Source organism: Erythrobacter sp. SDW2 (assembly GCF_021431965.1).
Taxonomy (GTDB): Bacteria; Pseudomonadota; Alphaproteobacteria; order Sphingomonadales; family Sphingomonadaceae; genus Parerythrobacter.
Map to the genome: position 1 here is coordinate 962337 of NZ_CP090370.1, position 55966 is coordinate 1018302.

Sequence of the window (55966 nt, forward strand, 5' to 3'; positions counted from 1 at the left end):
TCGGTCGGGGTGCGGTAGTTGTGGCTGTGGATCTGCGGTCCGGTGAACTCGCCCGGATAGTCCGGAATCCGCGCCGCCCAGTGGTGGCCATTGGCGACCGCCAGCGCGTCATAGTGCCGCGTCTCGCCGGTCGAGAGGGTGATGTCCCACCCGCCCTCGCTGCGCCGCTCGGCCTTCTCCACCCTTGTGTTGAAGATGATGTGACGGCGCAGGTCGAAATGGTCGACATAGTCGTGGAAGTACTGCAGCAGCTGCTCATGGCTCGGGTAGTCGGGCCATTCGGCCGGCACGGGATAATCCTCGAACGCCAGCCGCCATTTCGACGTGTCGATGTGCAGGCTCTGGTAACACGACGACATGCCGTTGGGGTTGTTGAAGTACCAGTTGCCGCCGATGTTGTCGGAAGCTTCAAAGATGTCGAACGGGATGCCGTAGTCCTGCAGCCGCTTGGCGGTGGTGAACCCGCTGCACCCCGCGCCGATGATGCAGACCTTCGGGAGCGCTGTCATGCCAGCAGCCCCATCATCCGTTCATAGGCGGCGGCGAAGTCTTCCTTGAAGTCCTGCACCACCTGCCCTGCGCCGCGCTGTTCCTTGACCATGCCGACGCCCTGGCCGACGAAATAGGTCGCCAGTTCCTGCGCCGCGCGGTTTCCGTTGACGCTGGCCTTGTCGATCGCGCGCAGGGTCGGTTCGGACAGCAGCATCATCAGCGGCATGGGCAGGGCCGGGATCTCCGCCTCTTCCCATTTCTGGTGCCATTCGCTGCGCAGCTGGCGGCTGTACTTGCCGGTGCGATGCTTGGAGCGGATGGTGTCGCGGCTGGAGGCGGCGATCATCTTCTCGCGGAACACCTCGGTCGTCTCCGCCTCGCTGGTGGCGAGCCAGACGCTGCCGCACCACACGCCTTCGGCCCCCATCGCCATCATCCCGGCCATCTGCTTGCCGGTCATGATCCCGCCGGCCGCCAGCACCGGGATATCGGCCCCGGCCTCGGCAATGGCGTCGAGCACTTCGGGGATCAGAACGACGGTGCTGACCTCGCCGCAATGCCCGCCGCCTTCGCCGCCCTGGGCGACGATGATGTCGACCCCGGCGGCGATCTGCTTCATCGCATGCTCCTTGGCCCCGACCAGCGCGGCTACGGGAATGCCGCGCTTCTTGCCGGCCTCGATCATCTCCGGCGGCGCGGTGCCGAGCGCATTGGCGATGAGGCGGACGGGGTGATTGAAGGCGACTTCGAGCAGTTCCTGCCCCAGCGAGGTGTTGGGCGGCTGCTTGCCGCCCATCGGCTCGGCGTTTTCCTCCGCGATGCCCGCCTCGCGCAGGATGGCGCGGGTAAAATCGCGATAATGGGCGGGGATCTGGGCGATGATCTCGTCGGCGGTGATGTCCATCTTCACCGCCTGGACCTCGGGGATCAGCACATCGACGCCGTAGGGCTTGCCGTCGACATGGTCGTCGATCCAGCGCAGCTCCTGCTCGAGCTGGTCCGGGGTCGAGCTGACCGCCCCCGCAACCCCGAACCCGCCCGCGCGGCTGACAGCGGCGACCACGTCGCGGCAGTGCGAAAAGGCAAACAGCGGGAATTCGCATCCCACCAGCTCGGTCATACGAAATGCCATGGTATCAGTCTCTCCCTGCAACCGATCCCTTTGTGCATGGGAGCGGGGGGCAAGTCCATCCCTGGCGGCGGGAATGGTCTTGCATTCAGGCAGGCGTGGAGTAATCCTTCACCACGGGCCGCACGATGCATTCCTTTCTGGAAGGATTTGGCAAATGTGGTTTTCGATGTCCTCGCTTCGCCTTTTTGTTGCGATGATTGGCATTGGCCTGTGGGCAACGACCCAAACAGTCAAAGCTGAGGGTTTCGACGCCTGGCAGATCCACACGACCGACACAGGCTGTCTCGCCTATTCCTACCAATATTCTTTTGCCGACATGGAAAATGACCCAAGCCCAATGAGCTATGTCTGGCTTGGCCCACCCTGTACCCCTGGCCAGCCGATCAACGGCGAAGGGATGATGCTGGTCATGCAAAGACAGATTTGGGAGGATGGTGAAATCTACAGGGTTGCCTGGCTTGAGAAGGGGCGCTGGGCCAATGGCTATAAGGAAGGCCAGTTCGAAACGCGCGAGTACGAAGTCGATGCGGCCGGCCGCATCCCGCTCGATAATCCTAGGGATCTGCCGCCCGATTTCATCTATTCGACCTTCACTGGCGGATGCCTGCCGAACCAGATGATGATGTCCGGCGTGACGGACTTCCCGGGCTTCAACGCCGACGATTATACATGCAAGCCGAGGCAGATAAGGAACCCAATCCGGATTCGGCAAGTCGCACCTTACTTTGAGGTTCCGGAATCGCTGCGACCCAAAACAACCGTTGCTGCTGGCCCGCCCGCCCTCTTTGCCAAACCGGCACCGGCCTCTGACAGAACCGCTGCAATCAGTCCGGCCAAGCCCGTGTCGGGCCCCCCTGCTGCGGGAGTATATGGCAGCTACGGCAATCCCCTGGAGGTGATGGATGCTTCGGATTGCTTGATCTATAGATCAGGCCCGGGCAGCGGGCTGTGGAACAAGTGCCCCTACGACGTTGTGTATGAGGTGTGCGTGGTCAATCCGCAGACCTCATCCGGGCAGTGGTATCCCTGTGTCCCCGGCAAACCTTCCGGGGGTCTGTGGACCGCGCGAGCCAGCCAGGTCCCTAGTGATGCGAAATCCGAAGCCGACGGCTCAGGTGCGCATCTTTACTGGTTCGCTTGCCGCTACGACCGGACCGAGGGGCCGCAGTTCTTCGATCGGGACGCGAAGAAAGAGGCCGTGTTTCAGACCGGACGTGGACTTGTCGGAGGGCAATGCATCGCTTGGGCGGACCTGGGCTAGCGCTCAAGGTCCGGCTTTAACGCTTCTCGATCTTCACCGGCATCTGGGTGAAGCCGTGCAGGAACGGACTGGCGAGCCGGGTCGGCGCGCCCTGCGGGACGATCCGCCAGCCGCGCTCGACGATTTCCTCGATCACCGTCCCGATCTGCGCCTCGGCCAGCCGCGCCCCTACGCAGCGGTGGATGCCATGGCCGAAGGCGAGATGCCGCCGGGCGTTCTCGCGGGCGACATCGAAGCGGTCGGGGTCGGCAAACACTGCCTCGTCGCGGTTGGCCGAGATGTACCACATCACCACTTTCTCTCCCGCCGGGATGTGCTGCCCGCCAAGCTCGGTGTCGCGTGTGGTTGTGCGGCGCATATGGGTAACGGGTGACTGCCAGCGGATGATTTCCTGCGCGGCGTTGGGGATCAGCTTGCGGTTGCCATGCAGCGCATCGAGCTGTTCGGGAAACAGGTCGAGCGCTTCGACCAGTCCGCTGATCGAATTGCGCGTGGTATCATTCCCGCCCACGATCAGCAGCGCGATATTGGCCAGCCGCTCCATCGGCGTCAGGCTCCCCATCGCTTCGGAATGGACCATGCGGCTGAGAAGGTCGTCGGCCGGCGGGGCGGCGCGCCGTTCGTCGAGCAGCTGGTCGAAGCGGCCCAGCATCTCGTGCATCTGCTTAACCCATTCCGCCCGGTACTCGTCGCTCTGGCTGTTTTCGCCCACTCCGCTGGCATAGTCGGACCAGCGCTTGAGATCCGGCGTTTCGGCATCGGGGTCCATGTCGAACAGGATGCACAACATGCCCATGGTCTGCGGGATCGAGACCTCGGTTACCCAGTCGAAGGTCTCGCCTAGGGGCAGCTTGTCGAGCAGGTATGAGCACCGTTCGCGCACCTGCAGCTCGCGGGTCTTCATCTGGCTCGGCGCAAAAGCCGGCTGGATCACCTTGCGCTGCGCGGTGTGGACCGGCGGGTCGGCGGCGATGAAGTTGGGCAGATTGCTTTCCGGCGGCGGGGTGGTGATGGTGATGTTGCCGTTCATCCAGCTCGACGAATAGGTCTCGTGATCGAGCTCGACCGCCGCGACCAGGTCATGCGTCACCACCGACCAATAGGGGCCGTAGAGGCTCTCCGGGCAGTAGCTGACCGGCATCTCGCGCCGCAGCTGCGCGAAGGGTTCGTGCCAGCGGTTTTCGACATAGAGCGCCTCACGGCTGATATCGACCGGCGCGATCGCGCGCGGCTCCTGCACGGCTGTGGCCATGGCTCTCTCCTCTTCCCGACGCGAAAAGTTGCATAGTAAGACGAATCTGGCAACTTGTTCATGAGGGGAGAAGAAACGCATGGCGGCAACCGCACCGGCAATCGACAAGAACGCGCTCAAGGCGAAATATGCCGAGGAGCGCGACAAGCGCCTGCGCGCCGATGCCTCGGCGCAATATGTCAGGCTGGAAAGCGAATTCGCCGACCTCGCGGTCGATCCCTACATGCCGGTGGCGGCGCGGGAACCCGTCACCGATCACGTGATGTTCGCCTTCGTCGGCGGCGGCTTTGCCGGACTCTGCGCCGGCGCGCGCCTCAAGCAGGCGGGTTTCGACAGCGTGCGGATTATCGACAAGGGCGGCGATTTCGGCGGCACCTGGTACTGGAACCGCTATCCCGGCGCGCAATGCGACACGGCGAGCATGGTCTATATGCCGCTGCTCGAGGAAACCGGCCACATGCCGAGCGAGAAATACGCCCATGCGCCGGAAATCCGCGAGCACTGTGCACGCATCGGGCGACAGTTCGGCCTCTACGAACATGCACTGTTCCACACCCAGGTGACGGCGATGGAGTGGGACGAGGCGCGCACCGTGTGGGTAATCGAGACCAATCGCGGCGACCGCTTCACCGCCAAATATGTCGGCATGGGCACCGGGCCGCTGCATGTCGCCAAACTGCCGGGTCTGCCGGGGATCGAGACTTTCCGGGGCAAGAGCTTCCACACCAGCCGGTGGGACTATGGCTATACCGGCGGCAATCCCGAAGGCGCGCCGATGACCGGGCTTGCCGACAAGCGGGTGGCGATCATCGGAACCGGTGCGACTGCGGTGCAATGCGTGCCCGAGACTGCGAAGTACGCCAAGGAACTCTACGTCTTCCAGCGCACCCCATCCTCGGTCGATGTCCGCGCCAACGAACCGATCGATCCGGAATGGTTCGCGCAGATTTCCGGCGAGGGCTGGCAGAAGAAGTGGCAGGAGAATTTCACCGCGCACTTCGGCATGGGGATGCCGGCCGAAGACCTGGTCGACGACGGCTGGACGGACCTCGCCAAGCGTATCCGGTCCAACATGATGCAGGTGCCGCCGTCCGAATGGACGCCGGAAAAGGTGCTTGAGCTGTTCGAGGATGCCGATTTCCAGAAGATGGAGGAAATCCGCCGCCGCGCCGAAGCATTGGTGGACGATCCCGAGACGGCGGAGGGGCTCAAGGCCTGGTATCGTCAATTGTGCAAGCGGCCGTGCTTCCATGATGAGTATCTGCAGGCCTTCAACCGCCCGGGTGTGAAGCTGGTCCACACCGACGGGCTGGGGGTCGAGCGGATTACCGAAAAGGGCGTAGTGGCGAACGGCACCGAATACGAGGTCGACTGCATCGTCTATGCCTCCGGCTTCGAGGTCTGGACCGATTTCGAAAGCCGCACTGGCTTCGATCCGGTCGGGCGCGGCGGGCAGAAGCTGTCGGAGCACTGGGGCGATCACATGCGCACGCTCCACGGACTCCAGATGCACGGCTTTCCCAATGCCTTCCTCGTGCAGGCGACACAGGGCGCGGCCTTTATCGCCAACTATCCGCACAACCTTGTCGACCACGCTGATACGATCGCTGCGATCATCGGCCACATGGAGAGTGAAGGTCTCGATGCGGTCGAGCCGATGGCACAGGCCGAGCAGAAATGGCTCGATTTCCTGCTCACCGGACGCGGCAATGCGCTCGCCAGTACCGAATGCACGCCGGGATACTACAACAACGAAGGTGCCGGCCTGCGCGAGCGAGACAAATACAACCTCGGCCATCCCGGCGGGGCGCTGGCGTTCTTCACCCACATTGCCGCGTGGCGGAGCTCGGGCGCGTTCGAAGGGCTGGCATTCCGCTGAAGGACATCCAACGCAAATGGCTTGACCGAGCGCCGCGCATGCCGTTTCGTGAGCGCATTCAACGAGGTGAGGGAACTGCCTGCATGTTTTTTCGAGGATCGATCGCAGCTGTCATGGCGCTGCTGGCGGCAACCGGCGCGAATGCCCAGCAAGCCGCCGAGCCATTGACCCGGCAAGTGTTCATCACTCAGATGGATGCCGAGTTCAAACGGCTCGACGGTGACGGCAATGGCATGGTCGTCGCGGCGGAGATCGTTGCGTCGCAGCAGCAGGACGCGCAGGCCGAGGCGCTGCGGCAGAACCAGATTGTCTTCGGCCAGCTCGACAAGAACGGTGACAACCAGCTCAGCCCCGAGGAATTCTCCGCCCTTGCCAACCCGTCGGCCATTCCGGTCGATGCCACCCCGCTGTTGAACCAGTTCGACACCGATCGCGACGGCATCATCACTCTGGTTGAATACCGCATCGCAACCCAGGCCAATTTCGACCGCGTCGACAGCGACCGTGACGGGGTGATCACCGACATGGAAATGCGCGCGGCGGGTATCCAGCCTTAGGCATTGATCGCCCCGGGTTCCCCCGGGACGTGAATCAAGGCCTCATCAGAGCAACCGCGCGCCAGATCCTCCTAAGAACTGCGTCAGAACCCGAAGGTCGCCGCCACGCGCCCGCCGACGCGGTCGTCGCCGGTGTTGCCGGTGACACCCGCCGAGAGGTAGACGCTGTCCGAGACCTTGCCGGTGACGAGCCCGGCAAAGGCTTGCTCCCCGCCATAGGCCGCGCCTGCAACGGTGATCGAGAAGGCCTTGTCAGGCACGATCGCCACCCCGCCCAGCGCCATGGCGGCAGCGACCCCGCCCGAGAGCGACTTGTCGAGTTCATCCAGGCGGAAGTTGACGTTGGCGAGGCCGCTTTCGAGGCCGGAGACGCGGCCGGTCAGCGCATCGAACTGCGCATCGGTGACCGCTGCGATATAGTCGAGCCCGACGCGGATGTCCTGCACCGCCGCCATGGACGCGACCGCGGTGGTGCCGAGGGTACCGCTGGCATCGACGGTCACTGCCTGCACCGGGCCGACCTGCGCCGCGGTCGAGGCGGCGATATCACCGATCCGGACCGAGCTGCCGGTCCCGCCGAGAGTGACCTGGTTGGCTGCTGTGGTGGCCGCTCCCTTGCCGATGGCGGTCGAGTTGGTGAAACTCGCCGTGGCGCCATTGCCGACGGCGGTAGAGCCAAGACCGGAGCTCGAGGCGTCCGAGCCCACTGCGGTCGACAGCTGTCCGCCGGCGCTGGCCTGATAGCCGAGCGAAGTGCCCTGCGGCCCGCCCGCTGTGGCGAAGCGTCCCACCGCAGTGGCGTTGCCGGCGGTCGCCTGGGCGCCGCCGCCGATGGCGGTCGCGCTCCCGGCGGTGGCGCGGGCGCTGAGGCCGATGGCGACGCTGTTGTTGCCACTGCTGAAAGCCAGCACACCGAGCGCACTGGAATTGATCCCGCTGGCATTGGCGTCCGCCCCGAAGGCGGAGGCGCGATCTGCGTTTGCCTGCGCTCCGATTGTGCCGACGTCTGTCCCGTCAGCACCGATGGCAATGGAGCTGATGCCGGAGGCGGCAGAGCTTGCGCCGAACGACATGGCGCTTGCGCCAGTCGCCTGGGCACCCGATCCGATCGCGATGGCATTGCCACCATTGGCGGTGGTTGGTGTGCCCTGTGGCGTGCCGCTGACGCCTGATGCGTTGCCGCTCGCACTGGCAGTGATCACGCCGCCGATGGCGATATTCCCCGACGCGCCGATACCGCCCGCAGTGGTCGCGAAGGCACCCAGGGCCACTTCATTGGAACCCAGCGCCGAACTGCCAAACCCGCCGGCAAAGCTTGCCTGCCCGGCCTTGCTCGCGGCACCCACCGCAGTGGCGCCTGTATCGTTGGCCTGAGTCGATGCGCCGAGTGCGGTGCCGCCGATGAATGCGGTCGAAGTGGCGTTGTTGCCGATCGCTACGCTCGAATTGCCGCCGGCAGTGGCGCTTTTGCCGATCCCGATGGTGAAGGCGCCGGTGGTCGTGACCGTATCGCCGATGGCGAGGGCGGAAAAGCCGTCGGCATTGGCTTGCGGGCCGACCGCCACCGAGCGTGTGCCATTGCTCGAGGCCTGCCCGCCGATGGCGACGGTCAGTTCACCCACCGCGTCTGACTGACCGATGGCAATGGCCCTGTCGCCGTCGGCCCGGGCCGCCGCGGCGAAGTCGATCCCGCCGCCGATGGCAACCGAATTGAGGCCCAGCGCCTGAGAGAACTGCCCTCCGGCAAACGAGTGGATCCCGCCACCCTGTGCGCCTTGGCCCACCGCGGTGGCCCCGTTCGCGCTGGCACTGGCCTGCCCGCCCAGCGCGGTCGCGTTGATCTGCGCCGTGCTGTCGAAGCCCAGAGCCACGGCGCCGCCATCGAGCGTGCGGGCGTTGTTGCCGACGGCGACGGACTTGAGCCCGGCAGCCTGGGCATCGGCCCCTAGTGCGACCGTCCCTGCAGCGGTCGCGCGGGCACCTGCCGAGTCTGCGTCATCGCCATCGCCGCCGATGGCTACGGCCCCGGCCGAATTGGCGAGCGAGGTGGTGCCGAGGGCAATCGAGCGGTCACCCGAAGCCTGGGCACCGGCATTTACGCCTTGTTCGCTGCCGATGGCGATCGAGGCGACACCGCTTGCCAGAGAGGAACTCGAATTTCCGCTGCCGATCGAAATGGCTGCAATGGCCGATGCGCGTGCATTGATGCCCAATGCAGTTGCATACTGGCTGTTGGCATTGGCGCCGCCCCCGAGCGCCGCCGATTGGACTCCCGTCGCGCTCGAAAAGGCACCCACTGCGGTGGCAACGAATTGGGTGGCCTGCGCACTCGGCCCGACTGCAATCGCTGCGCCGCCCGTCGCCGCCGCGCTGACTCCGCAGGCGAGATTGTTGTCGGCATCGTTCGAATTCGCTCCGCCATCGTTGTCGGTCGCAGCATCGACCACTCCGTCATTGTCGCGGTCGAGCAGGCAGTCGTCGGCCTGCACAGGCGTGCCGTAAGCGGCAATAGCGATGGCCAGCGCAGCGGCCGACGAAGTCAGGATCAGGTTTTTCATCACAGCAACTCCCTGGGTTTACCGGGCGTTGCCGACAGTCATTGACGCTGTTCTTGTATTCCCGAATGCGACCCGCGCGTCCCCCCGCCGGCCACGTCCTTTCTTGCGACCGAAACGGCGGAATGCGGTGTCGGTTCGCTGCGGACTGTCCGCCGTTTCCCTTTGGTTGGCAAGCGAATTCTGGCGGCGGACGTATCAGAATGGCACGCCCGCCGCTGAATCTTCAGAACCCGAAGGCGACCCCGACCTGGCCGCCCCAGCGGTCGTCACCGGTGTTGCCGGTCACCCCCGCAGTGACCACCATAGCATCGGAAACGCGTCCGGCGAGGACCCCGGAAAAGCCCTGTTCGCCGCCGTAGGTGGCCGCGTTGATGGCGATGGAGAAGGCCTTGTCCGGCACCATCACCGCGCTGCCCAGCGCCATCGCCGCAGCGATCCCGCCGGAGAGGCCCTTGTCCATTTCCTCGAGCCGGAAGTTGGTCTGGGCGAGGCCGTTCTCGAGGCTGGATACGCGTCCGGTCAGTGCATCGAACTGCGCATCGGTGATCGCCGCGATGTAATCGAGCCCGACGCGGATGTCCTGCACCGCTGCCATGGACGCGACCGCGGTGGTGCCGAGTGTTCCGCTGGCATCGACGGTCACCGCTTGCACCGGGCCGACCTGTGCTGCGGTCGAGGCGGCGACGTCACCGATCCGGACCGAGCTGCCGGTGCCGCCGATGGTGACCTGGTTGGCGGCAGTGGTGGTGGCGAGCGCACCAATCGCGGTCGAGTTGGTAAAGGCGGCGGTGGCGGTGTTGCCGATGGCGGTCGACCCCAAACCGGTGGCGTTGGCTTCGGAACCCACAGCGGTCGATTGCTGTCCGCCGGCATTGGCCTCATAGCCGACCGCGCTGGATTGCGGTCCGGTCGAGCTGGCAAAGCGGCCGACGGCGGTGGCATTGCCGCTGCTAGCGATAGCCCCGCCGCCCACAGCGGTGCTGCTGCCGCCGGTGGCCTGGGCATTGAAACCGATGGCGGCGGTGTTGTTGCCGCTGGCGACAGCGAAGCGCGATATCGCCGTGGCATTGATCCCGCTGGCGCTGGTCCCGGCACCCATCGCCAGCGCATTGGTGTTGCTGGCTACCGCGTCGGCACCGAAGGCAGCAGAGCGGTCGCCCGTCGCTTGCGCGCCAAGGGCACCGCCGTCATCACCGTCACCACCGACGGCGATCGAAGAAGCCCCGGACGAGATTGCGAACCCGCCGATGCCGATGGCATTGGCGCCCGTTGCCAGCACGGCCGTGCCCAGCGCAATGCTGTTGCCGCCGTTGGCAGTCGTGACGATGCCGCCCGAACTGCCCGTCACTGCGCCTTCGCTGCTGCCAATGGCGATATTGCCGCCGGTCTGAAGCGCGCTGTTGAAAGTGCTGGCTTGCGCGCCCACGGCGATCCCGCCATCGCCTGCACCTAGGCTGCTGTTGCCGACAGCCGTGCCGAGCCGCCCGATGGCCGCTGCCGATGTGCCCAGCGCCGTGGCCCCGGCTGCAGTGGCAGCCGCGTTCAAACCCACGCCTGTTGCTTCGAGGTCCGTGGCCTGCGCGCCGTAGCCCAAGGCGGTGGCCCCGGCAGCGGTAGCGTCCGTTTCGGCACCGACCGCTGTCGAGCGGATGTCGAAAGTCGTGGCCAGATAGCCCACTGCGGTCGAATTGCTCGATTGGGCCCGCGACCTTGCCCCGATACTTGTACCAAGCGAACCCGCCCGCGCATCGAAACCGAACGCGCTTCCCTGTACGCCATTGGCGAGAGCGGTAGCTCCAGCAGCCGTTGCGCCCTCGCCGGAACTGTCGGCAGAGAAACCCAGTGCGGTGGAATTGAGTCCGAGGGCCGTCGCAGTATTGCCGACTGCCGTCGTTTGTGGCGACAGCGCGAGGGCGACTCCGCCGACCGCCACTGAAAGGCTGCCGGTGGCTTCCGACCCGGCGCCGACCGCGACAGCGGCCGGACCAGTGGTCGTCGCCTGAAACCCGATCGCAATGGCATTTGTCTGCGATGCATTGGCGGAACCACCGAGGCTCACCGCCCTGAGGCCGGTGGCCTGCGCCGCGACGCCCAGGGCAATCGCGCTGTCCTGCGTCGCGTCGGAATTGGTGCCGATGCTGATCGCCGACGGGCCGGTGGCGGTAGCCGCTTGTCCAACCGCAACGGCACTTGCGCCAGCGGTTGCGGAGGTCCCGACGCTCGTTGCGTTTACGCCGTTGGCGATAGCCTGGTAACCGAAGGCGCTGGCGCCGAGTGCTGTCGCTTGCGAATTACCGCCAACTGCGACCGATTGGTCGCCGCTTGCTGCGGCGGTCCAGCCGACTGCGGTCGAGCCGGAGCCAATGGCATCGGACAAGTTTCCAAGCGCGGTCCCGCGCAATCCCGATGCGAGCGCATCGTAGCCCAGCGCCGTACTGCCGATCCCCGTAGCATCGGCGCTTGCCCCGATACCGGTGGCGTCTGCGGCGGTTGCCTGCGCGCCAGTGCCAAGTGCGGTCGAGCTCGTGCCTGTCGCATCCGATCCCTGGCCAATGCTGGTCGCGTCGGCACCGGTTGCCGCCGCTCCGTTGCCGACGGCCGTGGTATTGATGTTGGTCGCGTCCGCAGCCGTACCGATCGCCGTAGCGAAGTTGGCCGTCGCTTCGGCGTTGACACCGCAGGCCAATGCGCTGTTGTTGTCGTTTGAATTGGCTGAACCGTCATTGTCGGTCGCTGCATCGACCACGCCGTCATTGTCCCGGTCGAGCAGGCAGTCCTCGGCCATTGCGGTCTCGGGCGCTCCTGCAAGCAGAACGATAGCCAGCGCCAATGTGCTTGCACCTGCAGAGCCGTTGAAATGCCCCTTCGCAACAACTGCACGAACCATTGTATTTCTCCCCTGAGTAGACTGGTTCGGGCAGATAAGTCGCGGCAGAATCGGTGTCATACCCCAGCTGGTGTATGACTAAATATCGGTCGACATTTAGTGCTCGGCGGACATAGCGTGACGGGATCGAGGGGTTGTTCCATGAGTGAGGATAGGACCGATGGCGCCACCGCACAGGCCGCAGGAACGCCTGGCGGCGAACGCGAAATCGAGCTGGAGATCATTTCCAATTCATGGCTTTCGCTGACCTGTTCCGGCGGGTTCGACGCCATGCTGGCAAGCTGGGCGCGGAAGATCGACGCGCATGAAGCACAACTGCGCGACGATGCATTGGTCGACAGGGTGGTAATGCGCCAGTTCGAGCCGATAGACAGCCTGCTGAAGGCACAGACCGAATTCCGCCACGCGGACCCGTTAGAGCGCGAAACCCAGATCACCGCCAACCCGGTCATGATCCTCTCTCCCGATGGCACCGTCGCAGCCGCGGCAAACCGCGCGGAAAGTTTCTTCCGCATCGCGCTGGGCCGCAGGGCCGGGCGCGACTGGTTGTGCGATGAAAGCGAGCGGGACTTCGACACCCTGCGCCGCAGCGTGGTCAACCGGGGCAACACCGGATATGCGATCCTCAAGGTGGTCGGCCCCGACGGCATGGAAACGCTGGCTGAAGCCTATGGCCTGGTGATCGACGAATATGTCGGCGCGTTTACCGTGGTCCGCTCGCTAGCAATGGATTGGAAGCCGCAGGTCGGCGACCGGTTGGAGCAGGCCTATGGCCTGACCGCCAGCGAAGTCGAGATTTGCCGACTGGTCTTCGAGCTGTGCGACCTCGAGGCTGTCGCGGAAGAGCGCGAAGTGTCGATCGAAACGGTCCGGACCCAGGTCAAGCGCATTTTCGGAAAGCTTGGTCTGCACTCGAAGGCGGAACTCGTCAAACTGCTGGCAATGCTTTGCGCGCGTACCGTGGCAGAAGCCGAGAAGACCGACCTTGCCTGGTCCGATCCTCTGGGACGCGAGAGAATCCTTACGCGACTGGACGGGCGCAAGCTGGCCTACAGCTGGATCGGCGCCGAACATGGACGCGAGGTGTTGTTCATCCATGGCGACTTGCCGATGTTCTATCTCGAAGTGGGAACGCAGGCCATGCTGGCAGAGGCAGGGGTCAAGCTGATCTGCCTGTCCATGCCGGGCCATGGCAGCAGCGACCCGCCGCCGAAAGGCGTAATGCAGCTGGACGACGGCCTCGATGCCATCGAGTTCCTGATGCAGCAGCTCGGCCACACCCGCATGCCGATAGCCGCATCCTTCAGCGGCATGACCTATCCGATGGCGCTGGGCGGCCGAACGGCGCCGCCGGTTACGGCAATCCTCCTGATTGGCCTGCCGTGGAACCTGACCCCGGACATCTACAAGGCCATGGCCAGCAACAACAAGACCATATCGCAACTGGCGTTGCGCGCGCCGCGCATCCTCGATCTGGTCTGTCGGCTCGGTTTCCGGATGATGCAACGCGAAGGGCCGGACTTCTTCCTCGCCCGTGCTCTGACAGGCTCTTCGTTCGATCGCACACTGCTCAAGCGTGCCGACATTCAACCTCATCTTCGTGCAGCTGTGCAGCATCTCGTGGCACAGGGGCATAGTGCCTTTGTGCGCGAGGTCATCAAGACGGCAAATGCCGAACCGGCGCGTTTGCTCGCCGATCTCAAGGTGCCGCTGCACTGGATCGCGCCCGAGCATGTCACCACCAGCGGGCCGGAATATCGCATAGCTGCGCGGGCAATGAGCCCGCTGATCTCGGTCGAAACAGTGCCTGACGCCGGGGAATTGTTCCCGTTCGAGCGCCCCGAAGTGTTTGTCAGGGCGATGAGCGATCTCGCTTCCGACAACCCGGCCAGACGGTTTGCCGACCATGACGATCTCGCCAAACCGGCCGGTGACGCGTGATGCGTGGCGCATGATACAAGGCGCGCCGACAGATGGCCGGCCGCCATTGCCGGACTATCCACCGTTATCCGGCTGAGGCCCGGTCCCGCACGCACGGGCAGGGGGCGGGAAGGGATCGCGCAATTGTCGCGCGATCCCTGCCACCCTGCTCAGAACCCGAAGGCGAACCCGGCCTGCGCCACCACTTCGCCGTCCCCGGTGTTGCCGGCGACGCCTGCGCCGATGGCAAAGCTCTCGCCGACCCGCGCGGTCAGGCCCAGCGCATAGCCCTGCTCGCCATTGTAGGTCGCGACATTGCCCGCCAGCGTGAAGCTCTTGTCGGGCATGGCGATGGCGCTGCCCAAGGCCGCCGCCGCAGCGATCCCGCCTGAAAGGCCGGTGTCCAATTCCTCGAGCCGGAAGTTGGTCTGGGCGAGGCCGTTCTCGAGGCTGGATACGCGTCCGGTCAGTGCATCGAACTGCGCATCGGTGATCGCCGCGATGTAATCGAGCCCGACGCGGATGTCCTGCACCGCTGCCATGGACGCGACCGCGGTGGTGCCGAGTGTTCCGCTGGCATCGACGGTCACCGCTTGCACCGGGCCGACCTGTGCTGCGGTCGAGGCGGCGACGTCACCGATCCGGACCGAGCTGCCGGTGCCGCCGATGGTGACCTGGTTGGCGGCAGTGGTGGTGGCGAGCGCACCAATCGCGGTCGAGTTGGTAAAGGCGGCGGTGGCGGTGTTGCCGATGGCGGTCGACCCCAAACCGGTGGCGTTGGCTTCGGAACCCACAGCGGTCGATTGCTGTCCGCCGGCATTGGCCTCATAGCCGACCGCGCTGGATTGCGGTCCGGTCGAGCTGGCAAAGCGGCCGACGGCGGTGGCATTGCCGCTGCTAGCGATAGCCCCGCCGCCCACAGCGGTGCTGCTGCCGCCGGTGGCCTGGGCATTGAAACCGATGGCGGCGGTGTTGTTGCCGCTGGCGACAGCGAAGCGCGATATCGCCGTGGCATTGATCCCGCTGGCGCTGGTCCCGGCACCCATCGCCAGCGCATTGGTGTTGCTGGCTACCGCATCAGCCCCGAAAGCGGCAGAGCGCTCGCCCAAGGCCAGCGCACCGACAGTGTCGCCATCGTCGCCGTCGGTGCCGATGGCGATGGATGCGAGCCCGCTCGCCTCGGTGAATGCGCCGAGCGCAGTCGCCCCGACCGCGCTGGCGATCGCGCCATGGCCGAGAGCCGAGGCCCGTTCCTGCGACGCGCTGCTGAAGGAACCGAGCGCAATTGCGTCAGCTCCGCCCGCCTGCGCAAAGAAGCCGACAGCAGCGCTTTGTGAGCCAGCGCCGGCTTGTCCACCCAGCGCCGTGCCCCGGAACGATCCACCGGTCGCGGCAGCTCCGAGAGCGACCGAGTCTGGTCCTCCCGAGTTGGCCAGGAATCCGATGGCGACCGCTCCGGCACCTGCGGTCTGGGCGCTGGTCCCCACTGCCGTACTGCCTATCCCGGCGGCGATGGCCAGCGAACCGATCGCGGTCGTTTCGACATTGGTGGCCTGCGCGGCAAAGCCCAGCGCCAGCGCCTGGGCCTGGTTGGCGAGCGAATCCGTGCCGATGGCAATCGAATTGGTGCCCGAAGCCTCAGCACCGACGATCGCCGCGTCGCCGCCATCGGTACCGATAGCGAGGCTGCCGATTGCGGTTGCCAGGGCATTGTATCCCATGGCCGTCGATCCCTGCGCAGTCGCATCGGCCCCGGAGCCGAGGGCGGTTGCTTCAGACGCAATGGCTCGCGCGAAAAAGCCGACTGCAACGGTGTTGTTGTTGGTTGCGCCAGACAGATTGCCCAGGGCCGTGGAAGCCTGGCCCGAAGCTGACGCATTGGCACCCAGAGCGGTCGACAAGGCGCCCGAAGCCAGCGCCTCGTAGCCGACTGCGGTTGCTTCGACCTGCGTGGCATCGGCGCGGCTGCCGATGGCGGTTGTCTGGCCAGCCACCGCCTGGGCCAAGGAGCCCACTGCGACACCGCTTTCGCTAGTGGCGTCGCTGTCGCGGCCGACCGCGATTGCGTCGGTTGCCGTCACGGTAGCGCGTGTGCCCACTGCGACGCCTTCGGTGCCGAGAGTCGCGACCAAGGCAGATCGGCCGATCGCCGTGCCGCCGATTGCGTTTGCAGTGCTACCCTGTCCGACTGCTACGGAACTGGTGGCAGTCGCGGTCGCGCTGTGCCCGATGGCGGTGGAATCGCTGCCTGTGGCCGAGGATATGCGGCCGAACGCAGAGGAACGGGCGTTGTTGGCGACAGCATTGCTGCCAACGGCAGTGGCGAACTGTGCGGTTCCGGTCGTCGCGCTGACGCCGCAGGCCAAAGAGGTGTCGTCATTGTTGGAGCTGGCCCCGCCGTCATTGTCGGTGCCGGCGTCGACTACACCGTCATTGTCGCGGTCGAGCAGGCAATCGTCGGCCAGCGCGGGGGCACTGTGAACAGCCGCCACGGCGCCAAGCGCAATGATGGACGCGGTCAGGAACAATTTCTTCATTGGAGCAACTCCCTTGCTGCGGGCGTTGCCAGGCGTGAGTGAGCCTTAAGGCTTCTTGTACCGAATACGACCCGCGCGTCCCACCGCCGGCCACGTCCTCCTCTTGCCGTCGGCTGAGCGGAATGCACGGCCGGTTGGTATGGGAGGACTAGCGCATAGGTGGATATTCGCAAAGGGTTGCCTCGGGCGGCTGGCGTGCCATCGCGGCACACCAGCCCATGCGATTCCGCTAAAACCCGAAAGCGACACCCACACGCCCGCCGGTGGTGTTCTCCGCCGTAGAGCCGGCCACCCCGGCGGAGACATAGACCTTCTCCGCGACGCGCGCCGTCACCGCCCCGGCAAAGCCCTGCTCGCCCTGGTAGGTCGAGGCGTTGAGGCTGACCGAAAAATTACTGTCGGGCACGATCATGGTTCCGCCAAAGGCCATTGCCGCCGCAATGCCGCCGCGCATGCCGCTGTCGAGCTCATCGATGCGGAAGTTGACGTTGGCGAGGCCGCTTTCGAGGCCGGAGACGCGGCCGGTCAGCGCATCGAACTGCGCATCGGTGACCGCTGCGATATAGTCGAGCCCGACGCGGATGTCTTGCACCGCCGCCATGGACGCGACCGCGGTGGTGCCGAGCGTGCCGCTGGCATCGACGGTCACTGCCTGCACCGGGCCGACCTGCGCCGCGGTCGAGGCGGCGATATCACCGATCCGGACGGAGTTGCCGGTCCCACCGATGGTGACCTGGTTGGCTGCTGTGGTGGCCGCTCCCTTGCCGATGGCGGTCGAGTTGGTGAAACTCGCCGTGGCGCCATTGCCGACGGCGGTAGAGCCAAGACCGGAGCTCGAGGCGTCCGAGCCCACTGCGGTCGACAGCTGTCCGCCGGCGCTGGCCTGATAGCCGAGCGAAGTGCCCTGCGGCCCGCCCGCTGTGGCGAAGCGTCCCACCGCAGTGGCGTTGCCGGCGGTCGCCTGAGCGCCGCCGCCGATGGCGGTCGCGCTCCCGGCGGTGGCGCGGGCGCTGAGGCCGATGGCGACGCTGTTGTTGCCGCTGCTGAAAGCCAGCACACCGAGCGCACTGGAGTTGATCCCGCTGGCATTGGCGTCCGCCCCGAAGGCCGAGGCACGGTCGGCGCTTGCTTGCGCTCCCAGCGTGTTCACGTCGGTTCCGTCCGCGCCAATGGCGATGCTGGTCAAGCCTGTGGCCTGGGCTGCGCGTCCGATGGCGATGGCATTGCCGCCATTGGCGGTGGTGCGATCACCCGATGGCGAGACGTTGACGCCGCCCGAGCCATAGGAGCCGCCTGCCGAAGTGGTACCGCCGATGGCGATATTGCCGCCGGTTATCGCACCGCCTGCCGTCGTGGCAAAGCCGCCGATGGCGATGTCTGCGGCAAGCCCTGCTTGGGCCCCGACCCCGACGGCAAGCGCATCCTGCCCGGCCGTTGTAGCAACCCCCAGTGCAGTGCCATTGATCGCGCTTGAAATTGCCGACGCACCAAGGGCGGTCGAACCGAGGCCAGTCGCCGAGCTGCTGTTGCCGACGGCCGTGCCAGAATTGTCGGCAGCATTGGCGCGGTTGCCCAATGCTATCGTGTGCGCGCCGTTGGCCTCGCTGTCGCTGCCAATGGCGATCGAGTTGGTACTGGTCGAACGGGCCCCGATGCCGCTGCTGTCACCATCCGAACCAATGGCGATGGCGCGCAGGCCAGTGGCGTTGGCGCGCGATCCGACTGCGGTGGTGAACGTGTTGTTGGCAATGGTGTCTGAGCCGATGGCGGTCGAATCCGCCCCGCTGGCGGACGCCCCTGTAACGCCCCCATCCGATCCGTCGCCACCGATCGCCACGGCCCCGGCGGCGCTGGCACCCGCGCCGCGACCAACCGCCAGCGCGCCGTCGCCAGAGGCCAGAGAGGCCTGGCCGATGGCCGTCGCGTTGGCGACATTGGCAATTGCGCCTTGCCCGACGGCCAGCGAGTTCTGACCGGTAGCGTCTGCATTGTGGCCGAGCGCGGTGGCATCGGCAGCAGTGGCATCAGCCAGCCGCCCGATTGCAACGGTGCGATCGGCCGTGGCATTGCTGTTGGAGCCGATCGCGGTCGCAAAGGATGCCGTGCCCGTGTTCGCTCCTACCCCGCAGGCAAGCGAGGAATCGTCATTGTTGGACGCCGCCCCCCCGTCATTGTCGGTCGCGGCATCGACCACGCCGTCGTTGTCGCGGTCGAGCAGGCAATCGTCGGCCCGCACCGTGTCAGGCTGCAAGGCAAGCAGGGTCAGCGCCAGCGCAGATGTGCCTGAGAATGCAGCGGTCTTGCGGGTGGTCATGGAAAGTTTGGTCATGTGGGTCCTCCTCCATTGGCCGTGCGGAGAAGAGACAGCGGTTCCGCACGGCGATTAACGCCGATTGTCGTGCGGCCCGGATGTGATCGCGTGGAGCGATTCTTAAGGATGGGCTGAATGCGCCTGCTTGCGACCTGCGTCAAACGTCGAAAAAGGGCAGGCAAACGCAATCGGGGCCGCGTACCGGATTGGTACGCAGCCCTGTGCAGGTCTTTCTGCAGAATTACCCGGTGCGCCCCGGCGTTTCCCGAGCGCGCCGCGGTGTCTTCCCTACCGACATGGGCGGCCCTTTCGTGGGGCCGTCAACCACGCGACTTGCGATATGACGGCCCCGAAGGCACTTATCAGAAACCGAAGGCAACCCCGACCCTGCCGCCAGTGGAGTTGTCGGCGGTCGATCCAGCCACCCCGGCCGAAACATAGACCTTGGGGGCGACGCGCGCCGTCACCGCCCCGGAAAAGCCCTGTTCGCCGCCGTAGGTGGCCGCGTTGATGGCGATGGAGAAGGCCTTGTCCGGCACCATCACCGCGCTGCCCAGCGCCATCGCCGCAGCGATCCCGCCGGAGAGGCCCTTGTCCATTTCCTCGAGCCGGAAGTTGGTCTGGGCGAGGCCGTTCTCGAGGCTGGATACGCGTCCGGTCAGTGCATCGAACTGCGCATCGGTGATCGCCGCGATGTAATCGAGCCCGACGCGGATGTCCTGCACCGCTGCCATGGACGCGACCGCGGTGGTGCCGAGTGTTCCGCTGGCATCGACGGTCACCGCTTGCACCGGGCCGACCTGTGCTGCGGTCGAGGCGGCGACGTCACCGATCCGGACCGAGCTGCCGGTGCCGCCGATGGTGACCTGGTTGGCGGCAGTGGTGGTGGCGAGCGCACCAATCGCGGTCGAGTTGGTAAAGGCGGCGGTGGCGGTGTTGCCGATGGCGGTCGACCCCAAACCGGTGGCGTTGGCTTCGGAACCCACAGCGGTCGATTGCTGTCCGCCGGCATTGGCCTCATAGCCGACCGCGCTGGATTGCGGTCCGGTCGAGCTGGCAAAGCGGCCGACGGCGGTGGCATTGCCGCTGCTAGCGATAGCCCCGCCGCCCACAGCGGTGCTGCTGCCGCCGGTGGCCTGGGCACCGACCCCGTCGGCATCCGCACCGTCACCGCCGACCGCAACCGCGTTGTCGCCATCGGCGCTGGCGTTGGGACCGACAGCTGTGGAATTGGCTCCGTCGGCACTGGAATCGGGCCTGCAGGCTACGCTGACGTCGACATCGTTGGCGCTGGCGCCGAGAATGCCGTCAAGCAGCAAGGTGAGAATCCCGTCGCCATTGGCATCGAGCAAGCAAGATTGTGCCTGCACTTCCTCCGTAGGAGCGAGCGCCAGGGCTGCGGCCAGTGCGAGTGCCGATGCAGTTGGAAGTTTCGTATGTGTCATTCACTTATTCCTTCTGCGATCGAGCCTCGTCCCCACATTCGTAGAGAGCGAGTTTTTCGGAGTTGAACAATGCAAATTAATAACTATACGCATTGAAATATTTGCCATTTTTCACATAGAGCCAAGTTGCTATAGAATACGATGATTTAAAACTGTAAATAATTGCATTTTTATGTTTCTTTTGTCATATTTCTTTTATATGATATTTGCTCGTTGCGGTGTTGAAAGAAGGGGCCTCATCCATTGTCCGGATTTCGCGATGCGCCCGCTGGACGTCGTCTGCCAAAATGCCTATTCCTCGCGCATCCCCGGGGAGCCCGCTTGTGGCTGAGAGGGGCGTGTAAGCAGCGCCCGACCCGTCGAACCTGATCCCGTTAGCGCGGGCGGAGGGAAGGGTGGTCGGCGCCACATCTCCCCCCTGTCCGCACTGGCCGGATCGCGAGGAGCCTTGCCGTGGCCACAGCTGCTGACATGTCCGCCTGGATCGCCCTGTTCCTGGGGCTGGCAATCATGGCCGCGAGTGTTGCCGAGCTGCGCGCGCCGGGCGGCTGGATGAAGCTGGTCGAGGAACTGGAGGCGTCCTTCGCGCTGCGCTTCGTCGCCGGTTTCGTCACCGTCATGTTCGGCGCGCTCGTCTATCTCGCCAACCCGTGGGACCGGGGCGACTGGCTGAGCGTGCTGGTCACCGTCATCGGCGGGATCGGGGTGGCCAAGGGGCTGCTGATCCTCGCCGCGCCCGACCGGATCATGGGGCTGGGCCGCAGGATCCTCGGCAACCGCTCCACTGTCATCGCCGGGATCGACGCGCTGCTCGGCGCCGGCCTCCTCTTCGCCGCGCTCTCGCGGCTCCAGACCCTTTAACGAAAGACCTGACCCATGGCTGACATCAATTCGAAGCTCGAAATCGGCGTGACCACCGGCCCCATCCGCGGCTCCAAGAAGATCCATGTCGGTGCCCGGACCGGCAGCGGCGTGCGTGTGGCGATGCGCGAGATCTATCTCGAGGGCGGGGAAGAGCCGGTGCGGGTGTACGACACCTCCGGCCCCTATACCGACCCCGAGGCGACCATCGACATCCAGGCCGGCCTGGCCCCCTTGCGGCGCGAGTGGATCATGGCCCGCGGCGATGTCGAGGAATATGCCGCGCGCGAGGTCAAGCCGGAGGACAACGGCCAGCTGGGGCCTGACCGCTCAGGCGGCGTTCCGGCCTTCCCGAATGTCGCGAAGAAGGTGCTGCGCGCGAAGCCGGGGCAGAACGTCAGCCAGATGCACTACGCCCGGAAGGGCATCGTCACGCCCGAGATGGAATATGTCGCCGAGCGCGAGAACCTCGGGCGCGAAATGGCGCGCGAGCTGATCGCCGCCAACCGCGAAGGGACGCAAAGCTGGGGCGCCAGCATCCCCGATGTGATCACACCGGAGTTCGTCCGCGACGAGGTAGCGCGGGGCCGGGCCATCATCCCCAACAACATCAACCACCCCGAGAGCGAGCCGATGGCGATCGGCCGCAACTTCCTCGTCAAGATCAACGCCAATATCGGCAACAGCGCGGTCGCCAGCGACGTCGCCAGCGAGGTCGACAAGATGGTCTGGTCGATCCGCTGGGGCGCGGACACGGTGATGGACCTCAGCACCGGGCGCAACATCCACGACACCCGCGAATGGATCATCCGCAACAGCCCCGTCCCCATTGGCACTGTGCCGATCTACCAGGCGCTGGAAAAGGTCGGCGGCATTGCCGAGGAGCTGACCTGGGAAATCTTCCGCGACACGCTGATCGAGCAGGCCGAGCAGGGCGTGGACTACTTCACCATCCACGCCGGGGTCCGCCTGCCCTTCGTGCCGATGGCGGCCAACCGCGTCACCGGCATCGTCTCCAGAGGCGGCTCGATCATGGCGAAATGGTGCCTCGCGCATCACAAGGAATCGTTCCTCTACGAACGCTTCGACGAGATCACCGAGATCATGAAGGCCTATGACATCGCCTATTCGCTGGGCGACGGCCTGCGCCCCGGCAGCATCGCCGACGCCAATGACGAGGCCCAGTTTGCCGAGCTCTACACGCTCGGCGAGCTGACCCACCGTGCCTGGCAGCAGGACGTGCAGGTGATGATCGAAGGGCCGGGCCACGTGCCGATGCACAAGATCAAGGAGAACATGGACAAGCAACTCGAGGTCTGCGGCGAAGCGCCGTTCTACACCCTCGGGCCGCTCGTCACCGATATCGCGCCGGGGTATGACCACATCACCAGCGGCATCGGCGCGGCGCAGATCGGCTGGTACGGCACCGCGATGCTCTGCTACGTCACGCCCAAGGAACACCTCGGCCTGCCCGACCGCGACGATGTGAAGGTGGGCGTTGTGACCTACAAGCTCGCCGCCCACGCGGCTGATCTGGCCAAGGGCCACCCGGCCGCCAAGGTCCGCGACGACGCGCTGAGCAAGGCCCGCTTCGAATTCCGCTGGCGCGACCAGTTCAACCTCAGCCTCGACCCCGACACGGCCGAGCAATACCACGACCAGACCCTCCCGGCAGAAGGCGCCAAGACCGCGCATTTCTGCAGCATGTGTGGCCCTAAGTTCTGTTCGATGAAGATCAGCCAGGACGTGCGGGACTTTGCGAGCAAGCAGAACCAGGGCGCGGACGGCTTCGTCGCCAGCGCCCAGAGCGGGGCCGAAGCGGCTGCGGCAAGCCGCGAGGCGGCGCTGAAAGGGATGGAGGAGATGAGCCGCCGCTACAACGAAGGCGGGCGGGAGTTGTATATTGGGCAGGGTGACCGAGAGCGGGATTGATCGCGGAGCGAAGTGCAGCGACGAGCCTCCTCGAACAAATCATCTCAAGCAAATCGGGGCCTTCGGGCCCCGTTTTCGTTAAGCGACGGCGAGCGTCACATAAGCGGACGATACGTATCAAAAAGTGCGAAGAATCTTCATGAGTTGAAACAGCAAGTTACGTGGACAACACGCCTGATATGCTACCTTTTGCCCGCCTTTGTGGCATTCGCCGCTACCTATCAAGAAATCCTAGAGGCAATTTCTCGAAGAATTTCTGCTAATTTTCACCTCAATCCATTAAGGGTCAAAGAAACGAGAAAAAAGGTATCCACAGGCAATTTAGGTTAGCACTTGCGATTATCTCCATGGTGTCTAGATGTGATTCCTCGGAGGATCGCTCATGACGGTCAAAGTTCATCTTGAAGTAAAAGGCGCGGTTGTATCCGCGGAGGGTGACCAGGCGTTTGTTGAGGCGACCATCGAGCGTTGGAAGCATCTTCTTGAAAGGGAAATGGAGCGTACGGTCCCTGTAGCTACGCAGCCTCGGGAGTTGGCGCATGCGCCAAATCCTGGTGCTGATCCCAGCCAGCAATACGATAGCGTATTCGCCATGCACAATGACCGAATCAAGATAATTGCCACTATCCCCGGATCGTCCAAAGCGGAGCAAACTCGAAACGTGGCATTGCTGCTTTTGTACGGCGAGCATTTGCGCGGTGCCGACGAAGTCACCGCTGAAAGCATCAAGGACGCATGTGTCGATCAAGGATGTTACGACAACAAGAACTTCGCCACGCATCTGAAATCTCTAAAGCCGAAGGTGGTGATGGATCCTAAGCCGGGAGGAGACTACACTGTCAAATTGACCGCGCCTGGGCGAAAATCTGTGAAGGAATTAGTTGAACGCTTGAACAATCAGTAGTGGAGGCAAGCCGTGGGCGAAATCGATGCTATGAAATCCTTGGACGATTCCCTCTCGTCCTTAGAGAAGGACGCGCAGAGAAGAGTTCTGTCTTGGGCATGGTCAAAGTTCGTGGGCGCAGATTCCGGTGAGGCTGCACCGAACATCCAGGGCGTCAAGTCATCCGGCAAGAAGGTAGGAAAAAAGAAGGTCCCAAATAAGGGCGCTGCCCCAGCTTCCGGCAAGAAGACCGTCATTTCCATGGACAAATCACTGAACCTAAATCCCAGCGGAAAGACATCTGCTGAAGATTTTGTAGCGGCAAAGAAACCGTCCAACGTTCAGGAGAAGTGTGTTGTGGCCTGCTTCTATTTGCGCGACATGATGTCGGTGGCGCAGGTCAATGTGTCAGGCGTGTACACGTTTTTTAAACACGTGGGCTGGCCGTTGCCGACAGATTTGAAGAATGCTTTGCAAAAGGCGGGTTCGTCTGGATGGCTCGATACGGCCGATTCTGAAAACATCCTCATCACTTCGACGGGAGAGAATCTGGTCGAGCATAAGCTACCGAAATCAAAGGACTGAAGGCATGCTCAGCGGCATCCCAAGCGCCTTCGAACAAGAGCTCTTCCGGTGCTACAAAGAAATTGAGAGAAATTTCAGGGAGCGTCGTTGGGAGCCGGCAGAGCTTAATGGCGGCAAGCTTTGTGAGGCGAGTTACTCGATTCTCAAGGGCCATGTTGATAACTCATTCCCAGCAAAGCCATCGAAACCAAAGAACATGCTTGAAGCATGCAAGGCGCTTGAAAGCGCGCCGTCCACCTTCGGCAGGTCGATACGCCTCCAAATCCCTAGAATGCTCGTTGCTCTCTACGAGATACGAAACAACCGCAACGTCGGCCATATCGGTGGCGATGTTGACCCGAACCACATGGACGCAGTCTGCGTTTTGCAGATGTCAAAGTGGATTGTGGGAGAGTTTATCAGGCTTTTCCATAACGTCTCAGTTGAAGAGGCGTCCAACCTCGTTGAGGCACTCACCGAACGTCACATCGACGTTGTATGGCACACGGGGTCGAAGAAGCGCATATTGAAGCCTGGGCTTTCGATGATCCAGAAGGCCCTTCTTATGCTATATAGTGAGGCCGAGCCGATGAGTGAGGCCACGCTGGTGGATTATATTGAGCATTCCAATCCATCGGTTTTTCGCCGCGATGTGTTGAGAAAAGCGCATAGGGAAAAGCTGCTTGAATATGACGCGGTCAATAAGACGGTCGAGATTTCGCCACTTGGGATAAAGCTGGTCGAGGAAGGCATCCTGATTTAGATCGCGCCTAGTTCGACATCGAGAACAGGATTCGCATGTGGCCATACTACCGCTGCGGGAATTCGAAATTCCGGGGACAGGGAATTCCGGGGACAGCATACTTAATTCAAGCTCCTTGTGGGCACATCCTGCTGCTGTTATAACACCCGTATGAACAAGCCGCTCAAGATCACCCGCATCGGCAATTCCGCCGGGATCATCCTGCCCAAGGAGGTGCTGGCGCATCTCGATGTGGATGTGGGCGCTTCCCTGTCGATTGTCACCACGCCGCGCGGGATCGAGCTGTCAGCGGCAGAGCCGGACTTCGAGGCGCAGATGGCGGCGGCGCGGGAGGTCATGGCACGGCGCAAGCGTGCTTTGCGCGAACTCGCCAAGTAGGCGTGTCGAACCCCATCGTCTGGATCGCCACCGAAGTGGCGCTTGCTGCCCATGCCGAACAGCTGGCCGAGCATGGCGGAGGCGAGGGTGTGCGCGATGCCGGGGCGCTGGAAAGTGCCATGGCACGTCCGCGCTATCTCGCCGAATATGGCGATCCGGACATCACCGCGCTGGCCGCAGCCTACGCCTTCGGCATCGCCCGCAACCATCCCTTTGTCGATGGCAACAAGCGGACCGCGGCGGTTGTCAGCGAAACCTTCCTGATACTCAACGGCCATGCTTTGGAAGCGAGCGATGCCGAGGTGGTGGTGGCGTTCGTGGCCCTTGCCGCCGGGGAACTCAGCGAAGCCGAACTGGCCGACTGGTTCCGCACGCACCTCGCGGTCGGCTAGGCGGCGCGGCCTCCGCGTGCGGGTACCGCAGTCGGGGCAACCAGCTTTTCCACCAAGGCCCGCAATTCCCCCGGCGTCGTGTGCCCCGCGACGACCTCGTGGTACCCGATTCCCGCTTTCCTCAGCGCTTCCTTCTTCACCGCGTCCCGGGCGGCCGCCGCGCCGCCGTCCTGGTGGTGGCCGGTGCCCTGGTATTCGATCACGTGGCGCACGCAGGCCTTGTCATCCATCAGCGCGAAATCGACGCGCTTGCTGTTGATGGCGAAGAAGGCGTCCTTGTCCGGGCTGGCTAGAAATTCCCCCAGCGAAACCTGCGCCATCACCTGCCAGCCGGGGTTGCGCGCGATCACCGCCTTGTCGAGCGCGGAAAACACCGCCGCTTCGGGCCGGTTGAGCAGCGGGCGCGGGGTGAACCTGGCCGCCATGACGGTCTTGAGCTGGTCGGCTGCCAAGTCCGCGCGCTGCGCTTCCGGCTCTTTCCTCGGCGCTGACGCAACCCCCTTACCCTTACCGGAGCCCTTGCCAAAGCCCTTCCCCGAATTGCGCCCGCGCCAATAGGCTTTGCGCTTTTCGCGGTCGAACCCTTCAAGCGTCCGCTCCACCGTCGCCCCGATCAAAGCGCCGATCGCCAGGACGATGATCAGGGAAACCGGGCGGTCCAGCAAGAAGTTGATTGTTTCCATTTCTCTGTGTCCATCCGTCCAATGCTTGCAAGCGATCCAACCCTGGCCGCATCTCCAATACCCGGCCCACCGCAATATGTTGAAGCGCAATAGCATGGCGCACCTTTTCTTTTTATTACCGGGCCAGCGCGAAAATCATGCAAAACAATCGGCAACGTCATCGGGAAACACTTATCACATTCCCGTCACCCCGGGCTCGACCCGGGGTCCCGCTTTTCTGTCGCCGCACTTTAAAGAGAGCGGGACCCCGTCTCGGGGGCCGGGGTGGCGGGTTTGGGTGGTGGGGTGATGACCTGGCGCGCGGCGATAGGAAGACCGTCGCAGCCTTCTGAACGGCTCTCTGGACGTGTCCGACGCTTTGGCCCGCGCCCGATAACGCCAGCCACACCTCCGGCACCGGGAACCCCGACGCCCCGTTCGCGCTGTTACCTGCATGACGCACATCGCAGCCCCGCTCGCCTTCCTTGCCATCGCCCCGTTGGCACTCGTCGCCTGTTCGCAGGAGCCGTCCGCGCCTGCCGACGAAGGCGGCGCTCCTGCCGTCCCGTCCGCCACGCCCGCGCCCGCGCGTTCGATGCCGCCCGCCGATGCCGGCAAGACGTTTCCCTCCGGCGCATGGGAGACGGTGGCCAGCGGCGAGGGCGACGGGTTGTTCTTCGGCGTGACCGAGGGCGAACCGGCCCGGGTGCACCTGTTCTGCCCGGCGGAGGGCGGGCTGCTGGTCAACGTCAACGGCTTCCGCCCGATCGGCAGCGAGGAGCGGATGGCGCTGGGTTCGGGCGGCACGGTCGTCACGCTGGTCGCCGATCCGGCGGGCGATGCGAGCCGCGGCGGGGTGAGCGGGGAAGGGCCGGTGCCGGCCGAGCTCCCGGCGATCCTCACCGGGGCGGAGGGTGTGGGGGTCAGTTACGGTGCGCAGACCGTGGCGCTGCCGCCGGTGCCCGCCGCGATCGCGCGCGCCTTCGTCACCGGCTGCACCGACTGACGTCCCAAAACACTTTCCTACACACCCCCGGCCGTGGCTTATCTTCAGCGATGAGCGACGAACCCGAACCGCACCCCGAACCGCACCCCGATCCGGCCCCGCCCGCCCCGTCCCCCGACAACACTCGCTGGACGGGGGCGAAGGCGATGGCGTTCCTCAAGGCGCTGGCGCAGCATGGCAAGGTCGCCCGCGCCGCGCGCAGTGTCGGGATGAGCCGGCAGGCGGCCTATCGCCTGCGCGCACGGGCGCCCAATTTCGCCGATTTCTGGGACGGGGCCCTGGTCGAGGCGGCGCGGCGCAAGGAACTCGCACGGCAAGCCCGCGCGCCGGTCCATCCGATGCTCGCCAGGGTGCGGTTGCCGCAGCCGCCCCGGCCTTCGGCCCCGCCTCCACGTGCGGGCGAGCGGCGATGACCGCTCTCGCCGGGCCGGGCGGCGGGCGCGAGGGTGGCCGGGTGACAGTCCGGGCGTACAAGGTTCACACTACCGGCCCGGCCGGTGACGCTCTGCGCCGCGACAGTGACGCTTCGGGCCGGACAGTGACAGTTTCGCCGCCGACAGTCACACAAGCCGGGTTTTTCCCTCAGGACAGTGTGACAAGTGTCACATGCGGGGCAGGGGTGGCGGTGCGGCAATCGTTAGGCGATGGGCCAATCCTGTGCTACGGTGCCCCCGCTGACGTCGAATATTGCGACGGACTTCGAAATTTGCGCTCCGCCGCTTGCCTGTTCCGACAGGCCCCGGCGTTAACCGGACGACGACTTCCTTTCACTGGACGAACTGACGCACGACCGCGCCGCATGTCGCTGCGCGGCAACCACACGCGTTCTTGAAAGGAACACATCATGGCCAAGACCGGCACCGTCAAATTCTTCAACATCGACAAGGGCTACGGCTTCATTTCGCCCGATGACGGCTCGAATGACAGCTTCGTCCACATCACTGCCGTGCAGGCAGCGGGCATGACCACGCTCGACAAGGACCAGCGCCTCAACTTCGACGTCGAACAGGGCCGCAACGGCAAGGAAAGCGCCGTCAACCTGTCGGCTGCCGACTGATCGGGTTCCCGCCCGCCCTGCCTGTGTGGCGGGGCGGGCGGAGCCACCACCATACGAGGCGGGACAATGATGAATCACACCTACGAATTCTACATGACCCGCGCCCGCGAGGCCGAGACCGCGGCTGCCGCCGCGACACTCGACAATGTCCGCGACCGCGAACTGCGCGCCGCGAAGACCTGGATCGGGCTGGCCGACCAGGCTCACCGCGTCGCCGCCGAACGCGCCAAGGGTGAACGCGCCAAGGTCCTGCAACGCGAACAGGAAGCCGAAGCCCGGCGGCTGTCCTGAAGTCGGGAACCGCGAGGCGAGCCGATGGTTGCTTTCGAATGGACCATCGCCTTACGCCGCTCGCCATCCTGTCCGCCGTTGCCTTGCTCGCCGCCTGTTCGCAGGAGTCTGCGCAAGTCGAGGAAGAGGCTGCAAGCGAGACACTTGCGAGCCCGAGCGCCGCGCCCGATGCCAAGCCGCTCAATAGTCCGTCAGCAACACCTGTGCTCGCGCTCGATGGGTTCGATGACCTGGTCATCGGCAAGCCCGTGCCCGAGAGCAGCAGCTTCGCCCTGCGCGGCGCACAGGCATCGGACACCTGCCTGATCTACAGCTCGACCGAGTATCCGGGGCTTTACGCCATCGTCGAAGGCGATGCGGTGCGGCGGATCACGGTCGCCGGCGATTCGACCGTAAAGCTGGTCGAAGGGATCGGCGTCGGCTCGACCGAGGAGGAAGTGCTCACCGCCTTCCCGGGGTTCGTCTCGAGCCCGCACAAATATGTCGAGGCGCCTGCCAAGTACCTCCAGCAGCCCGGCAACGAGCCGCGGCTGCGGTTCGAAATCGACACGCAGGGCAAGGTCAGCGCGATCCACGCCGGCATGCCACCGCAGCTCGAATACGTCGAGGGCTGCTCCTAGAGACAGGGGTATCCGTCACCGCTTGCGGACGAACTCTGCGCACTGGACCAGCCCCTCGATGCCGGTAAACTTGGAGTCGATCTCCTGCGCGTCGCCGGCCCGCCTCCGATCGCTTTGCCGGGAGTTCGGACGCAGGCATCCACTCGCCGCTGTCGTCATATACGTAGTCGTCGCCACTCACCGGTGGTGCTTTCGGTGGGATCGCAATGGTTTGCGCGCACTTTCGGCATGGCGGAGGCCGACACCATTCTCGAACCGCGACACCCCACCAACGTTCCGCCGCTAGCCAATCTCTCATTGCCGAAATCGCTGGCAATTCCCGCCATGCTTCCCACATCGAAGATACAACATCACGACCGAGAGGAGCTTTTCCCAATGCAGATACAGTTCAACTCCGATAGCAGCGTCATGGGCACGCAGAACGTCGCCTCGCGGATCGAGCAGAAGGTTCGTGAGAAGCTGGCGCGGTTCGAGGAGCGGCTGACGCGGCTGGAGATCCACGTCCATGACGAGAACGCGCACAAGCACGGGCATGACGACAAGGCCTGCACCATCGAGGCGCGCCCGCGCGGTGGCAGGCCGATCGGAGTGACCGAGAACGCCTCCACCGTTGACGATGCCGCGCGCAAAGCGGCGACGACCCTGGCCCAGCGGCTCGAACGCTTCTTCGGCAGGAACGAACGCCACGGCCACGATCCGCGACCCGACAAGGCGCTGTGACTTCAGCCTTTCCCGCTACTGGGGTTGACATCGCCCAGCCCCGGCAATGACTACTCCACCACCATCAGTTCGACCCGGCGTGCCTGTTCGGGCGTCACTGCGGTGGTGGTCGTGTTATCCGGCCTGACGAGATCGGTCCGGCCTTCATCAACACCCAGAGCCACCAGCGCGGCCTGTACCGCCTGGGCGCGGTTCTTGGATAACTCGGCATTGGCGGTGGCATCGCCCGACGGGTCGTTGAATCCGGAAATGGCGACCTTGGCGTCGGGATTGGCCTTGAGGTACTCCAGCACCGGCGCGGCAGCGGCGGCGAACTCAGGCGAGACTTCGGTCTTCCCGCTCTCGAAATAGGTCGTGACCATCGGCGTACCATCGCGCTCGCCCGCGACGACACCGGCACCATCGGGGACCGCGGGCTCTGCAGTGTCGGCCGGAGCAGCCGCGGGCGCAAGCGCAGCGACTGGAGCTGTGGGCGGTGCGGCCTCTTCGGCAGGGCGGCTGATCCAGTAGGCCAGCAACGCAGCCACGGCGATCCCGCCGACCACGACTGCAAGCGCCAGGCACCCCATCCCGACAATGCCGTCATCCTGGTACCCACCGCGCCGCTCCCCGCCTGAAGCGGCAGGCGACGGCTTGGATGCGAGCTTGGCCTGGGCTACAGGAGCTGCAGTAGGTTCAGGCGCTAAAGGGACGGCGTTTGGCACCGGATCGGGCACCGGCGCAACGGGTGGCTCGGGCGCTGCGGCAGCGATGGGCATCGACGCGAGCGACGCAGATCCCCCGACTGGAGCCGCTGCTGCGCTGCCACCGATGCGCCCGGTTTTCGTGCCCCCGAACAGGTCGAGCATGTCGAAGTGTTCAGCCAGCAGGTAGTACACGGTGACCCGGTTCTTGGAGGAATCGCCCTTCATCCGCTCTCCAACGCCCGCAATAGCGCTGTCGAGCGTGGCATCGTCATCGGTCAGCGCCAGCTTCTTGCGGAGGAAGTTGTCGCGGACCCGCGCCGTCTCCTTGGGATCAGCAAACGAAACCAGCGAAGTGTCGCGCTTCCTCAGCGCGATGCCGCAATAGTTGACGATCTTCTTGACCACGACCTCATCGGCATCGGCGACGTAGGTGCGGACATGTGCCAGCCAGTCTTGATCCATGACGTACTCCCGCAGGCCGCCCAAGCGGCAGCATCGGTCAGCCCGTCTGATATGCTTCGTATTCCCTCGATGGACTCGGGCCGAGCGGAGTAAGTCTATCCCATTGCTTGGTAATGGCCAACCATCGCCTTCGGCGAACCGCGAGAGTTAACGTCCCGGTTACCCCGCCATCCTAGAAACGCGATTTCCGAGAGCGCGGGATCCGTGACCGGACCGGGGGAAACACGCCGCATGACGCTCCATCCGCTGCAACACGCTTTCGCACCGCTGGAGGGAGAGACTGCCTGGCTTGAAGGTCTGCGCCATCTTGCGGAGCGTGGTGACTTCGCCGCCATCGAAGCACAACTGGTCGAAGCGCTTGCCGCGCTCGACAGCGACCTGGCGCGGCAGTGTCTGGACCTCGCTGCCAGCAAGGTTCGCCTGTCGGGCTGGCAAGCGATGGTGGAAGCGATCGAGGAGTGGGAGGGCGACGCGGTTGCCGGCGTGGCTATCGGTCTCCTCAACGATCCCGATGTGGCCTTCGACAAGGAAGGACAGCACCGGCCCGAACTGACCTATGGCGTCTATTGCGATGGCGAATTCGCCTGGTCGCAGGCCAGCAATGCGGACTTGCTGGCGGCGACAGCGAGCGGTGCGCCGGAATGGGCCGGGTCCGAGGAGGACATCGAGCTCTTCCTCGCGGTCGACGGGCTCGAATGGCTCAACACGGCCCTGCTTCGCCACAAGCATCGCCACTTCTTTCGCGATGGCCACCCGCATGTGGCACCGCGCGGCTATGTCGAGTTCGTGCTCGCCAGCTGGTTTCGTGCGCTGCGTTTCCACCAGGCAGTAGCTGAAGAGCAGGCGCGGCAGCCGCTGCCGGGTGGGGCGCGGGTGCTGTCGGGTCTGATCGACATGCGACCCGATGTGGCAATGGTCCATGGAGCGGCGCCGCTGGCCCGGCCGGCGGGCGAAGAAGCCCACGTCGAAACCGCATCGCTGTTGTCGCTCCCGAGCCAACTGCGCGGGGCCATTCTGGAAGAAGAACCCGACGTGCCAAACATTCGCCAAAAGGTTGCCCGCAACGCGCCGCCTGTCGCAGTGGAGGAGCAGCCTCAACGCCCCGGCTTCTTCGCCCGGCTGTTCCGGCGCAAGGCAGCCTGACCGGGGTACTCTGCCGCACCGTTGACTCGCAAGCGAACGCTCCGCACAGCGGCGCGCAATGAGCATTCTTGTTGACCAGGCCGAAGCCGCGATGCGGCAGGGGCGCTTTGCCGAGGCGCGAGGCGCGCTGGAGCAGGCACTGGCCAGCGAGCTGACTGTGCAGCAGGCAAGCGAGGCTCGGTCGATGCTTGGCCTCGCAATGGTAGCGCTTGGGCAGGCGAGTGAAGCGCTGCCGCATTTGCGCGCCGCGGTGGCGGCAGAGCCGGGCGAGGCGATGTTCCGCTACAATCTGGGCCGTGGCCTGACGGCAGCGGGGGACCATGCGGGGGCACTGGCAGAACATGCCGAGGCGGTGCGGCTCGCGCCTGACATGGCCGCGTTGGAGATCGCGCTGGCACAGGCGCAACTCACCGCCGGAAAGCCGGGCGAAGCGCGCATCTTGCTGGAGAAGTACGCCGCCAATCCGCAGTCCCCGGCTGTGCTCACACGGTTGCTGGTGCAGGCACGGGCTGGCACAGGCGATACCCATGCCGCGCTGGATGCGGCAAGGCTATTGGTGCCCGATGACGTTGTGAGTGCGGATGCCCAAGCCCGTGCCGATGTAATGACAGCAGCCAGCCTCGCGCACGCTGCTATGGCCTATGGCGAGGCAGTCAGCTTGCTGCAGGACCTGGTAAGACGCGATCCCGCCGATGCCGATGTGGCGACGATGCTGGCGCAGCTGCTGCTGTGGACCAAGGGACCGGAGGACGCGCGCGAACTCCTGGTGAAGGCGCGCAAGGCGGGCGCGACATCTCCGCGCTTGCTGGTAGAGCTCCTGACCCATGGCGAGCCTGTCCATGCCGAAGCCGAAGCCATGGCGGATCGCGGCGACATTCCGGCAACCGAGCGTGCCGACCTGCTGCTGGCACTGGCGCAAGCGGCCGATCGGTCTGGCAATGCGGCAAGGGCCTGGGACCTGGCAGCACAGGGTAAGGCCCTTGTCCCGCGAGAGGCCCGACGCGATTGGAGGGCCACGCTCGAGCGGCAGATGGCGATCTATCGGGGGAGCAGCCCTGCCAGTATCAACCATGCGCCGCCGCAACATCTCTACCTGCTCGGCACCCCCCGTTCGGGACAGTCGCTGGTGCAGTCGATCCTCGCTGCCGAACCAGGCGTTGCCTCGGCGGGCGAACGCGGTGCGCTGCTGCAACACCTGCTGTTTCGCGATGCGGAGATCGCCGCCATGGACAAGCTTCGGCGCCATGGCCTGTTAAACGATCTCGCCGTGGCGGATCGTCGCGGGATCGAGCGGCTGGTGGGCACACCGCAATGGGTGGTCGACAAGTCACCGCTGCATTTCGCGATCGCGGGCAACATCGCGCGGGTCCATCCCGGCGCGCGCTTTGCAGCTGTGCTGCGCGATCCGGCCGATGTCGCGGTCTCGATCTGGCTGCGGCGTTTCCCGCCCGTCTACGATTACGCCAATGATTTCGGCGCGATCCTCGAGCATCTCGATATCGCACTCGATGCCATTGCGGCGTGGCGATCAGAAGGTCTGGCGATCAGGTTCGTCGACTTTGCCGAATTGGTCGCCGATCCGGCGGGTCAGGGCGCAGAGCTGTTCGGCTGGTTGGGACTCGACTGGCAGGATATGTATCTCGATCCGGCCAACCGGACGGAACCCGTGCCGACCTATAGCGCGGCGCAAGTGCGCCAGGCCATCGGGCAAGGCGGTTCGCGGGGGGCAGGCCCGTATGCATCGCAGATCGCGCCCTATGCCGACAAGATCGACGCGCTTCGCACGAAGCAGCAAAGGCTGCTCGCTTCCGGCTAGCGGCCATTCGGTTGTAGACAGCAACCGGTATCGGTGGAATCCTGTCCCGCGACATCGATCCATCAATGCGGAGGGAGGGGCTGCATGGGCGAGACTAAACCCAGGTATCGTGTCGAATTCGTCGAACGCACCGGCATGCGGCGGCTGGAGGAGCGGCGGGGCTATGCCAGGCTGCTGATGCCGCTGGCGGGCAATGAGAACCACGTCGATGTGATGTATCTTGGCGCCTACACCGTGCTGGCGGAAGCGGTGGCGGCGGTCCCAGGCATCTCGGTGCTCGACACCGCGCGCTTCTTTCCGATCATCAAGGATATCTCTGTCGACTTCCACAAGTCGGCGGCGAGCGATGTGACTGCGGAGTATGGTCTCAGCGACGAGCATATCGAAGAACTGCTGGCCGATCTCGAGCGCAAGGGCAGCGCCGGATACGTCGCCGAGTTCCCGATGCACGATGCGGATGGCACCCATGTTGCGACCGGGCGCGTGACGGTAAAACTGCTCAGCCACGGCTGGAAGCGGCCCACCTAGGCCGCGTCGCTCTATTGCGGCTTTGCGAGCAGGGCCCGCGGCGAGCTCCTCCGTTCCGCATCCGGCTCCGGCTCGACCGTGGCGACTGTCGTCTCGGTTCCTCGCGAGACAGTCACGGTCGTCAACTCGGGCCGTGGGGAAAGCAGCGGCTCGTCGAGCGAAGGCGAATCGGCATATACTGCTGCCTCGACGGCAGGCGCGGGCTGGGCCTCAAGCACCGCTTCCTCCCGCTGCGCAAAAACCGGCTCCGGGAAATCGGGGTACCGGTTGGCGTAGAGGCCCCGGGCGGACAGTTCATATACTTCGTACCGACCGCTCGGCGTCTCGATCGGATAATGATCCGGCAGTGGTGGCTGGACTTCGGCCGATCCAGCGACATCGCTGATCGGTTGCGGTTGCGGTTGCGGTTGCGGTTGCGGCAATTCGAAATCGTAGGCGGTGCGATACTGCATGGCTGAAGAGCCAACGGCAGTGCCCGTCAAGGCTCCGGAAATGCACGCCGCGATCCCGGCGATTGTCAGCACGGTCATCACGTCCCTTCGTCTATTCGCGGGTTCAAGGCTGCGCATGCGATACTCTCCGACTTTTGCGCCAGACGTCCCGTTATCAACCGATCGGGCGGGGTGTATGTTCCCGGCACATCTGGGGCAGAGACGGCGGGCGCAGGAGGAGAAGCGGCAGCCATTATTCGCGCGACTTCCGTCAGCCTCCGGACGCCGGATGCAGGCGGCGAGGGTCGGCCAGCCCGGCAGGCCTAGTCGAAACTGAAGCCCTCGGCTTCCGCCTCGGCGATCACTTCCGCCCCGGTCTTGGCCGGCGCACGGTCGGCAAAGCTGTAGTAGCCGGGTTTCTCGTCGATGAAGATCTGTTCGCGCATGGCGTACTCCTCGGGCAGATCGAACAGTCCGGCGAGGAAGCAGATGTGGTTGCCCGGCTTGAAGTGGTACCACAGCCCGCTGCCGCAACGGTTGCAGAAGGCCCGTTCCGCCCATCCCGAGGAGACGTAGCGGGTGATGTGCTCCTCACCGGTCAGAGTCATCGCCTCTGGCTTGATTCCGCGCAGCGTTAGCAAGGGTGCCCCTGCCCACTGCTGGCACATCTTGCAGTGGCAGGCATCGATACCGGGGCGCTCCTGCTGGAAGGCCAGGCGCACTGCACCGCACAGGCATTGGCCCTGTAAGTGGTCGGACATTGTAACGCTCCCTCCGCTAAATCAACGGGCGCTGGACGGTGCTGCGCCGCTCGGTCTAGGATAGCCGCAAGGGATAGAGGGGAAAACAGCAATGGCGAGTTTGCAGGCGCGTCTGGTCAATCTCGCCTTGCCGCTGCTGGGTATCAAGGCGTTCTTTTCGCAGCCCGAGAAGATGGCAACCCGCCTCCGCAAGGCACGCAGCGAAAAGCCGCAGCGGCCCAAGGCAAAATGGCACGGCAAGTTCGACATCGTTGAGGAAAACACCCGCGGTTATCCGGTGGTGACGATCACACCCAAGGGCGGGGTCGCGCAGGGCAGGCCGCACCTGCTCTACCTTCACGGCGGGGGTTATGTGCTCGATGTGGCGGCGCTGCATTTCGAGACCGTTTGCCGCCTGTGCGAACGGCTCGGCGCATCTGCAACAGTGCCCGTTTATCCCCTCGCGCCCGAGCACAAGGCGCCCGAAGTGCTGGCGGCGATGCGCTCTCTTTATGGCGAAGTGGTTGCGCAGCACAGAGCGGCGAATGTCACCGTCATGGGCGACAGCGCGGGCGGCGGGATGGCGCTGGCACTAGCCCAGATGCTCAAGGCCGATGGCGGCGCAATGCCGGCCTCGTTGGTGCTGTGGTCACCCTGGCTCGATGCCACTGCGACGGCCGAAGGACAGGCCGCGATCGAGCGCCATGACCGGATGTTGGCCCAAACCGGGCTGCGTGCCTGCGCGGCGGCCTATGGCGGCGACCTGCCGCTCGACGATCCACGCCTCAGCCCGCTGTTCGGGCCATTGGAAGGCCTGCCGCCGATGGCGATTTTCTCCGGTACCAGCGATATCTTGCTGGTCGACGGGCAAAGGCTGGCTGGAAAGCTTGAGGCGATGGGCGTTACCGGCTTCGAGTATCACGAATATCCAGACATGTTCCATGTGTGGATGCTGCTGCCGGTGCCGGAAGGTAAGCAGGCGCTGGAGCAGACCGCGCAGTTCATCGAGCAGGCGAGGGCGGTATGAGCAGGAACTGGACCTATTTCTTCTGGGCGGCGGCGGCCTACAATCTCGTCATCGGAACCCTTGGTTTCATCGATCCCGCCGGGACCGCCGACAACAAGGCGATCGCGTTGCTCGTGTTCTCCTTCGGGATTGTCTACGCACTGGTCGCGCGGCAGCCACTGCGGCTCGCGCCGGTCCTGTGGGCCGGGGTCTTCGGCAAGCTTAGCATGGTGGCGCTGATGGGGCCGGTCGCGCTGGGCGAAGGGGCCGACGCCAGGTTGGCCCCCATCCTTGTCGGCGATTTCCTCTTCACTTGCGGTTTCCTTGCCTTCCTGCTGGGACCTGCCAAACGACATGCTGCAACGGGAGGGGCACGATGATCAGGATGACCGGCGGCTGCCTGTGCGGGCAGGTGCGTTATTCGGTGGACGGCGATGTGGCGATGCAGGTCAACTGCCACTGCAAGAATTGCCAGCGCCAGTCGGGCTCGGCCTTCTCGACGATCATCGGCGTGCCGCAGGATGCGCTGACAATCGAAGGCGAATACAAGACCTATGACGACGAGGGCGAAAGCGGCGAAGCGGTCTTGCGCGACTTCTGCCCCAACTGCGGCTCGCCGTTGTTCAGCCGAGTCGCCGTTGCGCCGGGGCTGATCTTCATCAAGGTCGGCACGCTGGATGACACCAGCGGTTTCACCCCCGCGATGCACCTATGGACCAAGAGCAAGCAGCATTGGGTCGACCTGGCTGGTCAATTGACTTTCGAAACCAATCCGGGATGATGATAGCGATGATCCGAACCCTTGCCATCGCGAGCGCCGTCATGCTCACCGCCTGCCATCAAGGGGCCGAGGACGGCACTGTTCCCGGCACGTCGCCGCAGGGCTTCACTGGAATTGCACCGGATGAGATTATCACCTTCACCGGTACGGAGCCTTTCTGGGGCGGCAACATCGCAGGCGACAAGCTGACCTACTCCACGCCGGAAGACATCGGAGGAACGGTCATCCAGGTCGAGCGCTTCACGGGGCAGGGCGGGCTCGGCTTTGCCGGCACGCTCGACGGCAAGGAGTTCGACATGCTTATCACTCCAGGCGAATGCTCGGATGGCATGAGTGACCGGATCTATCCCTACGTCGCGACGCTCAAACTGGGCGACGAACTGCGCGAAGGCTGCGCGCATACGGACAAGCAGACGTTCAGCGGGCCGGAAAAGCCCTGATCCCGCGGCCTGCGACTTTCGGTTCGCCGCAAATCCCGGAACCTGCCTTCGGATCGGCGCGTTAAGGCGTTGGATGGCGTTTGCGCCCTCCGGCTTGGGGAGGGACGCCCTCAAGATACGACTTCCGAAAGGATACCCCCGACATGAAGACTCCAATCAAGCCTGTCTCGATGACATTGTTCGCCGCCGCCAGCGCATTTGCGCTCGCCGCCTGCAGCGAACCGGCACCAGATGTCGCGACGGACGACACCGCCATGGCCGAAGACACGGCCCCTGTTGCCGATGAACCGGGTACGGTCGTCGCAGTGGCGCAGGGCAATCCCGATTTCTCGACGCTGGTGACTGCCGTGAACGCAGCCGAACTGGGCGAAACCCTGTCTGGGTCCGGCCCCTTCACCGTCTTCGCCCCGAACAATGCGGCTTTCGCCAAGCTTCCGGCAGGCACTTTGGAGACCCTCACCGCGCCAGAAGGCAAGGAACAGCTAACCGGCATTCTGACCTACCACGTTGTCCCCGGCCTGACCGATGCGGCGACACTGACCAAGGCGATTGCCGACAACGGCGGCACTTACGAGCTTACCACCGTGAATGGTGCCAAGCTGACCGCCGCGCTCGATGGTGACAAGGTTGTCCTGACCGACGCCAACGGCGGCAAGTCGACGGTGACCGCGACCGATGTGGCGGCGTCGAACGGTGTCATCCATGTCATCGACACGGTCGTTATGCCGGGCTGAAGCCCATATTCATGACGATTCCTGACAAGGGCGCTCCGGGTGGGGCGCCCTTTTTGGTTCTGTACGTTATCGCACCCCGGCCCGTTCCAGCTCCGGCCCGAGCCGGCCTGTCAGCCACAGCGCCCACATGCGGAAATCCGCCAACAGACTCCAGAGCGGATAGGTGAAGGTCGCAGGCCGGTTCTTCTCGACTCCGAAATGCGCGATCCAGGCGAAGAAGTAACCCGCCACCGGCAACGCGACCAGCCACCACCAAGCCTGAGCGGCCAAGGCGTATCCCGCCAGCATTACCACCAGCGAGGTGCCGACATAATGCAGCGCTCGCGTCGTCGGCTTGCTGTGCTCGCGCAGATAAAATGGCCAGAACTCGGCGAAGCTGGTGTAGCGCGGTGCTGTCATCGCAACCTCAGAACAGTCCGGGGATCTCGTATTGCGCTGCAGTCGGCCGTTGCGGTTGCATGAGGATCTTGTCTGCCGAAACGCCGCGCGCCGACTGCACGCCCTGCTCGCCGCTTGACGAAATGGCGGTGCACGCTCTTCCGCCGAGGAAGTCCAGCGCTGCCTTCACCGAAGCCTCGTTGGGATCGCCAAGCTGGGTGAAGATATCGTCATCGGCGCGACATGTCCGGGTGTAAGCGGTGGCGAGGCCGGTGAAGTAATTGCTACCTCCTGCGCTGTTCTCGGTCTGGAAGGCCACGACACGCAGGCGATCGTCGCATGCGTCCCGGTCTCGGGCAATCTGGCCGACTGGCTTGCCAAAGGTGTTGGAGCCGATCAAGGCGGTATTGTTGCCGAGATACGGGATGAAACTGTTGGCGACCAGCTCGCTGGCCGAGGCGGTGCTGCGGGTCCCGATGACGGCAATCTTGGTAGCGGCAATGGCTTGGGCCTGGGTTTCGAAATTCTTGGTTTCGTTGTTGCTGGAGAGCGACTGGCGGAAAGTGGTGCGGCTGAACACCTGTCCGACTTTGTCTGCCCCCAGCAGGTCACCAAGCAACTCTGCCACCGACACAAGTCCGCCGCCGTTGTAGCGGAAGTCGAGAATCACTTCGGTCACGCCCTGATTGCGCAATTGCAGCACTGCATCGCGCAGCTGCTGGCTGGCCGAATTGACGATAAAGGTGCGCAGATTGATGTAGCCGACCTTCTTGCCGCCATCGTCGAGGACCTTGACACCGTACCGATCAGACACGGGATCTAGCTCGTACTCGGCCTTGGCCACCGAGACATTGGTCGTCACGCCTGCGGCGCTGCGGATCGAGAAGCTGCGGCTCAGGCCGGCTGTGCTTGGCCCGAGCGCGTCAATCACCGCTTGCGGGCCGCCAGTCGACATCAGGTTTGAAACGCTCGCTCCATTAATGGCGAGGATTTCCGTGCCGCGATCGAAGCCTTGTGCGAAAGCAGGGGCATTCTCGTAAGCCTCGACCACGAACACGCGATTGTTGGTCGTGTCATAGGCCAGGCGGATGCCGAAGCCCGCGCTGGAACCGGAATTGATCAGCGCGTTTTCTTCCGCAATCGAGGTGATGTAGGTAAAAAACCTGTCACGCGATTGTGCCCGGGCCGGGGCGACCAGCGCATCGATATAGGACTGGACGTCGTTGTAGGCTGCCTTGTTGACCGTGGTGTCGACCAGCGTCGGGAACAGGTAGAATTCGTTGATCTGCGACAGCACCCAATCCTGCCGCGCCGACAGCGAGCACGTCCCGCCGCCACCGGTACCGCCGCCACCGCCGCCGATGGGGCCACCGCCGCCGCTCCCAGAGCCTCCGCCACCGCAGGCGACGAGCGACAAGGCGACAACGGATGAGACAATTGCGCGACCAATCGACATGAAAACTGTTCCCCAAGACAAGGCGAGTGCCGCCCCCGTTCAGGGGCGAAAAGCAGGAATACTGCTGAACATCGGCTGAGCAAGGGGCATTTTGCCCCATATCCGGCCCGTTTCCCGGTGCTAGCTGTTGAAAAGTGACCGCCCGCTCCCTCGCCAAGCCCCTCCTTAGCGCCTAGCACCATGCCCCCAAGGAGAGGATTTTCATGGCCGCATGGCTTTCCAGCGTTCTACCGGCAGGTTGCCCCGCGAATGGCGGGCTGGCCATCGCGCGCGTTGGGTCTGACAAGGTCATTGGGCGCGGCGGTCTCCAGCTGACAAGCCCGGCGTTTCGTGCCGGCGGTGAACTCGATCCCAGCTTCACGGCCGAGGAAGAGGACGCCGTCGCGCCGCCGCTCGAATGGAGCGCGCCGCCTCCGGGGACGCAGGAGCTGGTGGTGGTGGTCGAAGATGCCAGCACCGATGATCCCAAGTGCCACTGGCTCGTGTGGGGCCTCGCAGGCCAGCGCGGCAAGCTGCTCGAAGGCGAAGCCCCGCCGCGTGCCGGCAAGAACAGCCAGGGCAATTCCGAATGGCTGCTGCCGGCACTGCCGGAAGGCAGCGATCCGCACACCTATGTTTTCCAGCTTTTCGCGCTCGACCTGCCGCTTACATTGATGCCTGGTGCGACGCGCGAACAACTGCTTGGGGCAATGGACGGCCATGTCGTCGCCGCCGCTGTCCTTACTGCCACCTACCGGCCGTCGGAGGGGGACGACTGGGAAGAAGACGACGATGATTTTGAATAGCCCAAAGAAAGGAACTTACCATGGCTAACGCACTGCAAAAGCCGGTCACTCTGTCGGCAGATCTCGAAGCCGTCGTCGGCAAGGGTCCGATGACCCGCGCCCAGGTGACCTCGAAGGTCTGGGAATACATCAAGGCCAATGGCCTGCAGGACACCAAGGACAAGCGTCAGATCAATCCCGATGCGAAGCTTGGCGCGGTGATCGGCAAGGACCAGATCTCGATGTTCAAGATGACCGCTGCGGTTTCCAAGCACCTCAGCTAAGTCGGACTAGTTTGTGGGGCGGGGGAAGGGCCAGTCGGTTGCTTCCCCCACCCACAACGCCAGCCAGATTATGACAGGCTGCGCGAACATCCGGGGCACGTGATAAGCGAGCCCCAGCCCGCCATCTTCGCGCGCCATGTCGAGCGCGAAGTGGTGGACATTGGCCGGAAAGACACAAACGGCGTAGCCGGCAAGGCCAATCGCAGCTGCCCTTCGCAGGGAAGGCCAAAGGGGCTGGGCAAGCCCGATTGCACCGGCAATCTCGGCCACCCCGGTCCACAACACTACCTCTGCGTGCATCGGGACCCATGGCGGCATAATCGCAAGGAAGAACTCGGGCGAGCGCAGGTGCGCAATTCCGGCTGCGAGGTAGAATATCGCCAGCAACCAGCGAAGACCGGTGCGGATCATGCTCCTGGTCTCCATCCCGCTGCCGCCAGTTCGAACCCGGCAAAATCGAAACCGGGCGCAACCACGCAGGACACCAGTACGTAGCCTGCCGGCCCTGCTGCCGGACGTGCAGCCTGCCACCAGTGTGGCGGGATGACTTGCTGGACCATTTGCCCAGCCAATATATCGGCGCCCAGTGTGACGGTTTCGACTGGCCCTGCATCGGTCTTACAGAGCGACAGCTGCAGCGGGTCGCCGGCATGCCATAACCAGATTTCGGCTGCATCGACCCTGTGCCAATGCGATGACTGTCCCGCTTCCAGCAGGAAGTGAATGGCCGTCGACCCTGCCCGCTCGCCGTCGGGCGCATGGGCGCGCCAGGTTTCGGCATACCACCCGCCTTCGGGGTGCGGCTGCAGCTTCAATCGCTCGATCAGGTCACTCGCAGTGCTCACGCCTCGCTGACCTCGACCCCTTTCCAGAAAGCGATCCGGCCCCGGATATCCTCGGCGGCGGGGGAGGGTTCGGGGTAATACCACGCAGCATCGCGATTGGTTTCACCGGCGACGGAGATGGAATGATAGTGCGCCTCGCCCTTCCAAGGGCAGCGGGTGGTGGTGGGGCTGTCTACAAGCACGGCCGGATCAACGTCGGCACGGGGGAAGTAGTGATTGCCTTCCACCACCACCGTGTCCTCGCTGCGGGCTATCCGGTGTCCGTTCCAGCGGGCTTCGATCGGCATCTTCTTTCTCCTCCGGGTTGCGGTGCCTGGGCCTTGCGCAGCGGCGCGGGCGGGCTAGACCCTGCATAACCATTTGCCGGGGAGTTGTGCCATGAAATCCGCCGCCTTGCTGCTGCCGCTGTTGTTCCTTGCTGCCCCGCTTGCGGCCGAGACGCCGGAAGAGATCGCAGCGGCTGCGCTGGAGGCGGCACCGGTGTGGGACGGTCACAACGACGTCCCGATCCAGCTGCGCGGGCGGTTCGGCAATGTCATCGAGGACTTCGACTTCGAGGACACGACCGACACCGGCCAGCCCGACGGTTCGCGCGTCATGCATACCGATCTGGCACGACTGGCCCAAGGCAAGGTCGGGGCGCAGTTCTGGTCGGTCTATGTCAGCGCTGCGCTCGACGAGCCGGAGGCGGTCCAGGCCACGATAGAGCAGATAGACGTAACGCTGCGCCTGATAGAGCGTTATCCGGACCGGCTAGAGCTGGCGCTTACCGCCGCTGATGTCGAGCGGGCCATGAAGACAGGCAAGATTGCCTCGCTCATGGGGATGGAGGGCGGCCATTCGATCGGGTCGAGCCTGGCGGTCCTGCGCCAAATGTATGCCATGGGCGCGCGCTATATGACGCTGACGCATTCCAAGACGCTCAGCTGGGCTGACAGTGCCACGGACGAGCCGAAGAACGGCGGCCTGACCGAGTTCGGCAAGGACGTGGTGCGCGAAATGAACCGGATCGGGATGCTGGTCGATTTGAGCCATGTCAGTGAAAAGGTGATGATGGACGCGCTCGATGTCGCTCGTGCTCCGGTGATCTTCAGCCATTCGGGTGCGCGGGCGATCAACGGCCATGCCCGCAATGTGCCTGACGCGGTGCTGGCGCGGTTGAAGGATAATGGCGGGATCGTAATGGTGGTCGGCCTGCCGGGTTTCCTCAACGAGGGCGCGCGACAATGGAACGCTAATCGTGCAGCGGAAGAGGCACGGCTCAAGGCCCTGTGGCAGGGCCAGCCGGACGAGGTCGCGAGCCGACTCAAGGCATGGGATGATGCCAATCCGCTGCCCAAAGCCATTATCGCCGACTGGGCCGATCATATCGATCACGTCCGCAAGGTCGCGGGGATCGACGCCATCGGCATCGGCGGTGACTATGACGGCATGCCCTCAGGCCCGGTCGGAGCAGAGGATGTTGCTGGCTACCCGGCACTCTTCGTCGAACTGGCACGACGCGGCTACTCGCAGGAAGACCTCGAGAAGATCGCCTCGCGCAACATGATGCGGGTCATGCGGGAAGCCGAGCGGGTGCGCGACGCGATGGCATCCGTGCCGCCTTACGAGAAACCGGTAGGCGAGCCGCGTTAGGCCGAACCGGCAGCAGACTGCGATCCGGTGAGGACGCTCCCCGAGCGGGCCTCGCTCACGTTCTCGTCGATGCTCGTCGATGCACTCCGGACGTGCAGCACCGGCTGGTCGACTGCAATGGCGGGCGCTTCCCGCCAGGGCTGAACCTAACCGGCTAGCCTTACTCCGCCGGAGCGACGGGCTGAGGCGGCGTGGTGACTGTTGGCGGCGTCGTATCGACGGGACCGCTGGGATCCACGACGTCCGTGGCACCGTCGTCCTCGTCTGGAGAGGCAGCCTCGATGCGGTCGCTCAGCGTCCCTTCGGACTCGACTTCGCCCTGCGTCAGGGCACCCGTTATCCACACCGCCGAGAGAGCGATGATAGTCAGGGTAAGGCTGATGCCGAGCACCCAGCGCATGGCCCCGGTCTTGACCGCGCCGGTTGCTTCGTCGTCCTCGATATGGATTGTGCCGTCGGGGTCCTGTGTGGACATGCTACCCTCCAATTATGCGATGAAACGTCCCTTGTGGATGTTCAACGCGGCTGGAGAATACAGGTTCCTCAGTCGCGGAGCAATTCGTTGATGCCGGTCTTCTCGCGCGTTTGCGCATCGACGGTTTTGACGATGACCGCGCAGGCAAGGCTCGGGCCACCGTTCTTGCCTGGGAGCGAGCCGGGGACCACCACCGAGTAGGGCGGGATATGCCCGTAGATGACCTCGCCGGTGTCACGATAGACGATCTTGGTCGACTGGGTGATGAAGACCCCCATCGCCACCACGCTGCCTTCGCCGACGATCACCCCTTCGACCACTTCGGAGCGGGCACCGATGAAACAATTGTCGCCGATAATGGTCGGATTGGCCTGCAGCGGCTCCAGTACGCCGCCGATGCCCGCACCAGCCGAGATATGGCAATTGGCGCCAACTTGCGCGCAGCTGCCAACGCTGGCCCAGGTGTCGATCATGGTGCCGTCGCCAACATGCGCGCCGATGTTCACGAAGCTGGGCATCAGCACGACGTTCCTGCCGATGTGGGCACCGCGTCGGACGATGGCACCGGGGACGACGCGGAAACCAGCCTCGCGGAAACGGGCATCGTCCCATCCGGCGAATTTGCTCGGCACCTTGTCGAAGGCAGGGGCACCAACGGCACCTTCGATCATGGCGTTCTCGCGCAGGCGAAACGAGAGCAGCACGGCCTTCTTGAGCCATTGGTTGACCTGCCAGCCGCCCTTTCCGTCGGGCTCGGCCACACGGGCAGTGCCATTGTCGATCATGGCGATGGCTGCCTCGACCGCTTCCGCTACGTCGCGGCTTTCGGGCGAAACGTCGGCACGGTTTTCCCACGCCTGTTCGATGGTGGTCTGGAGGTCGGTCATGGCTTGGCCCCAAGCTGGATGGAGGATTGGCCCGGCTGCTAGCGGGGCAACACAGGCAGGGCAAGCGGGCAGCACGGCAGAATTGCACTGGCGATTCATACCATCTTTAGGATAGTCCTGCGAAAGGAGCCGCTTGCCGAGGGGTTGCAGATGAAAAAGTTGGGGCGGACAACCTTGCTGCTGAACGGTGCAGGCCTTGCCGCTTGCCTGGTGCTGGCAGCGTGCGGAGGAGGTGGCGGCCCGCCGCCGGTCAGCACCCCGCGCCCGACACCCACACCGACGCCCACTCCTACTCCCACACCGAGGCCGACACCGTCGAGTTCCTTCAACACGCAGGAATTCCGCCAGTCGGATGGCCCCGAATTCCACGGGGCGGTGACGGCCTGGACGCAAGGTATCACCGGGCGCAACCAGACCATCGCAATCATCGATACCGGGATAGACCGCGACAGCCCCGAGTTCGCCGGTCGCGTCCATCCCGATTCCCGTGACGTTGCCGGCAACGCCAGCTTCGACGCTGTGGACGACCACGGCACCAATGTCGCAATGGTTGCGGCTGCGGCGCGTGACAATACCGGCATCCTTGGTATCGCTTTCGATGCCAGCGTGCTGGTCTTGCGGGCGGACCGGCCGGGTAGTTGTACCACGACCGAGGCCGACGGTGACCTGGCCGGCTGCGAATTCTTCGATCGTGATATCTCGATCGGCGTCGATCAGGCGATCAGCAGCGGAGCCGCGGTCATCAATCTCAGTCTCGGCGGCAGCCGACCTTCGCAAGCCCTGATCGATTCCATCCGGCGCGCTTCTGCAGCAGGAATCGTGGTGGTGGTGGCGGCGGGCAACTCAGGCGATGGCAGCGACCCGGATATCCCGCCCGACCAGCCAGACCCTTTTGCGGCTGGCGTGCTCGATGCGGGGATCAACAATGTCATCATCGTCGGGTCGGTCGATGACAATGGCAATTTCTCCGGCTTCAGCAACCGCGCCGGGGCCGATGCGCAATTCTACCTCACCGCGCGCGGGGAACGGATCTGCTGCGTCTACAAGGACGGAGTGCTGGAAATCACCACCGATTCCAGCGGCAACCGCTTTGTCACGCTGTTCTCCGGCACCAGCTTTTCCGCGCCGCAGGTGGCGGGGGCGGTGGCCTTGCTCAAGCAGGCGTTCCCCAACCTGACAGGGCAGCAGATCGTCCAGATTTTGCTCGAAACGGCACGCGATGCCGGGGCCGCAGGGACCGATACGACCTTTGGCCGGGGGATTCTCGATATCGCCAGGGCGGTTTCTCCTCAGGGGACGACGACACTCGCCGGCAGCACCGTGGCGCTCAAGCTCGGCGATGATACGGGCACGGCCTCGTCGGCAATGGGGGATGCCCTTGGCGGCCAGTCGCTGAGCGCTATCGTTCTCGACAAGTATCAGCGGGCCTACAATTACGACGTCGGAACGCGCTTGCGCGGGGCTTCGGTTACACCCCGGCTAGAAGGCGCGGTGCAATTGGGCGGCCGCCGCGTGGCGCTGGGCAATGACGCGGTGTCGATGGCCTTCACCATCGACGCCAACGCGCCGGTCGGTTTCGGTTCGACTGCTTCGCCGCTGCATCTCAGCGGCAAGGACGCGGAAATGGCGCGTGTACTCGCGGGGCAGGTGGCGCTGCGGATTGCGCCCGATACCCAGCTTGGCTTCGCATTCTCGCAGAGCAGTGACGGGATCGCGGCGCACTTGCAGGGCAAGCGGCGGCCGGCATTCCTGATTGCCGGCGAAGCGGTGGGCGACACGGGTTTCATGATGTCGGAGGACGCTTCGTTCGCTTTCAGGCGAGAGGTGGCCGGCTTCGGCCTGACTTTCACCGGCACAAGTGGTGAGGCTTTGCTCGGCGCACGGCGGAGGGCCGGCGATATAACTTCGACCGACCGCGAGCGCTATGGTCTTGCCCGGATGGGCATCGCGGCTGATCGCCGGTTCGGGCAACTGCAAGCGGTGCTCGGCGTCGATTGGCTGAGCGAAGAGCGCACCGTGCTTGGCGGCTATTTCCATGACGCCTTCGGGGCGGGCGGGGCCGACAGCCTGTTTCTCGATACATCGCTGGGGCTGGATGTTGCCCCGGGCTGGTGGGCTGGTGCCAACATGCGTTTCGGCTACACCAGGGCGCGACAGGTCGGGATCATCGCTGATGGATCGAACTTCACAAGCAGCGCATGGTCGATCGATCTGGTGCGGCAGGGCGTGTTCCAACAAGTCGATACGCTTGGCTTCCGCCTGTCGCAACCGCTGCGGGTCGAAAGCGGCGGGCTCAGGCTGAGTCTTCCGGTCAGCTACGACTACACCCTCGAAAGCGCGGACTTCGATATTCGCCGACTGAACCTGTCACCAGAGGGGCGCGAATTGATTGGTGAGCTGGCATGGCGCGGAGAAGCATTTGGCGGCGACATGGCGGCCAGCGCCTTCTATCGCCGCGATCCGGGCAATTACGCCGACGTCCGGGACGACAAAGGCGTCGTCATGCGCTGGATCCGGGAATTCTAGACGCTACTCCGGCATTCCGGCGGCAAGCAGGAAGTCATAGGCCCGTTCGATCAGCGGGGTGACCCGCTCGCTCATGCTCTTGGCATGGGCGCTGGAAGCGGTGCCGTCGATGACGCGCTTCTTGATGCCCTGCATGATGCCGGCGAGGCGGAAGAGGTTGTACCCGAAATACCAGTCCATCGGCGGCACCGGGAAACCGGTCCGCGCGACATAGCGCTCCACGGCTTCCTCCATCGACGGAATGCCCAGCGCGGCGAGATCGACATCGGCCAGGCCCGCGCGACCGTCGGAGGCATTCTTCCAGTTGAGCATCAGGTAGCTGAAGTCGGCGATGGGATCGCCGAGCGTCGACAGTTCCCAGTCCAGCACCGCGATGACGCGGTTCTCGTCACGCGCGAAGATGACGTTGTCGAGCCGGTAGTCGCCATGGACGACCGAGCTGCCATGCTGCGGCGGGATCGAACCCGGCAGCCACTCGATCATCCGTTCCATCTTCGGCTGGTGCTCGGTTTCGGAAAGCTTGTACTGCTTGGTCCAGCGGTTGATCTGGCGCGCGCAGTAATCGTCGGGCTTGCCGAAATCGCCCATGCCGATGGCCTGCGGGTCCTTAGTGTGCAGGTCCGCCATGGTATCGATCAGCGAGTTATAGAGCTCTCGCCGGTCTTCCTTCGAGCACCCCGGCAGCGCCCCGTTCCACAGCGAGCGGCCATCGGCGAGGCTCATGACGAAGAACTTGGAGCCGATCACTTCGGGGTCTTCGCACAGGCCATAGGTGCGCGGGACGGGGAAGCCGGTGGGGTAGAGCCCTGTCATCGCGGCATATTCGCGGTCCACCGCATGGGCGGAGGGCAGCAGCTTGCCGAAGGGCTGGCGGCGCAGCACGTAGGAGGTACCCGGCGTGTCGATGCGATACGTAGGGTTCGACTGGCCGCCCTTGAACTTGGTGTAGCTGATCGGCCCCTGGTATCCCTCGACATTGGCTTCGAACCAGGCCGTCAGCCGACCCAAATCGAGCCGATCCGCCTCCGGCACCTCGATGGTGCCGACCATGACCTTGTCGAAATCGATCGCTGGTTCGTCGGCCATCAGTCGAACACCACCACGCTACGGGCCGAATGGCCGCCTTTCATTTTCTCGAAGCCTTCGTTGATCTTTTCCAGCGGGATGCGCTCGGCGATGATGGTGTCGAGATCGAGCAGGCCGCGCATGTAGAAATCCACGAGCCGGGGAAGGTCGACCGGGAAGTGGTTCATCCCCATGATCGCGCCTTGCAGCTTCTTGCCGCTGAGCAGGTCCATCGCCCCTAGCCCGACCTTGCAATCCAGCGGCATCATGCCGAGGATCGTCGCCGTTCCGCCGCGCCGCAGCACCTTGACCGCGAGATCGGCCGAGGCCTGCCGGCCTACGGCTTCGATGGCGTAATGCACGCCGCCGCCGCTGATTTTCATCACCTGGTCGACCGCATCGCCGGCCATGGCATCGACCGCGTGGGTCGCGCCGAGGACTTGTGCCAGGTCGCGCTTCTCCGGAATCGGATCGATGGCAATGACCTTGCCCGCCCCGGCGATCTTGGCCGCGTTGATGGCGGCGAGGCCGACCCCGCCGCAGCCGACCACGGCGACTGTTTCGCCGGGGACCACCTGGCACGCGTTGAAGATCGTTCCGGCACCGGTGGTGACGGCGCACCCGATGATCGCCGCGCGGTCGAGCGGCATGTCCTTGTCGATGGCGACGCAGGCATGTTCATGGATCAGCATCTGCTCGCAGAAGGCCGAGAGGTTGAGCATCTGTGCGACCGGAGCCGAGCCGTCGGCGCGCATGATCCGCGGCGCGGCATCGGGCGCACGGCGGGTGTCGGCCCCCATGCACAGCGCCATCCGTCCGGTGACGCAGAATTCGCAGTGGCCGCAAAAGGCGCTGAGGCAGGAGACGACATGGTCGCCCGGCTTGACCGTCTTCACTTCGCTGCCGACCGCGCGAACCACGCCTGCGGCCTCGTGGCCCGGAATGGCCGGCAGCGGATGCGGATAGGACCCTTCGATGAAGTGCAGGTCGGAATGGCACAGGCCGCAGGCCTTGGTGTCGATCAGTACCTCGTGCGGGCCGGGGTCGGCCAGTTCGACCTCGCCGATGGTGAGCCCGCCGACCTGTTCCAGAATTGCAGCTTTTGCCATGAATCTCTCCTCGTTTCCCCCTCCCGCTTGCGGGAGGGGCAGTGAGACTTGGCCCCGCGCAGCAGGGCCTAGTCGCAACGGGGTGGGCTTCTCCGTTTACAGGCCCACCCCCGACCCCTCCCGCAGGCGGGAGGGGAGAAGCGTTACCGCGCCACGCCCATGTCGCCCGAGCTGAAGGCATTGTCGTTGCCGAGGGTCGGCCCCTTGCCGTCGCGCAGGGCGTTGGCGGTGGGGCCGGCTTCGGGCAGGTGACGGGCGAATTCGATTCGCGCGATGGTGCGGGCGTGCACTTCGTCCGGACCATCTGCCAGGCGCAGTGTGCGCTGGTGGGCATAGGCGCTGGCGAGGCCGTAGTCCTCGGAAACACCGCCGCCGCCGTGCGCCTGGATGGCATCGTCGATGATGCGCAGCGCCATATTGGGCGCCTGCACCTTGATCATGGCGATTTCCTGCTTGGCGTTCTTGTTGCCGACCTTGTCCATCATGTCCGCCGCCTTGAGGCAGAGCAGGCGGGTCATGTCGATATCGATCCGGGCACGCGCGACGCGTTCCTCCCACACCGAATGCTTGTAGACCGGCTTGCCGAAGGCTTCGCGCTCCTGCAGCCGCTTGCACATCTTGCTCAGCGCTTCCTCGGCCACTCCGATGGTGCGCATGCAGTGGTGGATGCGGCCGGGCCCGAGGCGGCCCTGCGCGATCTCGAACCCGCGGCCTTCGCCCAGCAGCATGTTGGTAACGGGAACGCGGACGTCCTTGAGCTCGACCTCCATGTGGCCGTGCGGCGCATCGTCATAGCCGAACACGGGCAAGTGGCGGATCACGTTCACGCCGGGCGCATCGGTCGGCATCAGGATCATCGACTGCGCGGCATGACGCCCGGCGCTGAAATCGGTCTTGCCCATGACGATGGCGATCTTGCAGCGCGGATCGCCGAGGCCCGACGACCACCACTTGCGACCATTGATGACATATTCGTCGCCATCACGCTCGATCCGGGTCTCGATATTGGTCGCGTCGGACGAAGCGGTGAAAGGCTCGGTCATGAGGAAGGCGGAGCGGATCTCGCCGTTCATGATCGGGGTCAGCCATTTGTCCTTCTGCTCGCGCGTGCCGTAACGGTGGAACACTTCCATATTGCCGGTGTCGGGCGCGGAGCAGTTGAACACCTCCGAGGCGAAGCCGATGCGGCCCATTTCCTCGGCGCAGAGCGCGTATTCGAGGTTGGTCAGGCCGGGACCTTCGAACTCATAGCTTTCGTCGACATGGTGGTGGCCGTCGTTGCGCGGCGGCATGAACAGGTTCCAGATGCCTTCGGCCTTGGCCTTGGCTTTCAGTTCCTCGACAACCGGGATCACTTTCCAGCGGTCGCCCTCGGCATCCTGCTGCTTGTAGGTCGGCACGGCGGGCCGCACATGCGCGTCGATGAAGTTCTTGACGCGGTCGCGCCAGTAGACCTGCCGTTCGGTGGGTTCGAAATCCATGGGATTGCCTCTCTTCCTGTCCTGCGTTGATCTGATTCTTGTCGTGCGACCGTGGCACGGCGGCTTGGCCGCGCCAAGGGTTGATTGGGTTCTATTCCGTCTGCTGCGACGCAGCCGCCTTGGCCGCTTCCTCCAGCTTGATCAGCGCTTCGAAGGCGCTGGGTGCCTCGACATCCCAGCTTTCGCGCGGGCCGATGGTGATGCCGCCGTCGACGATCAGCGAGGTGCCGGTGACGAAGCCGGCGGCCTCGCTGGCGAGGTAGGCGCAGGCCTCGGCAATGTCGCGCGGCTGGCCGCCGCGCTTCACCGGCTGGGCGTTGCTGCTCATCTGGGCGATGAAGCCTTTGGCCATTTCCTTCTGCTCGTCCGGGATGTCCAGCGAACTGGTGAAGATGTTGGTGTTGATGAAGCCGGGCTGGATCGCGTTCACGCGGATGCCGAACTGGGCCAGATCGGCGGCGGCCATCTTGGTCAGGTGGAGCACACCGGCCTTGGCGACGGCATAGGCGGTCGGCGAATAGCCCGGCCCGACGGCGGCGACGCTGGAGACGTTGACGATCGCGCCACCGGGGCGGCCCATCATATGCGGCACGGCGTAGCGGATGCCGAAAGCGACCGAGCGCAGCAGCAGGTCCATCGTCCGGTCCCAGGCAGCCGGTTCGATCTCGTGGATCTTTTCCCGCGCACCGCCGGCACCGGCGTTGTTGAAGACCACGTCGATCCCGCCGGTTTCTTCCGCAGCACGGTCCATCAGGGCCTTGATCTCGCCCGTAGAGCAGACGTCGCAGTGCTGGTAGCGGATGGTGCCTGCCGGGTCATTTTCCAGCGTAGCCCCCGCTTCGTCATTGATATCTGCGGCATAAACCACCGCGCCTTCGCGTGCGAACAGGCGGGTGCTTTCGAGGCCGATGCCCGATGCCGCGCCGGTTATCACCACGGTCTTGCCGGTGAATCGCATGTCCGTCTCTCCCTGGCCCTGTGGCCCATTTCATTTTGCAACCAGCTTACGCCTGCTTACGTTCGCGTCAACGCGCTTTCGCCTGACGCTACGGCATGGCGGCAAGGGCAGACGGCGCTTGCAGGGAGGGGTCGAATCAACTTAACGTAAGCGTCAAGTTCAAGACTATGAGAGGAGTCGGAACATGTCCGATCTGGAGACTTTCCGCAGCGAAACCCGCGCCTGGCTGGAAGCAAACTGCCCCCCCGAAATGCGCGAACCGGTCCGTGACGACGGTGACGTTTACTGGGGCGGGCGCAAAGCGACCTTCAAGAACGCTGCGCAAAAGGCCTGGTTCGAAGCCTGCGTCGCCAAGGGCTACACCGTGCCCGCCTGGCCCAAGGAATACGGCGGGGCCAGCCTCTCTCCGGCCGAAGCCAAGGTGCTGCGCGAGGAAATGGCCGCGATCAATGCGCGCCCGCCGCTGTCCAGCTTCGGCATCTGGATGCTCGGCCCGGCGCTGCTGCACTTCGGCACCGAGGGGCAGAAGAAGAAGTTCCTCAATGAAATCGCCCGCGGCGAAATCCGCTGGTGCCAGGGTTACTCCGAGCCGGGCAGCGGCTCCGACCTCGTGAGCCTGCAGACCTATGGCGAGGACAAGGGCGACCACTGGATCGTCAACGGCCAGAAGATCTGGACCTCCTACGCCGACAAGGCCGACTGGATTTTCTGCCTTGTCCGCACCGACAAGGAGAACAAGTATCAGGGCATCACCTTCATGCTCTTTGACATGGAGAGCCCCGGCGTTTCGACCAAGCCGATCCTGCTGATCAGCGGCAACAGCCCGTTCTGCGAAACCTTCTTCGACGATGTGAAGGTGCCTAAAAGTTACGGCGAGGATATCCCCGGCTATGTCGGCGAGATCAACCGCGGCTGGGACGTCGCCAAGTATCTGCTCGGCCATGAGCGCGAGATGATTTCCGGCGCCGATGGTGGCAACACCGGCACTATCGGCGCGGCGCTGAGCCGCAGTGCGGGCGAGATCGACCCGGTATTGCGCGCGGAACTGGCGATGTTCGATGTAGACGCGCTGGCTTACGGCGCGATGGGCGAGAAGTTCCTCGACGAGATCAAGGTCGGCAAGGCCCATCCGGCCCAGCCGAACATGATGAAATACGCCGGCACCGAGCTCAACAAGCGCCGCCACGAGCTGGTGATGAGCGCGGGCGGCAGCCGCGCGCTCGAATGGGAGAGCGAGGAGACCGGCGGCGGCAAGGCGGCGCGGGGCTGGCTGCGCACGAAGGCCAACTCGATCGAAGGCGGGACGAGCGAAGTCATGCTCAACGTCATTTCCAAACGCATTCTCGACCTGCCGGGAGCCTAGACGAGTTCTCGTCACCCCAGCGAAAGCTGGGGTCGCGGTCCGCACGGGCTGACAGGTCGAAAAGATCCCGGCTTTCGCTGGGATGACGAAAAGGGATCAGTGGTATGCCACTTTATCACAACGAAGATCAGGCCATGCTGGCCGAAACCGCGGCGCAGTTCATGGCCGAGGAAGGCAGCATTGCGAAGCAGCTGCGCCACTGGCGTGACCGCAATTGCAAGGACGGCTTTGGCCACGGCCTGTGGGAACAGATGGCCGAACTCGGCTTCACCGGCATCCTCGTGGGCGAGGAAGATGGCGGGCTGGGGATGGGCCATGTCGAGGCCGGGATCGTGCTCGAGGAAATCGGCCGCAATCTCACCCCGTCGCCGTTCCTGACTTCCTCGGTCCTCGCCGCGACCGCGCTCAAGCACGGCAGCAATGACCTCAAGGGGCGCTATCTGCCCGGGCTGATCGAAGGCAAGAGCGTGTTCGCCGTGGCGATCGACGAAGGGGCCAAGCACCGCCCCGAAACGATCAAGTGCCGCGCCGAGCGTTCGGGCAATGGCTTCAAGCTCTCCGGCCAGAAGGACTTCGTGGTCCATGGCGCCAGCGCCGACATGCTGATCGTCGCCGCGCGCACCTCGGGTTCGGACAGCGACGACGATGGCATCACCCTGTTTGCCGTGCCCAGGGATGCGGCGGGCATGAACCATGATGCCGTGCGGCTGGTCGACAGCTCGATGGCCACGCATACCAAATTCGACGGGGTCGAACTCGATGGCGATGCGGTGATCGGCGAGGTCGATGGCGGCCGCGCGGTGCTTAACGCCATGCTCGATGCCGGACGCGTCGGCAGCGCAGCCGAAGGCGTCGGCGTCGCGCGCGGAGCGATGGACATGACCGTCGACTACCTCAAGCAGCGCAAGCAGTTCGGCAAGGTGATCGGCGAGTTCCAGGCCCTGCAGCACCGCGCCGCGCACCTCTATTCCGAAGTCGAGATCGCCCGCGCCGCGGTGATCAAGGCGCAGCAACTGCTCGACGGCGGCAGCGAGAAAGCCTCGCTGATGGCCTCGGTCGCCAAGGCGAAGGTCGCCAGGACCGCCGGCCTCGCGGTCCGCGAAGGCGTGCAGATGCACGGCGGGATCGGCATGACCGACGAATATGACATCGGCCTCTACATGAAGCGCGACCGCGCGCTGCAGGAGTTCCTGGGCGATGCCTATTACCACGCGAACCGCGTGGCGGAATTGCAGGGGTATTGATTTCATCGCTCCTCGTCATTGCGAGGAGCCGGAGGCGACGCGGCAATCGAGCGAGGACAGGACCGGATTGCTTCGTTTCGCTCGTACTGACGAAGAAAGGCTATTCAATATGATGAAACTCAATGAGCTGTTCGGCCTGCAGGGCCGCGTGGCGCTGGTCACCGGCGGTAGCCGCGGAATCGGCAAGATGATCGTCGAAGGCCTGCTCGAGGCAGGCTGTGAGCGCGTCTATATCAGTGCGCGGAAGGTGAACGAGATCGAGGAGACCTGTGCCGAACTCGGCGACAAGGTCATCGGCATCCCCGCCGACCTCAGCCAGATGGACGGGATCAAGGCGCTGGCCGACGAACTGGCCAAGCGCGAGAGCAA

Annotated in this window: 55 protein-coding genes and 1 riboswitch (2 of these 56 only partly in view); of the genes, 32 read left to right on the plus strand and 23 right to left on the minus strand. The window is 64.4% G+C overall.

What is annotated here, in order from left to right; all coding sequences use genetic code 11:
* A protein-coding gene (locus tag LY632_RS04710; RefSeq protein ID WP_234092651.1) for an NAD(P)/FAD-dependent oxidoreductase crosses the window boundary here: on the minus strand, positions 1 to 509 show its start. 868 nt of this gene lie to the left of the window's left edge; the window shows 509 of its 1377 coding nt (coding positions 1-509); its start codon is at positions 507 to 509; its stop codon lies off the left edge, out of view.
* On the minus strand, positions 506 to 1624 hold the full coding sequence (locus LY632_RS04715; RefSeq protein ID WP_234092652.1) for a nitronate monooxygenase family protein: 1119 nt from the start codon (positions 1622 to 1624) through the stop codon (positions 506 to 508). The genes LY632_RS04710 and LY632_RS04715 overlap by 4 nt, the downstream gene beginning before the upstream one ends.
* Before the next feature lie 154 nt (positions 1625 to 1778).
* Here LY632_RS04715 and LY632_RS04720 point away from each other — a divergent pair, with 154 nt between their 5' ends.
* Positions 1779 to 2885, plus strand: coding sequence for a hypothetical protein (locus tag LY632_RS04720; RefSeq protein ID WP_234092653.1), 1107 nt, complete (start codon positions 1779 to 1781; stop codon positions 2883 to 2885).
* A gap of 16 nt (positions 2886 to 2901) precedes the next feature.
* Here the strand turns inward: LY632_RS04720 and LY632_RS04725 are convergent, their stop codons facing one another.
* Positions 2902 to 4137, minus strand: a complete 1236-nt coding sequence (locus LY632_RS04725) for a cytochrome P450 (protein ID WP_234092654.1) — start codon at positions 4135 to 4137, stop codon at positions 2902 to 2904.
* Between the two features lie 79 nt (positions 4138 to 4216).
* On the opposite strand from LY632_RS04725, the gene LY632_RS04730 reads away from it, so the two are divergent.
* Both LY632_RS04730 and LY632_RS04735 read left to right on the plus strand, forming a co-directional pair.
* Positions 4217 to 6016, plus strand: a complete 1800-nt coding sequence (locus LY632_RS04730) for an NAD(P)/FAD-dependent oxidoreductase (RefSeq protein ID WP_234092655.1) — start codon at positions 4217 to 4219, stop codon at positions 6014 to 6016.
* An 83-nt stretch (positions 6017 to 6099) separates the two neighbouring features.
* Positions 6100 to 6573 carry an EF-hand domain-containing protein gene (locus LY632_RS04735; RefSeq protein ID WP_234092656.1) on the plus strand — a complete coding sequence of 158 codons (474 nt, stop codon included), beginning with the start codon at positions 6100 to 6102 and terminating at the stop codon, positions 6571 to 6573.
* A gap of 83 nt (positions 6574 to 6656) precedes the next feature.
* On the opposite strand, the gene LY632_RS04740 is transcribed toward LY632_RS04735, so the two are convergent.
* Together LY632_RS04740 and LY632_RS14340 are read right to left on the minus strand one after the other, a co-directional pair.
* Positions 6657 to 9131 (minus strand): YadA family autotransporter adhesin, encoded by a 2475-nt coding sequence (locus LY632_RS04740; RefSeq protein WP_234092657.1) that lies wholly within the window; start codon positions 9129 to 9131, stop codon positions 6657 to 6659.
* A gap of 223 nt (positions 9132 to 9354) precedes the next feature.
* Positions 9355 to 12018: a hypothetical protein gene (locus tag LY632_RS14340; RefSeq protein ID WP_305040827.1), complete on the minus strand. Its 2664-nt coding sequence runs from the start codon at positions 12016 to 12018 to the stop codon at positions 9355 to 9357.
* Between the two features lie 141 nt (positions 12019 to 12159).
* Between LY632_RS14340 and LY632_RS04755 the strand changes: the two genes are divergently transcribed.
* Entirely contained in the window at positions 12160 to 13959 is a 1800-nt protein-coding gene (locus LY632_RS04755; protein WP_234092658.1) for an alpha/beta fold hydrolase, read from the plus strand.
* 149 nt (positions 13960 to 14108) lie between these two features.
* Here the strand turns inward: LY632_RS04755 and LY632_RS04760 are convergent, their stop codons facing one another.
* The 3 genes from LY632_RS04760 to LY632_RS04770 form a co-directional block, all read right to left on the minus strand.
* Positions 14109 to 16475, minus strand: coding sequence for a YadA-like family protein (locus LY632_RS04760; protein WP_234092659.1), 2367 nt, complete (start codon positions 16473 to 16475; stop codon positions 14109 to 14111).
* Positions 16476 to 16704: 229 nt separating this feature from the next.
* Positions 16705 to 18804, minus strand: coding sequence for a YadA-like family protein (locus tag LY632_RS04765; RefSeq protein WP_234092660.1), 2100 nt, complete (start codon positions 18802 to 18804; stop codon positions 16705 to 16707).
* Positions 18805 to 19148: 344 nt separating this feature from the next.
* Positions 19149 to 20231: a YadA-like family protein gene (locus tag LY632_RS04770; protein ID WP_234092661.1), complete on the minus strand. Its 1083-nt coding sequence runs from the start codon at positions 20229 to 20231 to the stop codon at positions 19149 to 19151.
* Positions 20232 to 20530: 299 nt separating this feature from the next.
* Positions 20531 to 20640: riboswitch (TPP riboswitch) on the plus strand.
* Between the two features lie 44 nt (positions 20641 to 20684).
* On the opposite strand from LY632_RS04770, the gene LY632_RS04775 reads away from it, so the two are divergent.
* The 7 genes from LY632_RS04775 (at position 20685) to LY632_RS04805 (ending at position 26004) form a co-directional block, all read left to right on the plus strand.
* Entirely contained in the window at positions 20685 to 21092 is a 408-nt protein-coding gene (locus LY632_RS04775) for a hypothetical protein (protein WP_234092662.1), read from the plus strand.
* A 15-nt stretch (positions 21093 to 21107) separates the two neighbouring features.
* On the plus strand, positions 21108 to 23024 hold the full coding sequence (thiC, locus tag LY632_RS04780; protein WP_234092663.1) for a phosphomethylpyrimidine synthase ThiC: 1917 nt from the start codon (positions 21108 to 21110) through the stop codon (positions 23022 to 23024).
* Positions 23025 to 23406: 382 nt separating this feature from the next.
* Positions 23407 to 23928 (plus strand): hypothetical protein, encoded by a 522-nt coding sequence (locus tag LY632_RS04785; RefSeq protein WP_234092664.1) that lies wholly within the window; start codon positions 23407 to 23409, stop codon positions 23926 to 23928.
* Positions 23929 to 23940: 12 nt separating this feature from the next.
* Entirely contained in the window at positions 23941 to 24492 is a 552-nt protein-coding gene (locus tag LY632_RS04790) for a hypothetical protein (RefSeq protein ID WP_234092665.1), read from the plus strand.
* Positions 24493 to 24496: 4 nt separating this feature from the next.
* Positions 24497 to 25234, plus strand: a complete 738-nt coding sequence (locus LY632_RS04795) for a hypothetical protein (RefSeq protein WP_234092666.1) — start codon at positions 24497 to 24499, stop codon at positions 25232 to 25234.
* A gap of 150 nt (positions 25235 to 25384) precedes the next feature.
* Positions 25385 to 25612 (plus strand): AbrB/MazE/SpoVT family DNA-binding domain-containing protein, encoded by a 228-nt coding sequence (locus LY632_RS04800; protein WP_234092667.1) that lies wholly within the window; start codon positions 25385 to 25387, stop codon positions 25610 to 25612.
* Between the two features lie 2 nt (positions 25613 to 25614).
* Entirely contained in the window at positions 25615 to 26004 is a 390-nt protein-coding gene (locus LY632_RS04805) for a type II toxin-antitoxin system death-on-curing family toxin (protein ID WP_234092668.1), read from the plus strand.
* Here the strand turns inward: LY632_RS04805 and LY632_RS04810 are convergent.
* Entirely contained in the window at positions 26001 to 26687 is a 687-nt protein-coding gene (locus LY632_RS04810) for a DUF2726 domain-containing protein (protein WP_234092669.1), read from the minus strand. The genes LY632_RS04805 and LY632_RS04810 overlap by 4 nt on opposite strands.
* Before the next feature lie 433 nt (positions 26688 to 27120).
* Here LY632_RS04810 and LY632_RS04815 point away from each other — a divergent pair, with 433 nt between their 5' ends.
* The 6 genes from LY632_RS04815 to LY632_RS04840 all read left to right on the plus strand — a co-directional run bounded on the left by LY632_RS04815 (position 27121) and on the right by LY632_RS04840 (position 30360).
* The gene (locus tag LY632_RS04815) at positions 27121 to 27672 is read left to right on the plus strand and encodes a hypothetical protein (protein ID WP_234092670.1); all 552 of its coding nucleotides are present in this window, start codon (positions 27121 to 27123) and stop codon (positions 27670 to 27672) included.
* A 50-nt stretch (positions 27673 to 27722) separates the two neighbouring features.
* The gene (locus LY632_RS04820) at positions 27723 to 28085 is read left to right on the plus strand and encodes a LysR family transcriptional regulator (protein ID WP_234092671.1); all 363 of its coding nucleotides are present in this window, start codon (positions 27723 to 27725) and stop codon (positions 28083 to 28085) included.
* A 431-nt stretch (positions 28086 to 28516) separates the two neighbouring features.
* Complete coding sequence (locus tag LY632_RS04825; protein ID WP_234092672.1) at positions 28517 to 28729, plus strand: cold-shock protein; 213 nt, start codon at positions 28517 to 28519, stop codon at positions 28727 to 28729.
* A 66-nt stretch (positions 28730 to 28795) separates the two neighbouring features.
* Positions 28796 to 29020, plus strand: a complete 225-nt coding sequence (locus LY632_RS04830; protein WP_370636557.1) for a hypothetical protein — start codon at positions 28796 to 28798, stop codon at positions 29018 to 29020.
* 38 nt (positions 29021 to 29058) lie between these two features.
* Positions 29059 to 29640: a hypothetical protein gene (locus LY632_RS04835; RefSeq protein WP_234092673.1), complete on the plus strand. Its 582-nt coding sequence runs from the start codon at positions 29059 to 29061 to the stop codon at positions 29638 to 29640.
* A 375-nt stretch (positions 29641 to 30015) separates the two neighbouring features.
* Positions 30016 to 30360, plus strand: coding sequence for an HPF/RaiA family ribosome-associated protein (locus LY632_RS04840; protein ID WP_234092674.1), 345 nt, complete (start codon positions 30016 to 30018; stop codon positions 30358 to 30360).
* A 50-nt stretch (positions 30361 to 30410) separates the two neighbouring features.
* Here the strand turns inward: LY632_RS04840 and LY632_RS04845 are convergent, their stop codons facing one another.
* Positions 30411 to 31508 carry a DUF2853 family protein gene (locus LY632_RS04845; RefSeq protein WP_234092675.1) on the minus strand — a complete coding sequence of 366 codons (1098 nt, stop codon included), beginning with the start codon at positions 31506 to 31508 and terminating at the stop codon, positions 30411 to 30413.
* 231 nt (positions 31509 to 31739) lie between these two features.
* On the opposite strand from LY632_RS04845, the gene LY632_RS04850 reads away from it, so the two are divergent.
* From LY632_RS04850 to LY632_RS04860, 3 genes are all read left to right on the plus strand, one after another.
* Positions 31740 to 32651: a hypothetical protein gene (locus LY632_RS04850; RefSeq protein WP_234092676.1), complete on the plus strand. Its 912-nt coding sequence runs from the start codon at positions 31740 to 31742 to the stop codon at positions 32649 to 32651.
* 58 nt (positions 32652 to 32709) lie between these two features.
* Positions 32710 to 34467, plus strand: coding sequence for a tetratricopeptide repeat-containing sulfotransferase family protein (locus tag LY632_RS04855; RefSeq protein WP_234092677.1), 1758 nt, complete (start codon positions 32710 to 32712; stop codon positions 34465 to 34467).
* A gap of 84 nt (positions 34468 to 34551) precedes the next feature.
* Positions 34552 to 34995 (plus strand): PaaI family thioesterase, encoded by a 444-nt coding sequence (locus LY632_RS04860; RefSeq protein WP_234092678.1) that lies wholly within the window; start codon positions 34552 to 34554, stop codon positions 34993 to 34995.
* A gap of 11 nt (positions 34996 to 35006) precedes the next feature.
* On the opposite strand, the gene LY632_RS04865 is transcribed toward LY632_RS04860, so the two are convergent.
* The gene (locus tag LY632_RS04865; RefSeq protein WP_234092679.1) at positions 35007 to 35525 is read right to left on the minus strand and encodes a hypothetical protein; all 519 of its coding nucleotides are present in this window, start codon (positions 35523 to 35525) and stop codon (positions 35007 to 35009) included.
* A 224-nt stretch (positions 35526 to 35749) separates the two neighbouring features.
* Positions 35750 to 36187: a GFA family protein gene (locus tag LY632_RS04870; RefSeq protein ID WP_234092680.1), complete on the minus strand. Its 438-nt coding sequence runs from the start codon at positions 36185 to 36187 to the stop codon at positions 35750 to 35752.
* Between the two features lie 91 nt (positions 36188 to 36278).
* On the opposite strand from LY632_RS04870, the gene LY632_RS04875 reads away from it, so the two are divergent.
* The 5 genes from LY632_RS04875 (at position 36279) to LY632_RS04895 (ending at position 39127) form a co-directional block, all read left to right on the plus strand.
* Positions 36279 to 37193 (plus strand): alpha/beta hydrolase, encoded by a 915-nt coding sequence (locus LY632_RS04875; protein WP_234092681.1) that lies wholly within the window; start codon positions 36279 to 36281, stop codon positions 37191 to 37193.
* The gene (locus LY632_RS04880; RefSeq protein ID WP_234092682.1) at positions 37190 to 37552 is read left to right on the plus strand and encodes a hypothetical protein; all 363 of its coding nucleotides are present in this window, start codon (positions 37190 to 37192) and stop codon (positions 37550 to 37552) included. Before LY632_RS04875 ends, LY632_RS04880 begins: the two co-directional genes overlap by 4 nt.
* Positions 37549 to 37953: a GFA family protein gene (locus tag LY632_RS04885; protein WP_234092683.1), complete on the plus strand. Its 405-nt coding sequence runs from the start codon at positions 37549 to 37551 to the stop codon at positions 37951 to 37953. Before LY632_RS04880 ends, LY632_RS04885 begins: the two co-directional genes overlap by 4 nt.
* An 8-nt stretch (positions 37954 to 37961) precedes the next feature.
* On the plus strand, positions 37962 to 38393 hold the full coding sequence (locus LY632_RS04890) for a COG3650 family protein (RefSeq protein WP_234092684.1): 432 nt from the start codon (positions 37962 to 37964) through the stop codon (positions 38391 to 38393).
* Between the two features lie 143 nt (positions 38394 to 38536).
* Entirely contained in the window at positions 38537 to 39127 is a 591-nt protein-coding gene (locus LY632_RS04895; protein ID WP_234092685.1) for a fasciclin domain-containing protein, read from the plus strand.
* 66 nt (positions 39128 to 39193) lie between these two features.
* Here the strand turns inward: LY632_RS04895 and LY632_RS04900 are convergent, their stop codons facing one another.
* On the minus strand, positions 39194 to 39526 hold the full coding sequence (locus LY632_RS04900) for a DUF962 domain-containing protein (RefSeq protein ID WP_234092686.1): 333 nt from the start codon (positions 39524 to 39526) through the stop codon (positions 39194 to 39196).
* A 7-nt stretch (positions 39527 to 39533) separates the two neighbouring features.
* Positions 39534 to 40961 (minus strand): S41 family peptidase, encoded by a 1428-nt coding sequence (locus LY632_RS04905; RefSeq protein ID WP_234092687.1) that lies wholly within the window; start codon positions 40959 to 40961, stop codon positions 39534 to 39536.
* A gap of 203 nt (positions 40962 to 41164) precedes the next feature.
* Between LY632_RS04905 and LY632_RS04910 the strand changes: the two genes are divergently transcribed.
* Complete coding sequence (locus tag LY632_RS04910) at positions 41165 to 41746, plus strand: YbhB/YbcL family Raf kinase inhibitor-like protein (RefSeq protein ID WP_234092688.1); 582 nt, start codon at positions 41165 to 41167, stop codon at positions 41744 to 41746.
* A gap of 20 nt (positions 41747 to 41766) precedes the next feature.
* A complete protein-coding gene (locus LY632_RS04915; protein ID WP_234092689.1) occupies positions 41767 to 42009 on the plus strand; it encodes an SWIB/MDM2 domain-containing protein in 243 nt (80 codons plus the stop codon).
* 6 nt (positions 42010 to 42015) lie between these two features.
* Here LY632_RS04915 and LY632_RS04920 read toward each other — a convergent pair whose 3' ends face one another.
* The 3 genes from LY632_RS04920 to LY632_RS04930 are packed head-to-tail and all read right to left on the minus strand — an operon-like array spanning position 42016 to position 43141.
* Positions 42016 to 42420, minus strand: a complete 405-nt coding sequence (locus LY632_RS04920) for a DoxX family protein (RefSeq protein ID WP_234092690.1) — start codon at positions 42418 to 42420, stop codon at positions 42016 to 42018.
* Positions 42417 to 42854 carry a cupin domain-containing protein gene (locus LY632_RS04925; protein ID WP_234092691.1) on the minus strand — a complete coding sequence of 146 codons (438 nt, stop codon included), beginning with the start codon at positions 42852 to 42854 and terminating at the stop codon, positions 42417 to 42419. The genes LY632_RS04920 and LY632_RS04925 overlap by 4 nt, the downstream gene beginning before the upstream one ends.
* Positions 42851 to 43141, minus strand: coding sequence for a DUF427 domain-containing protein (locus LY632_RS04930; RefSeq protein WP_234092692.1), 291 nt, complete (start codon positions 43139 to 43141; stop codon positions 42851 to 42853). Before LY632_RS04930 ends, LY632_RS04925 begins: the two co-directional genes overlap by 4 nt.
* Before the next feature lie 91 nt (positions 43142 to 43232).
* Between LY632_RS04930 and LY632_RS04935 the strand changes: the two genes are divergently transcribed.
* Positions 43233 to 44489, plus strand: a complete 1257-nt coding sequence (locus LY632_RS04935) for a dipeptidase (RefSeq protein WP_234092693.1) — start codon at positions 43233 to 43235, stop codon at positions 44487 to 44489.
* 160 nt (positions 44490 to 44649) lie between these two features.
* On the opposite strand, the gene LY632_RS04940 is transcribed toward LY632_RS04935, so the two are convergent.
* Together LY632_RS04940 and dapD are read right to left on the minus strand one after the other, a co-directional pair.
* On the minus strand, positions 44650 to 44964 hold the full coding sequence (locus LY632_RS04940) for a hypothetical protein (protein ID WP_234092694.1): 315 nt from the start codon (positions 44962 to 44964) through the stop codon (positions 44650 to 44652).
* A gap of 68 nt (positions 44965 to 45032) precedes the next feature.
* On the minus strand, positions 45033 to 45851 hold the full coding sequence (gene dapD, locus LY632_RS04945) for a 2,3,4,5-tetrahydropyridine-2,6-dicarboxylate N-succinyltransferase (RefSeq protein WP_234092695.1): 819 nt from the start codon (positions 45849 to 45851) through the stop codon (positions 45033 to 45035).
* 150 nt (positions 45852 to 46001) lie between these two features.
* Between dapD and LY632_RS04950 the strand changes: the two genes are divergently transcribed.
* On the plus strand, positions 46002 to 48377 hold the full coding sequence (locus LY632_RS04950; RefSeq protein ID WP_234092696.1) for a S8 family peptidase: 2376 nt from the start codon (positions 46002 to 46004) through the stop codon (positions 48375 to 48377).
* A 3-nt stretch (positions 48378 to 48380) separates the two neighbouring features.
* On the opposite strand, the gene LY632_RS04955 is transcribed toward LY632_RS04950, so the two are convergent.
* The 4 genes from LY632_RS04955 to LY632_RS04970 form a co-directional block, all read right to left on the minus strand.
* Positions 48381 to 49463 carry a phosphotransferase family protein gene (locus LY632_RS04955; protein ID WP_234092697.1) on the minus strand — a complete coding sequence of 361 codons (1083 nt, stop codon included), beginning with the start codon at positions 49461 to 49463 and terminating at the stop codon, positions 48381 to 48383.
* Positions 49463 to 50551: a Zn-dependent alcohol dehydrogenase gene (locus tag LY632_RS04960; protein ID WP_234092698.1), complete on the minus strand. Its 1089-nt coding sequence runs from the start codon at positions 50549 to 50551 to the stop codon at positions 49463 to 49465. The genes LY632_RS04955 and LY632_RS04960 overlap by 1 nt, the downstream gene beginning before the upstream one ends.
* A 143-nt stretch (positions 50552 to 50694) precedes the next feature.
* The gene (locus LY632_RS04965; protein WP_234092699.1) at positions 50695 to 52032 is read right to left on the minus strand and encodes an acyl-CoA dehydrogenase family protein; all 1338 of its coding nucleotides are present in this window, start codon (positions 52030 to 52032) and stop codon (positions 50695 to 50697) included.
* Between the two features lie 91 nt (positions 52033 to 52123).
* Entirely contained in the window at positions 52124 to 52990 is an 867-nt protein-coding gene (locus LY632_RS04970; protein WP_234092700.1) for an SDR family NAD(P)-dependent oxidoreductase, read from the minus strand.
* Between the two features lie 184 nt (positions 52991 to 53174).
* Between LY632_RS04970 and LY632_RS04975 the strand changes: the two genes are divergently transcribed.
* The 3 genes from LY632_RS04975 to LY632_RS04985 all read left to right on the plus strand — a co-directional run.
* The gene (locus LY632_RS04975) at positions 53175 to 54353 is read left to right on the plus strand and encodes an acyl-CoA dehydrogenase family protein (RefSeq protein ID WP_234092701.1); all 1179 of its coding nucleotides are present in this window, start codon (positions 53175 to 53177) and stop codon (positions 54351 to 54353) included.
* Positions 54354 to 54457: 104 nt separating this feature from the next.
* Entirely contained in the window at positions 54458 to 55597 is a 1140-nt protein-coding gene (locus LY632_RS04980; protein ID WP_234092702.1) for an acyl-CoA dehydrogenase family protein, read from the plus strand.
* Positions 55598 to 55709: 112 nt separating this feature from the next.
* Positions 55710 to 55966, plus strand: partial view of an SDR family NAD(P)-dependent oxidoreductase gene (locus LY632_RS04985; protein WP_234093143.1) — the beginning only. Its footprint extends 550 nt past the window's final position; only the first 257 of its 807 coding nucleotides appear in the window; the start codon lies at positions 55710 to 55712; its stop codon lies beyond the right edge, outside the window.

Coding starts and splice junctions, on each gene's coding strand:
- LY632_RS04715 (WP_234092652.1), bottom strand. CDS start 1,624: ATGGCATTTCGTATGACCGAGCTGGTGGGATGCGAATTCCCGCTGTTT.
- LY632_RS04720 (WP_234092653.1), top strand. CDS start 1,779: ATGTGGTTTTCGATGTCCTCGCTTCGCCTTTTTGTTGCGATGATTGGC.
- LY632_RS04725 (WP_234092654.1), bottom strand. CDS start 4,137: ATGGCCACAGCCGTGCAGGAGCCGCGCGCGATCGCGCCGGTCGATATC.
- LY632_RS04730 (WP_234092655.1), top strand. CDS start 4,217: ATGGCGGCAACCGCACCGGCAATCGACAAGAACGCGCTCAAGGCGAAA.
- LY632_RS04735 (WP_234092656.1), top strand. CDS start 6,100: ATGTTTTTTCGAGGATCGATCGCAGCTGTCATGGCGCTGCTGGCGGCA.
- LY632_RS04740 (WP_234092657.1), bottom strand. CDS start 9,131: ATGAAAAACCTGATCCTGACTTCGTCGGCCGCTGCGCTGGCCATCGCT.
- LY632_RS14340 (WP_305040827.1), bottom strand. CDS start 12,018: ATGGTTCGTGCAGTTGTTGCGAAGGGGCATTTCAACGGCTCTGCAGGT.
- LY632_RS04755 (WP_234092658.1), top strand. CDS start 12,160: ATGAGTGAGGATAGGACCGATGGCGCCACCGCACAGGCCGCAGGAACG.
- LY632_RS04760 (WP_234092659.1), bottom strand. CDS start 16,475: ATGAAGAAATTGTTCCTGACCGCGTCCATCATTGCGCTTGGCGCCGTG.
- LY632_RS04765 (WP_234092660.1), bottom strand. CDS start 18,804: ATGACCAAACTTTCCATGACCACCCGCAAGACCGCTGCATTCTCAGGC.
- LY632_RS04770 (WP_234092661.1), bottom strand. CDS start 20,231: ATGACACATACGAAACTTCCAACTGCATCGGCACTCGCACTGGCCGCA.
- thiC (WP_234092663.1), top strand. CDS start 21,108: ATGGCTGACATCAATTCGAAGCTCGAAATCGGCGTGACCACCGGCCCC.
- LY632_RS04785 (WP_234092664.1), top strand. CDS start 23,407: ATGACGGTCAAAGTTCATCTTGAAGTAAAAGGCGCGGTTGTATCCGCG.
- LY632_RS04795 (WP_234092666.1), top strand. CDS start 24,497: ATGCTCAGCGGCATCCCAAGCGCCTTCGAACAAGAGCTCTTCCGGTGC.
- LY632_RS04800 (WP_234092667.1), top strand. CDS start 25,385: ATGAACAAGCCGCTCAAGATCACCCGCATCGGCAATTCCGCCGGGATC.
- LY632_RS04810 (WP_234092669.1), bottom strand. CDS start 26,687: ATGGAAACAATCAACTTCTTGCTGGACCGCCCGGTTTCCCTGATCATC.
- LY632_RS04815 (WP_234092670.1), top strand. CDS start 27,121: ATGACGCACATCGCAGCCCCGCTCGCCTTCCTTGCCATCGCCCCGTTG.
- LY632_RS04820 (WP_234092671.1), top strand. CDS start 27,723: ATGAGCGACGAACCCGAACCGCACCCCGAACCGCACCCCGATCCGGCC.
- LY632_RS04825 (WP_234092672.1), top strand. CDS start 28,517: ATGGCCAAGACCGGCACCGTCAAATTCTTCAACATCGACAAGGGCTAC.
- LY632_RS04830 (WP_370636557.1), top strand. CDS start 28,796: ATGATGAATCACACCTACGAATTCTACATGACCCGCGCCCGCGAGGCC.
- LY632_RS04835 (WP_234092673.1), top strand. CDS start 29,059: ATGGACCATCGCCTTACGCCGCTCGCCATCCTGTCCGCCGTTGCCTTG.
- LY632_RS04840 (WP_234092674.1), top strand. CDS start 30,016: ATGCAGATACAGTTCAACTCCGATAGCAGCGTCATGGGCACGCAGAAC.
- LY632_RS04845 (WP_234092675.1), bottom strand. CDS start 31,508: ATGGATCAAGACTGGCTGGCACATGTCCGCACCTACGTCGCCGATGCC.
- LY632_RS04850 (WP_234092676.1), top strand. CDS start 31,740: ATGACGCTCCATCCGCTGCAACACGCTTTCGCACCGCTGGAGGGAGAG.
- LY632_RS04855 (WP_234092677.1), top strand. CDS start 32,710: ATGAGCATTCTTGTTGACCAGGCCGAAGCCGCGATGCGGCAGGGGCGC.
- LY632_RS04860 (WP_234092678.1), top strand. CDS start 34,552: ATGGGCGAGACTAAACCCAGGTATCGTGTCGAATTCGTCGAACGCACC.
- LY632_RS04865 (WP_234092679.1), bottom strand. CDS start 35,525: ATGACCGTGCTGACAATCGCCGGGATCGCGGCGTGCATTTCCGGAGCC.
- LY632_RS04870 (WP_234092680.1), bottom strand. CDS start 36,187: ATGTCCGACCACTTACAGGGCCAATGCCTGTGCGGTGCAGTGCGCCTG.
- LY632_RS04875 (WP_234092681.1), top strand. CDS start 36,279: ATGGCGAGTTTGCAGGCGCGTCTGGTCAATCTCGCCTTGCCGCTGCTG.
- LY632_RS04880 (WP_234092682.1), top strand. CDS start 37,190: ATGAGCAGGAACTGGACCTATTTCTTCTGGGCGGCGGCGGCCTACAAT.
- LY632_RS04885 (WP_234092683.1), top strand. CDS start 37,549: ATGATCAGGATGACCGGCGGCTGCCTGTGCGGGCAGGTGCGTTATTCG.
- LY632_RS04890 (WP_234092684.1), top strand. CDS start 37,962: ATGATCCGAACCCTTGCCATCGCGAGCGCCGTCATGCTCACCGCCTGC.
- LY632_RS04895 (WP_234092685.1), top strand. CDS start 38,537: ATGAAGACTCCAATCAAGCCTGTCTCGATGACATTGTTCGCCGCCGCC.
- LY632_RS04900 (WP_234092686.1), bottom strand. CDS start 39,526: ATGACAGCACCGCGCTACACCAGCTTCGCCGAGTTCTGGCCATTTTAT.
- LY632_RS04905 (WP_234092687.1), bottom strand. CDS start 40,961: ATGTCGATTGGTCGCGCAATTGTCTCATCCGTTGTCGCCTTGTCGCTC.
- LY632_RS04910 (WP_234092688.1), top strand. CDS start 41,165: ATGGCCGCATGGCTTTCCAGCGTTCTACCGGCAGGTTGCCCCGCGAAT.
- LY632_RS04915 (WP_234092689.1), top strand. CDS start 41,767: ATGGCTAACGCACTGCAAAAGCCGGTCACTCTGTCGGCAGATCTCGAA.
- LY632_RS04920 (WP_234092690.1), bottom strand. CDS start 42,420: ATGATCCGCACCGGTCTTCGCTGGTTGCTGGCGATATTCTACCTCGCA.
- LY632_RS04930 (WP_234092692.1), bottom strand. CDS start 43,141: ATGCCGATCGAAGCCCGCTGGAACGGACACCGGATAGCCCGCAGCGAG.
- LY632_RS04935 (WP_234092693.1), top strand. CDS start 43,233: ATGAAATCCGCCGCCTTGCTGCTGCCGCTGTTGTTCCTTGCTGCCCCG.
- LY632_RS04940 (WP_234092694.1), bottom strand. CDS start 44,964: ATGTCCACACAGGACCCCGACGGCACAATCCATATCGAGGACGACGAA.
- dapD (WP_234092695.1), bottom strand. CDS start 45,851: ATGACCGACCTCCAGACCACCATCGAACAGGCGTGGGAAAACCGTGCC.
- LY632_RS04950 (WP_234092696.1), top strand. CDS start 46,002: ATGAAAAAGTTGGGGCGGACAACCTTGCTGCTGAACGGTGCAGGCCTT.
- LY632_RS04955 (WP_234092697.1), bottom strand. CDS start 49,463: ATGGCCGACGAACCAGCGATCGATTTCGACAAGGTCATGGTCGGCACC.
- LY632_RS04960 (WP_234092698.1), bottom strand. CDS start 50,551: ATGGCAAAAGCTGCAATTCTGGAACAGGTCGGCGGGCTCACCATCGGC.
- LY632_RS04965 (WP_234092699.1), bottom strand. CDS start 52,032: ATGGATTTCGAACCCACCGAACGGCAGGTCTACTGGCGCGACCGCGTC.
- LY632_RS04970 (WP_234092700.1), bottom strand. CDS start 52,990: ATGCGATTCACCGGCAAGACCGTGGTGATAACCGGCGCGGCATCGGGC.
- LY632_RS04975 (WP_234092701.1), top strand. CDS start 53,175: ATGTCCGATCTGGAGACTTTCCGCAGCGAAACCCGCGCCTGGCTGGAA.
- LY632_RS04980 (WP_234092702.1), top strand. CDS start 54,458: ATGCCACTTTATCACAACGAAGATCAGGCCATGCTGGCCGAAACCGCG.